This window comes from Micromonospora noduli (assembly GCF_003264365.1).
GTDB classification, from domain to species: Bacteria; Actinomycetota; Actinomycetes; order Mycobacteriales; family Micromonosporaceae; genus Micromonospora; species Micromonospora noduli.
Window position 1 is genome coordinate 1 of the sequence record NZ_PYAK01000002.1, and the last position, 54,601, is coordinate 54,601.

60 protein-coding genes (1 of these 60 cut by a window edge) are annotated in these 54,601 nt (G+C 71.9%); 30 read left to right on the plus strand and 30 right to left on the minus strand.

The genetic code is table 11. From position 1 onward, the window contains the following. Positions 1-263 precede the first annotated feature (263 nt). The 3 genes from GUI43_RS01515 to GUI43_RS01525 form a co-directional block, all read right to left on the minus strand. Positions 264-908 (minus strand): response regulator, encoded by a 645-nt coding sequence (locus GUI43_RS01515; RefSeq protein WP_112589657.1) that lies wholly within the window; start codon positions 906-908, stop codon positions 264-266. Then, complete coding sequence (locus tag GUI43_RS01520) at positions 899-2,071, minus strand: sensor histidine kinase (RefSeq protein WP_249037635.1); 1,173 nt, start codon at positions 2,069-2,071, stop codon at positions 899-901. Before GUI43_RS01520 ends, GUI43_RS01515 begins: the two co-directional genes overlap by 10 nt. 87 nt (positions 2,072-2,158) lie before the next feature. Then, positions 2,159-2,941 (minus strand): DedA family protein, encoded by a 783-nt coding sequence (locus tag GUI43_RS01525; protein WP_091406700.1) that lies wholly within the window; start codon positions 2,939-2,941, stop codon positions 2,159-2,161. Between the two features lie 82 nt (positions 2,942-3,023). Between GUI43_RS01525 and GUI43_RS01530 the strand changes: the two genes are divergently transcribed. The 5 genes from GUI43_RS01530 to GUI43_RS01550 are packed head-to-tail and all read left to right on the plus strand — an operon-like array spanning position 3,024 to position 6,114. Next, entirely contained in the window at positions 3,024-3,767 is a 744-nt protein-coding gene (locus GUI43_RS01530) for a nitrilase-related carbon-nitrogen hydrolase (protein WP_112697929.1), read from the plus strand. After that, entirely contained in the window at positions 3,764-4,597 is an 834-nt protein-coding gene (locus GUI43_RS01535) for an MOSC domain-containing protein (protein WP_112589664.1), read from the plus strand. Before GUI43_RS01530 ends, GUI43_RS01535 begins: the two co-directional genes overlap by 4 nt. Then, entirely contained in the window at positions 4,594-5,034 is a 441-nt protein-coding gene (locus GUI43_RS01540; protein WP_112589668.1) for a VOC family protein, read from the plus strand. The genes GUI43_RS01535 and GUI43_RS01540 overlap by 4 nt, the downstream gene beginning before the upstream one ends. Before the next feature lie 45 nt (positions 5,035-5,079). Next, positions 5,080-5,580, plus strand: a complete 501-nt coding sequence (locus GUI43_RS01545; protein WP_112589671.1) for a DinB family protein — start codon at positions 5,080-5,082, stop codon at positions 5,578-5,580. A 9-nt stretch (positions 5,581-5,589) separates the two neighbouring features. Further along, a complete protein-coding gene (locus GUI43_RS01550) occupies positions 5,590-6,114 on the plus strand; it encodes a GNAT family N-acetyltransferase (protein WP_112589674.1) in 525 nt (174 codons plus the stop codon). On the opposite strand, the gene GUI43_RS01555 is transcribed toward GUI43_RS01550, so the two are convergent. The 6 genes from GUI43_RS01555 to GUI43_RS01580 form a co-directional block, all read right to left on the minus strand. After that, complete coding sequence (locus tag GUI43_RS01555) at positions 6,104-6,745, minus strand: histidine phosphatase family protein (protein WP_112589677.1); 642 nt, start codon at positions 6,743-6,745, stop codon at positions 6,104-6,106. The genes GUI43_RS01550 and GUI43_RS01555 overlap by 11 nt on opposite strands. Before the next feature lie 33 nt (positions 6,746-6,778). Further along, positions 6,779-8,236 (minus strand): serine/threonine-protein kinase, encoded by a 1,458-nt coding sequence (locus tag GUI43_RS01560; protein ID WP_112589679.1) that lies wholly within the window; start codon positions 8,234-8,236, stop codon positions 6,779-6,781. Between the two features lie 98 nt (positions 8,237-8,334). Further along, positions 8,335-8,538 (minus strand): hypothetical protein, encoded by a 204-nt coding sequence (locus GUI43_RS01565; RefSeq protein WP_170158647.1) that lies wholly within the window; start codon positions 8,536-8,538, stop codon positions 8,335-8,337. Between the two features lie 2 nt (positions 8,539-8,540). Further along, a complete protein-coding gene (locus GUI43_RS01570; RefSeq protein ID WP_244220658.1) occupies positions 8,541-9,584 on the minus strand; it encodes a LacI family DNA-binding transcriptional regulator in 1,044 nt (347 codons plus the stop codon). A gap of 199 nt (positions 9,585-9,783) precedes the next feature. Beyond that, positions 9,784-10,665 carry a Sco1979 family transcriptional regulator gene (locus tag GUI43_RS01575; protein ID WP_373861112.1) on the minus strand — a complete coding sequence of 294 codons (882 nt, stop codon included), beginning with the start codon at positions 10,663-10,665 and terminating at the stop codon, positions 9,784-9,786. 148 nt (positions 10,666-10,813) lie between these two features. Continuing rightward, positions 10,814-11,053 (minus strand): DUF397 domain-containing protein, encoded by a 240-nt coding sequence (locus GUI43_RS01580; RefSeq protein ID WP_091406718.1) that lies wholly within the window; start codon positions 11,051-11,053, stop codon positions 10,814-10,816. A 264-nt stretch (positions 11,054-11,317) separates the two neighbouring features. On the opposite strand from GUI43_RS01580, the gene GUI43_RS01585 reads away from it, so the two are divergent. Then, entirely contained in the window at positions 11,318-11,968 is a 651-nt protein-coding gene (locus GUI43_RS01585) for a GGDEF domain-containing protein (protein ID WP_091407349.1), read from the plus strand. Positions 11,969-11,972: 4 nt separating this feature from the next. Here the strand turns inward: GUI43_RS01585 and rox are convergent, their stop codons facing one another. Further along, the gene (gene rox, locus GUI43_RS01590) at positions 11,973-13,400 is read right to left on the minus strand and encodes a rifampin monooxygenase (protein WP_112589690.1); all 1,428 of its coding nucleotides are present in this window, start codon (positions 13,398-13,400) and stop codon (positions 11,973-11,975) included. 161 nt (positions 13,401-13,561) lie between these two features. Then, positions 13,562-14,584: a phosphotransferase enzyme family protein gene (locus GUI43_RS01595; RefSeq protein WP_170158648.1), complete on the minus strand. Its 1,023-nt coding sequence runs from the start codon at positions 14,582-14,584 to the stop codon at positions 13,562-13,564. A 125-nt stretch (positions 14,585-14,709) separates the two neighbouring features. Here GUI43_RS01595 and GUI43_RS01600 point away from each other — a divergent pair, with 125 nt between their 5' ends. Continuing rightward, positions 14,710-15,354 carry a flavodoxin family protein gene (locus GUI43_RS01600; RefSeq protein ID WP_112697676.1) on the plus strand — a complete coding sequence of 215 codons (645 nt, stop codon included), beginning with the start codon at positions 14,710-14,712 and terminating at the stop codon, positions 15,352-15,354. 65 nt (positions 15,355-15,419) lie between these two features. Here the strand turns inward: GUI43_RS01600 and GUI43_RS01605 are convergent, their stop codons facing one another. Beyond that, positions 15,420-15,911 carry a type II toxin-antitoxin system PemK/MazF family toxin gene (locus GUI43_RS01605; RefSeq protein WP_112697678.1) on the minus strand — a complete coding sequence of 164 codons (492 nt, stop codon included), beginning with the start codon at positions 15,909-15,911 and terminating at the stop codon, positions 15,420-15,422. Positions 15,912-15,961: 50 nt separating this feature from the next. Between GUI43_RS01605 and GUI43_RS01610 the strand changes: the two genes are divergently transcribed. Together GUI43_RS01610 and GUI43_RS01615 are read left to right on the plus strand one after the other, a co-directional pair. Continuing rightward, positions 15,962-16,477, plus strand: a complete 516-nt coding sequence (locus GUI43_RS01610; protein WP_112697680.1) for an NUDIX hydrolase — start codon at positions 15,962-15,964, stop codon at positions 16,475-16,477. Between the two features lie 26 nt (positions 16,478-16,503). Further along, entirely contained in the window at positions 16,504-17,736 is a 1,233-nt protein-coding gene (locus GUI43_RS01615) for a hypothetical protein (protein WP_112589700.1), read from the plus strand. 121 nt (positions 17,737-17,857) lie between these two features. On the opposite strand, the gene GUI43_RS01620 is transcribed toward GUI43_RS01615, so the two are convergent. From GUI43_RS01620 to GUI43_RS01640, 5 genes are all read right to left on the minus strand, one after another. Continuing rightward, on the minus strand, positions 17,858-18,409 hold the full coding sequence (locus tag GUI43_RS01620) for a DUF2267 domain-containing protein (RefSeq protein WP_112589702.1): 552 nt from the start codon (positions 18,407-18,409) through the stop codon (positions 17,858-17,860). Positions 18,410-18,449: 40 nt separating this feature from the next. Further along, positions 18,450-18,848, minus strand: coding sequence for an NUDIX hydrolase (locus GUI43_RS01625; protein WP_112589704.1), 399 nt, complete (start codon positions 18,846-18,848; stop codon positions 18,450-18,452). A gap of 51 nt (positions 18,849-18,899) precedes the next feature. Beyond that, complete coding sequence (locus GUI43_RS01630; RefSeq protein ID WP_112697930.1) at positions 18,900-20,255, minus strand: MGH1-like glycoside hydrolase domain-containing protein; 1,356 nt, start codon at positions 20,253-20,255, stop codon at positions 18,900-18,902. Positions 20,256-20,347: 92 nt separating this feature from the next. Next, a complete protein-coding gene (locus GUI43_RS01635; RefSeq protein ID WP_112697682.1) occupies positions 20,348-21,169 on the minus strand; it encodes a sugar phosphate isomerase/epimerase family protein in 822 nt (273 codons plus the stop codon). Next, entirely contained in the window at positions 21,166-22,206 is a 1,041-nt protein-coding gene (locus GUI43_RS01640) for a zinc-dependent alcohol dehydrogenase (protein ID WP_112589710.1), read from the minus strand. Before GUI43_RS01640 ends, GUI43_RS01635 begins: the two co-directional genes overlap by 4 nt. Positions 22,207-22,321: 115 nt before the next feature. Between GUI43_RS01640 and GUI43_RS01645 the strand changes: the two genes are divergently transcribed. From GUI43_RS01645 to GUI43_RS01660, 4 genes are read left to right on the plus strand one after another with little or no spacing between them, the layout of a single operon-like run. Continuing rightward, a complete protein-coding gene (locus tag GUI43_RS01645) occupies positions 22,322-23,716 on the plus strand; it encodes an ABC transporter substrate-binding protein (protein WP_112589712.1) in 1,395 nt (464 codons plus the stop codon). After that, on the plus strand, positions 23,713-24,669 hold the full coding sequence (locus tag GUI43_RS01650; protein ID WP_091406737.1) for a carbohydrate ABC transporter permease: 957 nt from the start codon (positions 23,713-23,715) through the stop codon (positions 24,667-24,669). The genes GUI43_RS01645 and GUI43_RS01650 overlap by 4 nt, the downstream gene beginning before the upstream one ends. Further along, on the plus strand, positions 24,669-25,535 hold the full coding sequence (locus GUI43_RS01655; RefSeq protein WP_091406739.1) for a carbohydrate ABC transporter permease: 867 nt from the start codon (positions 24,669-24,671) through the stop codon (positions 25,533-25,535). The genes GUI43_RS01650 and GUI43_RS01655 overlap by 1 nt, the downstream gene beginning before the upstream one ends. A 54-nt stretch (positions 25,536-25,589) precedes the next feature. Beyond that, a complete protein-coding gene (locus GUI43_RS01660; RefSeq protein ID WP_112602530.1) occupies positions 25,590-26,195 on the plus strand; it encodes a class I SAM-dependent methyltransferase in 606 nt (201 codons plus the stop codon). Between the two features lie 112 nt (positions 26,196-26,307). Here the strand turns inward: GUI43_RS01660 and eccB are convergent, their stop codons facing one another. Then, on the minus strand, positions 26,308-27,693 hold the full coding sequence (eccB, locus tag GUI43_RS01665) for a type VII secretion protein EccB (RefSeq protein WP_112697684.1): 1,386 nt from the start codon (positions 27,691-27,693) through the stop codon (positions 26,308-26,310). 129 nt (positions 27,694-27,822) lie between these two features. Between eccB and GUI43_RS01670 the strand changes: the two genes are divergently transcribed. Next, positions 27,823-28,542, plus strand: coding sequence for a polyamine aminopropyltransferase (locus tag GUI43_RS01670; protein WP_112697686.1), 720 nt, complete (start codon positions 27,823-27,825; stop codon positions 28,540-28,542). 96 nt (positions 28,543-28,638) lie between these two features. Further along, positions 28,639-28,815: a hypothetical protein gene (locus tag GUI43_RS33655; RefSeq protein ID WP_167457781.1), complete on the plus strand. Its 177-nt coding sequence runs from the start codon at positions 28,639-28,641 to the stop codon at positions 28,813-28,815. 16 nt (positions 28,816-28,831) lie between these two features. On the opposite strand, the gene GUI43_RS01675 is transcribed toward GUI43_RS33655, so the two are convergent. Continuing rightward, entirely contained in the window at positions 28,832-30,634 is a 1,803-nt protein-coding gene (locus tag GUI43_RS01675) for an acyl-CoA dehydrogenase (RefSeq protein ID WP_112697687.1), read from the minus strand. Positions 30,635-30,782: 148 nt separating this feature from the next. Here GUI43_RS01675 and GUI43_RS01680 point away from each other — a divergent pair, with 148 nt between their 5' ends. From GUI43_RS01680 to GUI43_RS01700, 5 genes are all read left to right on the plus strand, one after another. Further along, positions 30,783-31,205 carry an MmcQ/YjbR family DNA-binding protein gene (locus GUI43_RS01680; protein WP_112697689.1) on the plus strand — a complete coding sequence of 141 codons (423 nt, stop codon included), beginning with the start codon at positions 30,783-30,785 and terminating at the stop codon, positions 31,203-31,205. Positions 31,206-31,357: 152 nt separating this feature from the next. Beyond that, complete coding sequence (locus GUI43_RS01685) at positions 31,358-32,395, plus strand: SMP-30/gluconolactonase/LRE family protein (protein ID WP_112697691.1); 1,038 nt, start codon at positions 31,358-31,360, stop codon at positions 32,393-32,395. Positions 32,396-32,495: 100 nt separating this feature from the next. Beyond that, on the plus strand, positions 32,496-33,095 hold the full coding sequence (locus tag GUI43_RS01690; RefSeq protein ID WP_112697693.1) for a DUF4291 domain-containing protein: 600 nt from the start codon (positions 32,496-32,498) through the stop codon (positions 33,093-33,095). A gap of 75 nt (positions 33,096-33,170) precedes the next feature. Further along, positions 33,171-33,551: a VOC family protein gene (locus GUI43_RS01695; RefSeq protein WP_112589736.1), complete on the plus strand. Its 381-nt coding sequence runs from the start codon at positions 33,171-33,173 to the stop codon at positions 33,549-33,551. 40 nt (positions 33,552-33,591) lie between these two features. Beyond that, complete coding sequence (locus GUI43_RS01700) at positions 33,592-34,287, plus strand: alpha/beta fold hydrolase (protein ID WP_112589738.1); 696 nt, start codon at positions 33,592-33,594, stop codon at positions 34,285-34,287. A gap of 181 nt (positions 34,288-34,468) precedes the next feature. Here GUI43_RS01700 and GUI43_RS01705 read toward each other — a convergent pair whose 3' ends face one another. From GUI43_RS01705 to GUI43_RS01715, 3 genes are all read right to left on the minus strand, one after another. Further along, positions 34,469-35,734, minus strand: a complete 1,266-nt coding sequence (locus GUI43_RS01705; protein ID WP_112697695.1) for an MFS transporter — start codon at positions 35,732-35,734, stop codon at positions 34,469-34,471. Next, positions 35,731-36,351 (minus strand): ArsR/SmtB family transcription factor, encoded by a 621-nt coding sequence (locus GUI43_RS01710; RefSeq protein ID WP_112697697.1) that lies wholly within the window; start codon positions 36,349-36,351, stop codon positions 35,731-35,733. The genes GUI43_RS01705 and GUI43_RS01710 overlap by 4 nt, the downstream gene beginning before the upstream one ends. Positions 36,352-36,415: 64 nt before the next feature. After that, positions 36,416-37,987 carry an LLM class flavin-dependent oxidoreductase gene (locus tag GUI43_RS01715; protein WP_112697699.1) on the minus strand — a complete coding sequence of 524 codons (1,572 nt, stop codon included), beginning with the start codon at positions 37,985-37,987 and terminating at the stop codon, positions 36,416-36,418. A 115-nt stretch (positions 37,988-38,102) separates the two neighbouring features. Here GUI43_RS01715 and GUI43_RS01720 point away from each other — a divergent pair, with 115 nt between their 5' ends. Continuing rightward, positions 38,103-38,705, plus strand: coding sequence for a MarR family winged helix-turn-helix transcriptional regulator (locus tag GUI43_RS01720; RefSeq protein ID WP_112697701.1), 603 nt, complete (start codon positions 38,103-38,105; stop codon positions 38,703-38,705). 92 nt (positions 38,706-38,797) lie between these two features. On the opposite strand, the gene GUI43_RS01725 is transcribed toward GUI43_RS01720, so the two are convergent. Both GUI43_RS01725 and GUI43_RS34420 read right to left on the minus strand, forming a co-directional pair. Further along, complete coding sequence (locus tag GUI43_RS01725; RefSeq protein WP_112697703.1) at positions 38,798-40,309, minus strand: CehA/McbA family metallohydrolase domain-containing protein; 1,512 nt, start codon at positions 40,307-40,309, stop codon at positions 38,798-38,800. A 234-nt stretch (positions 40,310-40,543) separates the two neighbouring features. Beyond that, positions 40,544-41,206, minus strand: coding sequence for a hypothetical protein (locus GUI43_RS34420; RefSeq protein WP_244220659.1), 663 nt, complete (start codon positions 41,204-41,206; stop codon positions 40,544-40,546). 421 nt (positions 41,207-41,627) lie between these two features. On the opposite strand from GUI43_RS34420, the gene GUI43_RS01735 reads away from it, so the two are divergent. Next, positions 41,628-42,590: an AraC family transcriptional regulator gene (locus GUI43_RS01735; protein ID WP_112589756.1), complete on the plus strand. Its 963-nt coding sequence runs from the start codon at positions 41,628-41,630 to the stop codon at positions 42,588-42,590. Positions 42,591-42,632: 42 nt separating this feature from the next. Here GUI43_RS01735 and GUI43_RS01740 read toward each other — a convergent pair whose 3' ends face one another. Further along, positions 42,633-44,021 carry an aminotransferase-like domain-containing protein gene (locus GUI43_RS01740; protein WP_112697705.1) on the minus strand — a complete coding sequence of 463 codons (1,389 nt, stop codon included), beginning with the start codon at positions 44,019-44,021 and terminating at the stop codon, positions 42,633-42,635. On the opposite strand from GUI43_RS01740, the gene GUI43_RS01745 reads away from it, so the two are divergent. After that, positions 44,020-44,976 (plus strand): DMT family transporter, encoded by a 957-nt coding sequence (locus tag GUI43_RS01745; RefSeq protein WP_112697707.1) that lies wholly within the window; start codon positions 44,020-44,022, stop codon positions 44,974-44,976. The genes GUI43_RS01740 and GUI43_RS01745 overlap by 2 nt on opposite strands. Here the strand turns inward: GUI43_RS01745 and GUI43_RS01750 are convergent. Further along, complete coding sequence (locus GUI43_RS01750; protein WP_196924914.1) at positions 44,973-45,368, minus strand: winged helix-turn-helix transcriptional regulator; 396 nt, start codon at positions 45,366-45,368, stop codon at positions 44,973-44,975. The two genes, GUI43_RS01745 and GUI43_RS01750, sit on opposite strands and share 4 nt — an antisense overlap. Before the next feature lie 96 nt (positions 45,369-45,464). Between GUI43_RS01750 and GUI43_RS01755 the strand changes: the two genes are divergently transcribed. Further along, complete coding sequence (locus tag GUI43_RS01755; protein ID WP_112602540.1) at positions 45,465-46,322, plus strand: SDR family oxidoreductase; 858 nt, start codon at positions 45,465-45,467, stop codon at positions 46,320-46,322. A gap of 177 nt (positions 46,323-46,499) precedes the next feature. Next, positions 46,500-46,964, plus strand: a complete 465-nt coding sequence (locus GUI43_RS01760) for a GNAT family N-acetyltransferase (RefSeq protein ID WP_208646763.1) — start codon at positions 46,500-46,502, stop codon at positions 46,962-46,964. A 92-nt stretch (positions 46,965-47,056) separates the two neighbouring features. On the opposite strand, the gene GUI43_RS01765 is transcribed toward GUI43_RS01760, so the two are convergent. Then, entirely contained in the window at positions 47,057-47,743 is a 687-nt protein-coding gene (locus tag GUI43_RS01765; protein WP_112697711.1) for a TetR/AcrR family transcriptional regulator, read from the minus strand. Between the two features lie 220 nt (positions 47,744-47,963). Between GUI43_RS01765 and GUI43_RS01770 the strand changes: the two genes are divergently transcribed. From GUI43_RS01770 to GUI43_RS01785, 4 genes are all read left to right on the plus strand, one after another. Beyond that, positions 47,964-48,911, plus strand: a complete 948-nt coding sequence (locus GUI43_RS01770; RefSeq protein ID WP_112697713.1) for an ion transporter — start codon at positions 47,964-47,966, stop codon at positions 48,909-48,911. A gap of 78 nt (positions 48,912-48,989) precedes the next feature. Beyond that, positions 48,990-50,159: an acyl-CoA dehydrogenase family protein gene (locus GUI43_RS01775; RefSeq protein ID WP_112697715.1), complete on the plus strand. Its 1,170-nt coding sequence runs from the start codon at positions 48,990-48,992 to the stop codon at positions 50,157-50,159. Continuing rightward, on the plus strand, positions 50,159-51,004 hold the full coding sequence (locus tag GUI43_RS01780) for a phosphate/phosphite/phosphonate ABC transporter substrate-binding protein (protein ID WP_112697717.1): 846 nt from the start codon (positions 50,159-50,161) through the stop codon (positions 51,002-51,004). The genes GUI43_RS01775 and GUI43_RS01780 overlap by 1 nt, the downstream gene beginning before the upstream one ends. Further along, positions 51,001-52,212 carry a ferritin-like domain-containing protein gene (locus GUI43_RS01785; RefSeq protein WP_112697719.1) on the plus strand — a complete coding sequence of 404 codons (1,212 nt, stop codon included), beginning with the start codon at positions 51,001-51,003 and terminating at the stop codon, positions 52,210-52,212. The genes GUI43_RS01780 and GUI43_RS01785 overlap by 4 nt, the downstream gene beginning before the upstream one ends. Before the next feature lie 63 nt (positions 52,213-52,275). Here the strand turns inward: GUI43_RS01785 and GUI43_RS01790 are convergent, their stop codons facing one another. Continuing rightward, the gene (locus tag GUI43_RS01790; RefSeq protein WP_112697721.1) at positions 52,276-52,626 is read right to left on the minus strand and encodes a DUF1330 domain-containing protein; all 351 of its coding nucleotides are present in this window, start codon (positions 52,624-52,626) and stop codon (positions 52,276-52,278) included. A 122-nt stretch (positions 52,627-52,748) separates the two neighbouring features. After that, positions 52,749-53,339 carry a TetR/AcrR family transcriptional regulator gene (locus GUI43_RS34875; protein WP_112697723.1) on the minus strand — a complete coding sequence of 197 codons (591 nt, stop codon included), beginning with the start codon at positions 53,337-53,339 and terminating at the stop codon, positions 52,749-52,751. A gap of 118 nt (positions 53,340-53,457) precedes the next feature. On the opposite strand from GUI43_RS34875, the gene GUI43_RS01800 reads away from it, so the two are divergent. After that, complete coding sequence (locus GUI43_RS01800; protein WP_112589793.1) at positions 53,458-53,811, plus strand: TraR/DksA family transcriptional regulator; 354 nt, start codon at positions 53,458-53,460, stop codon at positions 53,809-53,811. Between the two features lie 195 nt (positions 53,812-54,006). Here the strand turns inward: GUI43_RS01800 and GUI43_RS01805 are convergent, their stop codons facing one another. Beyond that, a protein-coding gene (locus GUI43_RS01805) for an FAD-dependent oxidoreductase (protein ID WP_112697931.1) crosses the window boundary here: on the minus strand, positions 54,007-54,601 show its end. 800 nt of this gene lie beyond the right edge of the window; 595 of the gene's 1,395 nt are visible here — the last part of the coding sequence; its start codon lies off the right edge, out of view — the gene reads right to left on this strand; the stop codon is at positions 54,007-54,009.

The window sequence follows — 54,601 nt, forward strand, 5'->3', positions numbered from 1 at the left end:
CGCCGAACCGGCCCTCACCGGGTGATCCACTCGGGTTCACGGAAGTCGGGGCATCCCGGACGCCCGGACACCCCGACATCATGAAACCCGAGTCGATCATGCTGGGCCCGACCCGCGCATGCCGGGCCTCCGATCCCCGCACCCCGGCCTGGCCCGCGTGTCCGGCCTCCGATCCCCGCCGTCCCGGGCCCGGGACGGCCGTGCACGGCCTCCGATCCCCCATGCCGGGGTCGGCCCGTATGCCGCCTACGAGCCTCGGCGGGTCAGGTACCCAGGTAGCGCAGGATTGCGAGGATTCGTCGGCTATAGCCCGTTGTGTGCGCGAGGTCGAGTTTGTCGAAGATGGCGTTGACATGCTTCTCGACCGCGCTCTGCGATACATGCAGCCGCTGGGCGATGGCGAGATTCGTGTGCCCCTGGGCCATCTCGTGCAACACGTCCCGTTCCCGGGGCGTGAGCCGACCGAACGGGTCGGGCCGGTCCGAGCCGGCCACCACCTGACGGACCACCTCCGGGTCGAGGGCGGTTCCTCCGGCGGCGACCCGGTCAAGTGCGTCGAGGAAGTCGTCCACCTGGGCGACCCGGTCCTTGAGGAGGTAGCCGACTCCCTCGGGACGGTCCGCGAGCAGCCGCCCGGCGTAACGCCGCTCCACGTACTGGGAGAGCACGAGGACGCCGGTGTCGGGCCACCGACGACGGATCTCCAGGGCGGCCCGTAGCCCGTCATCGGTGTGGTTGGGTGGCATCCGGACGTCGGTGACGACCACGTCGGGACGGAATTGTTCGACCGCCTCGACAAGCTGGTCGGCTGTCCCGACCGCCGCGAGCACCTCGTGGTCCTCGTCGGCGAGCAGCCGCGTCAGGCCCTCCCGGAGCAGTGTCGAGTCTTCGGCGAGGACTAGTCGCACGGCAGCTGCGCCAGCACTGTCGTCGGACCGCCGGCCGGGCTGGTCACCAGCAGCCGGCCGTCCAGCGCGGCGACCCGTCGCGCGAGCCCGGACAACCCGCGTCCGGTCGGGTCCGCCCCGCCGACGCCGTCGTCATGTACGCGCATCCGGATCCACCCATCCCGTACTCCGATATCGACCGTGACCAGGGTAGCGGCGGCGTGTTTCGCGGCGTTGGTGAGCGCCTCGCAGGCCACGAAGTACAACACCGTCTCGACCTGCCGCTCGGGGCGGACCGGCAGCTCGCAGCGGATCCGCACCGGCACCTCGGATCCGCGGGCGACGATGGCCAGGACCTCGCCCAGATCGCTGTCGTCCAGCGCTGACGGGTAGACCCGCCACGCCACCTCGCGCAACTCTTCGATGGCCCGCTGCACATCCTCGTGGGCCTGGGCGAGCAGTGCGTGTGTGCGATCGGCGTCGCGGGCGCGCCGGGCCCGGCCGAGCAGCATGCCGAGGGCGACCAGCCGCTGTTGGAGTCCGTCATGCAGATCGCGTTCGATGCGCTGCCGTTCGGCGTCGACAGCGGCGATGACCCCGGCCCGACTGGTGGTCAGCTCATGGACGCGCCGCGTCAGCTCGGCCCGACTTCCCGGCCCGAGCAGTCGTCGCGCCAGCCGGATGTCCAGCGCGGCGATGCTGGCAACGGCTTGGACGTTGAGCAGTAACAGCACCGCCCCGACGGCGATCTGGGACAGGGCGTCGAGGAGGGTCAGCTCTCCGCGCACCGCCGCACGCAGCACGATCCCGGCCAGCACCACGCCGACGCCGAGCACGGCGTACGCCAGCAGGCCGAGCGTTCCGGGTAACAGTCGGGCGGCCAGGTAGCCGAGCTGCCGCCGGGTCGCCACGGTGTTCGGCGCGGGCAGATCCTCCGCGGCGAGCAGCCCGGCGAGGCGGCGATGTTCCATCCGCACCAGCCGCTCCCCGTACCGGTCGGTCAGGCCAGCAACGCGACGGCCGGCCGCAGGCGCTACCGGGCGCACGCTGGATGCGACGGCCGCGACGGCGAGGAAGGCGAACTCGACGGCGGCCGTCACGATTCCGACGGCGACGCCGAGCGGCAGCCGGAGCCACCACCTGCCGGTTCGCCGTTCCGCCACCACCCCGCCCGCCTTCCGCATCACGCCTGTTCCCCCTTGCTCTGCGTCGTCTGACCCGCCCGCAAGCGACCCGGTGGCGCGTGGGGTGAAGTAGAAGACAAGGGCTGGCTAGCGCTCGTCGGAGGCCCACGATCCGCTTCGGTAGAGGGTGCCGCGACCGCCCGGGTCGGGCATCCCGTTCAGTGCGCTCTGCTCGGGTTCGGTCGGCTCGGGGTTGCGGGCGGCACGGCGGGCCTTCAGCACGCGGGACCCGACGAACCAGGCGGCCGCCGCCACGCAGACCACGATCACCACTTTCTGGAGCGTGCCGACGTAGCCCTCGACGAGGTGCCAGTTGTCGCCCAGCAGGTAGCCCGCGAGCACGAAGGTGGTGTTCCAGATCAGGCTACCCAGCGTGGTGTAGAGCAGGAACGTGGTCACCGGCATCCGCTCCACGCCGGCCGGAATGGAGATCAGGCTGCGGAAGATCGGGATCATCCGGCCGAAGAAGACCGCTTTCACACCGTGCCGCAGGAACCACGCCTCGGTCCGGTCCACGTCGCTGAGCTTGACCAGCGGAAGCCGGGAGACGATGGCGCGCATCCGGTCGCGCCCCAGGGCCGCGCCGATCAGGTAGAGCGCGAGCGCGCCCACCACCGAACCCAGCGTGGTCCAGAAGATCGCACCGACCAGACTCATCCGTCCCTGCGCGGCGACGAACCCGGCCAGCGGCAGGATCACCTCACTGGGGATCGGCGGGAAGAGGTTCTCCAACGCCACTGCCAGACCGGCACCCGGCCCGCCGAGTCGTTCCACCAGGTCAGTGACGTAGCCGACGATCCCGTCCTGTGGTGGTTCCGCTGCGGCGGCGGGGGTTCCGGTGGCGAACACGGCGTGGGACGTTCGAATCATGCGCCCACGTTACGAAGTCATCCTGAGAGTCGACCATGGGGCCGACCGCCCGACCGCGCGGGTCGACCACACCGGTGGGGGTGTGGAAAGCCGCACCCCGCTGCGGCTCGCGGTGGTCCAGCCGCCGTGCGTACCCCTGGATGTCGCGGCAAACGCGCGGGCGCACGCCGCCGCGGTCCGCGCGGCGCGCGCCCGGGTGGTGGTCTTTCCGGAGCTGTCGCTGACCGGGTACGAGTTGGACGCGCCGGTCGTGTCGGTCGACGACCCGCGGTTGGCGCCCCTGGTCGAGGCGTGCGCCGAGGCGGGTGCGCTGGCCCTGGCCGGTGCGCCGGTCACCGGCGACCACATAGCGATGCTGGCGGTGACCGGCGGCGGTGCGACGGTGGCGTACCGGAAGATGTGGCTGGGGGACGCGGAGGCCCGCCGGTTCCGGCCGGGCGATGCCCCGGTCGTGCTCGATGTGGACGGTTGGCGGGTGGGGCTGGCGATCTGCAAGGACACCGGCGTGGCCGCGCACGCGGACCGGACGGCCGCGCTCGGCATCGACGTGTACGCGGCGGGCGTCCTGGAGTCGGCCCGCGACGCCGCCGTGATAGACCAGCGGGTGCACCGGATCACCACCGCGCACCAGGTCTGGGTGGCGGTGGCGAGCTTCGCCGGGTCGACCGGCGGTGGCTACACCGAGGCGGCGGGGCGGTCGGGCGTCTGGACGCCGGACGGCGCGGTGTACGCCCGCGCGGGCACCGACCCGGGCGAGTCGGTCAGTGCCAGCCTCACGTCGCCCGACCGGGGCGGCGGCGCGGGCGCGGTTAGGGTGACGGAATGATCTCCGGACGGGTGGTGCAGCTGCGGCGGTACCCGGTGAAGTCGCTGCTCGGAGAGCGGACCTCGGCCGCCGACATCGGCGAGACCGGCGTCGCGGGTGACCGCGTGCTGGCGCTGCTGGATCGGGCCAGTGGACGGGTGGCCAGCGCCAAGCAACCCCATCGCTGGCGCGACCTGCTCACGCTACGAGCGACCGGCGGGGTGACCGATCCGGTACGGATCACAGTGCCCGACGGCCGACACCTGTCGGTCGAGGACCCCGACATCGACACGGCGCTCAGCGCTGCGGTCGGCCGCCCGGTGACCCTCGTCGACGCCGTACCGCCCGGCGCCACCCTGCTGCGCTCGCACCCGGAGGCGGTGCTCGCCGCCGGCCTCACCGACGAGGTCCCGGCCGACGAGAGCCGGCTCGGGTCGGTGCTGCCCGGCACCTTCTTCGACTTCGCTCCGATCCACCTGGTCACCACCGCGACCCTGGACCGGATCGCCGGGCAGCTGCCGCCCGGGGCGGGGACGCTGGAACGCTACCGGCCCAACCTGGTGCTCGACACGGGCACGGATGCCTTCGCCGAGAACGGCTGGGTCGGCCGGGAACTGCGCGTCGGCCCGGACCTGGTGCTTGCCGTGCTCGCCCCGACGCCGCGCTGCGCGGTGCCCACGCTCGCGCACGGCCCGCTGCCCCGCGAGACCGAGGCGCTGCGGGTGCCCGCCCGGCTCAACCGGATCGAACCCCTACCAGGAATGGGTCCCCAGCCGTGTGTCGGCGCGTACGCCACCGTGGTCCGGTCCGGGCGGGTGGCGGACGGCGACCAGGTTACGGTCGGCCCATGAGCACTGTCCCCTCCCGACTGTCCGTGGTCACCCTGGGAGCACGCGACGTCGCCGCGCTGCGGTCGTTCTACCGGTCGTTGGGTTGGCCCGAGCTGCCGGCCAGTGACGACGGCTGGTCGGCCTTTCTGCTCGGTGGTGTGCTGTTCGCGCTCTTCCCACTACCGGAGTTGGCCGCCGAGGCGGCGCCGGGCGTGCCCGCGCCGGCCGGTGGCTGGTCGGGGGTCACCCTGGCCTGCAACGTCGACAGCCGCGACGAGGTCGACACGGCGTTCGAAGCGGCGGTCGCGGCGGGCGCGACGGTGGTGGCGGAGCCGACCGACCGGTCCTGGGGTGGGCGCTCCGGCTACATCGCCGACCCGGAGGGCAACCGTTGGGAGATCGCGTGGGCGGGCACCGCCCGCTTCGACGAGCGCGGCGCTCTTCTCTCCTTCGGCTGAGCAATGGTGTTTGCGCGTCGACGATGACCTTGGAATGCTTCGGGCATGACCTCCTTTCCTCCGACCTTCGCCGATGATGTCGTCGGCCAGTCAGCGCAGGCACAGTTCGAGGCGTTCATCGACGAGCACCGCAAGGCGCTCAACGGCTACCTGGACGGGCTGACCGAGGAGCAGGCGCGCCGGTCGTTGGTGCCGTCCCGGACGACGCTGCTGGGTCTGGTGAAGCACGCCGCGTTCGTGGAGAAGGTCTGGTTCGACGAGGCCGTCACGTGCCGGTCACGCGCCGAGATCGGCATCCCGGCCACGCCGGACGAGTCGTTCATCCTCGACGACGGCGACACGATCGCCACCGTTCAGCGCGCGCACCGGGAAGCCTGCGAAGCCTCCCGCCGCGCCACGTCCAGCCTGGGCCTCGACGACCTGCTTCGCGGCAACCGGCGCGGCCCGCTGCCGCTGCGCTGGGTCTACCTGCACGTGCTGCGAGAGTTCGCCCAGCACTGCGGGCACGCGGAGATCCTGCGCGAGCAGATCCTGGCCGCCGACTAGCACCGCCGCATGCCCAAGCTGGTCGCGCCCGCCGTCCGCCTGCACGCCGCCTGGCTGGAGGCGCACGACGAGTGGGGTCCCGGCCTCCACGAGGACGGTTTCGGTCTGCAGTCGACCGATGAGGTGCGCTCGCCGGACGGGTTCGCGACCTGGGTTACCCGGCTGGCCGACCGGTCGGGTCCAGACGGGCCGCTGGAGGATAGTCGGGTGCGGTGCACGTACCGATGGATCGTCGAGGACGACCGGGTCCTCGGCGGAATCGCGCTGCGACACGAACTCGACGACTACCTGTTGCGGGTTGGCGGACACATCGGATACGGCATCCGCCCGTCCGCCCGCCGCCGCGGGCTGGCGACCTGGGCACTGGACCGGATGCTCGGCGAGGCCCGAGCGCTCGGGTTGGATCGGGTGCTGCTCGCCTGCGAGGCGGACAACACCGCGTCGGCGAAGACGATCGAACGCCTCGGCGGCGTCCTCGAGGACATCCGAGACACCGAACTCGGCCCAGCCCGGCGGTACTGGATCACGCTCTAGCCCACCCCCCGGTGTCGGCGAAGCGACGCAGCGTCCAGCGGGCCGGCGGCCAACCGCCGGGGTCGTGGTCGGTGGTCCATTCGGTGATCGAGGCCGGGGGCACGTCCAGGTCGAACGCCCGGAAGACCGGCTGCGCGGCCAGCGCGTGGAACGCGCCCTCGACTGTCTCGCTGTGGCCGACCAGGACCACTGTGGAGCCCCGGTGGCGGTGGGCGATCTCCATGATCGCGCGGCTGACGCGGACCACCAGTTCAGCCCAGCTCTCGTTGCCCTCCTCGAACGGTCGGAACACGCCGCCACCCGCCACCGCGTGGTCGGTGCGGAAGAGTGCGGTCGGCAGGCCGTCGGCGTACGGGGGTGTGTGCCAGGTGCAGAGACCACAGTCGGCCACGGGTCGGACGCCGAACGCCGCGCCGATCGGTTGCGCGGTCTCGACGGCCCTGCGCAGCACGGACGAGTAGACCGCCACCGGCCCGTCGGCGGCGACCTCGCCGGTGAGCCGGTTGGCCAGGTCGTGTGCCTGCTCGTGGCCGAGGGCGGTGAGGCCCCGACAGCCACGTGGCCCACCGACGATTCCTTCGAGCTGGTGGACCGACTCGCCGTGTCGCACGAAGATCAGACGTGTCCGCATCGGGACATCATGCCAGCGGTATCGACAGAGGTATCAGTCGTCCGTACGGCTGGTGGAGAAGCTGTCGGCCCGCGCGAGCAGAGCGTCCAGTTTCGCGCCCGTCTGCGCTGATAGGCGGCCCCGCCGCACCAGCTCGGCGATGTGGTCCCGTAGGTCGGCGACACGCTCGGCGCGGTCCCTGGTCCGGCGGTTGAGGTCGGCGAGGTCGTCGCGCAGATCTTCGGCGGTCTTCCGTTCGACGTCACCGCGGGCGACAGCTGTGGCGAGGACGGCGGCGAACTCGCTGCTCACCTCCCGGAAGCTGACCGGTAGCTGCTGCCCGACGGTCGAGGGCGCGGTGCTGGCGGCGGGGGGTGGCGAGGACGGTGCGGTCGGCGTCGGCGAGTGCGTCGTGGGCGCGGGAGCCGGTGCCGAGGTCGACGGCGCGGCGGCGATCTCGGCCGGGTCGGGTGTGCCCGGGTTGCCGAACGGATCCTCCGCGAGCAGGACGCCGACGCCGATCAGCATGGCGAGCACGGCCGCGACGAGCGCGGCGAGGGGCCGACGCGACCGACGTCGGGCCGCTGCGGCGGTTGCCGGGACGGGGCGGGCCACCACCGACCGGTCGATCAGGGTGGGCGGGTGGGCGGCCGGCCGGATGCGCAGCAGTTCGGTGGGCGGCTCGACCGGCTGACCGGCGCCGAAGCGGCGGGCCAGGTGCGCGGCGCTCGGCCGGTCGGCCGGGTTGGCGGCCAGGCAGGCGACGGTCAGCTCGGCGATGTCGGCGGGAAGGCCGGGCACCCGCAGCGGCGGCACCGGGGTGCCCCGCCGGTGCACCTCCAGCGCGTCCTCCCAGCTCTGCACGGGCAGTGGCGCCTGCCCGGTGAGGGTGCGGTAGAGCAGTGCGCCGAGGGCGTACACGTCGCTCGCCGGGTCGGGCGGGCCGGCCTTCAGCCGTTCCGGGGCGAAGTAGGCGGGGGTGCCCATCAGCGGTTCACCGGACTGGCTGTCGAGGCCGCCGAGCGCGGCGATGCCGAAGTCGAGCACCTTGGCGCCGGTATCGGTGAGCATGACGTTGCCGGGCTTGACGTCGCGGTGCACGACGCCGATGCGGTGCGCGGCGGCCAGCGCGGCGGCGATCTGCCCGGCCACCCGGACCGCCTCCGGCCAGGGCAGGGGCCCGGTCCGCAGCCGGTCGGCCAGGTTGTGACCGTCGACGAGCTCCATCACCAGGTACGGGACCACTACGCCGCCGGCCAGGGTCGCCTCGGCGTAGTCGTACACCTGGGTCACGTGTGGGTGGGTCAGCCGGGCGGCCGCGCGGGCCTCGCGTTGGATGGTGGCCCGCAGCTGTGGGTCGGTGGCGAACTGCCCGGCGAGCACCTTGATCGCGACCGGCCGCCCGAGCACCTCGTCGTCGCCTCGCCACACCTCGGACATGCCGCCGAGGCCGATCCGCTCGTGCAGTACGTAGCGGTCGTGGAGGCGGAGAGTGGGCGTGAGCGGTGACATGGCTTCACCAGTCTGCCTGGTAACACCGCACTCGACCACTCTGCGTGCCCGGACCCACACTGTTCGTCCCGTGCGTACCGGAATGGGATTGGTGCGGGTCAGGAGCAGCGCGGGGTGCCGGGCAGCGGTCGCGGCTGGATGCGGTCGGCGAGCCGGCGCAGGGCGAGGGCGGTAGCCTGCCGGGTCGGGGCGAGCAGGGCCCGGCGGGGGTGTTCGACCTGGACCGGGGCGTCCGGTCGGGCCGAGTTGACGTGCCGGTTCATGGCGTCGAGCGCGGTGATGTATCCGGTGGGAAGTTCCATGGTCAACTCCTCGGGACAGGTCCGGTGGAGCCCCGGACGACGAGTGCGGTGGGCAGCAACACGTGACCGGCCGCGGCGTCCGCGGGCGGGTCGAGCAGCAGTTCGGCGGCGATCCGGCCCTTCTCCTCGGCCGGTTGCCGGACGGTGGTGAGGCCGGCCGCGGCGGCCTCGGGGACGTCGTCGAAGCCGGTCACCGAGACGCTGGGACGATCATGGGCAGGCCGCGCGGCCAGGGCGTCCAGCACACCGAGCGCGAGGACGTCGGAGCCGGCCAGCACGGCGGTCGGCGGTGCGGGCTGGTCGAACAGCCCGGCGATGGCTGCGGCTGCCGCCGGGCGACTGTTGCCGGGGACGTTGACCAGTGTCAGCTCGGCCCAGTCGAGACCGACCTCGGCGAAGGCGTCGGCGAACCCGCTGAGCCGACCGCGGGTGGTCGGATGCGGCACCTGGTCGACCCCGGCCACTGTGAGCGGGCCGGCCGGCGCGTCGGGCAGCACGGAGTCGGCGAGCAGCGCCACCCGACGGTGCCCGAGCCCTGCGACGTGCGCGGCGACACTGCGTGCGGCAGCCCGCTCGTCGATGCCGACGAACCGTTCGTCGGCGCCGGCGTCGTCGCGGGCGGCCGTGCTGACGAACGGCAGCCCGCGTTGGCGGATCACGTCCAACGCCCATTCCTCGTCGGCGACGCAGTAGACGCAGAACCCGTCGACGGCGGCGTTCTCCACCGCCCGCCGGGCGTCGGTCACCGCCGGAGGCAGCGGCACCAGCAGCATGCTGGTGCCGTGCCGCTCGGCCGCCGCGCCGACACCGGCGAGGAAGCGGACCGCGAACGGGTCGGTGAAGGCGTACGACAGTTGCGAGGTGAACAGCACCCCGATCGACCCGACGAAACCTCGCCGCAGGGAGCGCGCGGTGGGGTTGGGGCCGGGGTACCCGAGTTGCCGGGCGGCGTCCAGGATCCGCTCGCGAAGGGTGGCGGAGAGCTGGTCGGGGCGGCTGTAGGCGTTGGACACGGTGCTGCGCGAGACGCCGACGGCGTCGGCCACGGCTTGCAGTGTTGGCTTCACCCGGCACCTCTCTGTATCGATCCAGTCTGTATCGATACAGAGACTAGCCCGGCCGGTCGGCATCGGTCAATACGTGGGCTGGAAGTCCCCCATCGGGGCCTCAGCGGTCAGGGCAGGCGGGCTGACGCCGGTCCCTGTCCACGGTCGTGGACCAGGCCAGGGCCGACGCGGCCGGGAGTCAGGCCGGGTAGAGGTCGTCCAGCAGGCCGCCGAGGATCTCCGCCGTACGCTCGGGCGGCTCGGCCTCGACGCAGAGCCGCTCCATGGCCACCGCGTAGTAATCCAGATCGTCGCGCTTGTCCAGGTAGATGGCGCTGGTGAGCTGTTCGATGTAGACGATGTCCGGAAGCTCCTGGTCACCGAAGCGCAGGATGGTGAAGGCGCCCCCGGCGGCGGCGTGGCCACCGGCGGCGAACGGGATGACCTGCAATCGGATGTGGGGCGACTTGGTCGCCTCGATGAGCGCGGTGAGCTGACCGCGCATGACCTCGGCGCCGCCGATCGGCCGGCGCAGCGCCGCCTCGTCCACCACGGCCCAGAGCTGCGGCGGGTTCTGCCGCTGGAGCAACTGCTGGCGCTGCATCCGCAGCGAGACGCGCCTGTCGATCTCACCCGGACCGGCCGCGCCGTGCCCGAGCAGCACTACCGCCCGGGCGTACTCCCGGGTCTGCAGGAGGCCGGGCACGAACTGGACCTCGTAGCTGCGGATCAGCGCGGCGGCGGCCTCCAGGCCCAGGTACGACTGGAACCAGGACGGCAGCACGTCGCCGTAGCGGTGCCACCAGCCGGGGCTGTTCGCGTCGCGCGCGAGCTTGAGCAGCGCGTCGCGTTCGTGGTCCTCGGTGACGCCGTAGAGGGTCAACAGGTCGGCGACGTCGCGCTCCTTGAAGCCGACCCGACCCAGCTCCATCCGACTGATCTTGGATTCGGAGGAGCGGATCTCCCAGCCGGCGCCCTCCCGGGTCACCCCGCTGGACTCCCGCAGACGGCGCAGTTGGGCGCCGAGCAGAATGCGCAGCACGGTCGGCCCGGTTGTCGGGCCACCCTCGGCGGGAACCATCGTCACGTGCGGACCTCCGGACACCGACCCACGACAGCCGGGCGCCCCGGCCCGGCCGACGTGTAAGCATGCCATGGACCGACAGTGAGGTGAACTCCTCCGCGCCGGTGAATCAGTCCCGTCATCGGGACGACCCACCCCCGGACGGTCAGTTGATCAGGTGGTCGAAATCTCCGTCCCGCGCACCGAGAACGAAGGCGGCGATCTCATCGACGGTGTAGATCAGTGCCGGCCCTTCCGGGTGTCGTGAGTTGCGGACCGCGATGCCCGCTCCCTCGGGCAGTTCGGCCAGTTCGACGCAGTTGCCGCTGGGGTTGCTGCGGCGACTCTTCTGCCAGCTCAGCGGAGGCAACTGGTGGATCGGTACGCCATTGGGTGGCTGCTGCATGGGGGCGTCTTTCTGTTACGAGCCCGCCGGTGGCCGTGGGAGGAGCGGTGACGGCGAGGGGGTGCGGTATCGACATTGGACGGTTCTGCACGTGCATCTGCTATTGCATCTGCATCCGACGGCGAGCATGATAACGCACATGATCGGTGCCCATCCGTTCACTTTGAGTTACCCCCACACGGGCAACGATCAGGCAAAACTGGGCCCGACGCGGCGCGCCGCGTCAACCGAAGGCTGGAGGCGGTCGCGGCGATGGGAGGGTTCGTGCCGGATCCGATGAGTGTCGCCTCCGGCGTCTGCGCTGCGGGCGCGCTGCTCTCCTCCTGGCAACTACGCCGCCGGGCGGTGCGCGCCGAGGCCGAGATCGGTCACCTCCAGGCTGAGCTGGCCGCCGAACGGCACGCCGCCAGTCACGACCCGCTCACCGGGCTGCCCAATCGGCGCGCCTTCTACCGCCTGGCAGCCGCCCTGCTCACCGACGCCGCCGGCCAGCCGCTGATCGCCGTGGTGCTCGACCTGGACGACTTCAAGCAGATCAACGACCGGTACGGGCACGCCGCCGGCGACCAGGTGCTGATCAGCGTGGCCGAACGGCTCGCCGGCTTCGCCGGGGACAACCTCGTGGCCCGCCTCGGCGGCGACGAGTTCGCCGGGCTGCTCTCCAGCCCCACCGTCGACCGGCGCTGGATCGAGCACTCGACCCGCCGGCTCAGCGAGACCGTCGCCGCGCCGATCCGGCTGAGCGGGTGCAGCGTCCGGGTCACCGCGTCCGTCGGGCTCGCCCCGGTGACCGGCCCGGCCCAGCTCACCGACGCGCTCAGCCGCGCCGACGCGGCCATGTACCAGGCGAAGAGCCTCGGTGGCGCCCGATCGCCCCGCCAACTGGTCGACAGCGCGTTCCTCGGCGAGCGCTGACCGTTCAGGTGACGGGCGCGCCGAACCACCTGGGCAGTTGGCTGAGCAGGTCGGTCTGATCGTCGCCGACCCACGCCACGTGACCGTCGGGTCGTAGCAGCACGGCGGGCACGTCCAACTCCTCGCTGACGTCGACGACGTGGTCGACCCGCTCCGCCCAGCCGGCGACCGAGAGCCGGCCGGTCTGGTCGAGCAGCAGGCCGCGGCCGCCGTGCATCAGCTCGTAGAGGCGCCCCCGCTTCAGCCGTACGTCACGCATGTGGCGCCCGAGCATGTCGTGGCCCGCGCCGAAGTCGTAGCGGACCCCGATCGCGGTGATCTTCTCGATCAGGTACCGGTTGACGTCCTCGAAGTCCAACAGCTCCGACAACAGTTGGCGCACAGACCGCGGCCCCGGCTCGGGTGAGAGCAGCAGCATCTGCGCCCGGGTGTTGTTCAGCACGTCCGCGGCCACCGGATGCCGTTCGCTGTGGTAGCTGTCCAGCAGCCCCTCCGGCGCCCAGCCGTTGAGCTCGGCGGCCAGTTTCCAGCCGAGATTGAACGCGTCCTGGATGCCGAGGTTGAGCCCCTGCCCGCCGGTCGGCGGGTGGATGTGCGCCGCGTCGCCGGCCAGCAGCACCCGGCCGACCCGGTAACGCTCGGCCAGCCGGGTGGCGTCCCCGAAGCGGGAGAGCCAGCGCGGTGAGTGGACACCGAAGTCGGTGCCCGCGTACACCCGCAGTTGGTGTTTGAAGTCGTCGATGGTCGGTGGGACCGTGCGGTCCTCGACCACCCCCTCGGCCGGGACGAGGACGCGGTACACCCCGTCTCCGAGGGGCCCGAGACCGAATCGGAGTTGGGTCCTGCGGACCTCGGCCACCACGTCGGCCACCGTCTCCGGCGGCACGCCCACCTCCATCTCGCCCAGCAGCGTCTCGACGCTGCTGGGCTCGCCGGGAAAGCCGACACCGAGCAGCCCGCGTACGGTGCTGCGACCGCCGTCGCAGCCGACGAGATAGCGCGTACGCAACTGCGTGCCATCGGCCAATCGCACGGTCACCCCGTGGTCGTCCTGGCTCAGCCCGACGAGTTCGCTGCCGCGCCGGATCTCGACGCCGACCTCGCTGGCGTGCTCGCTCAGGAGACGGTCGGTGGTGGTCTGCGGAATGCCGAGGACGTACGCGTGTGCGGTGTCCAGGCCGCCCGGCGACGGCTTGGGAATCGCGGCGAAGAAACCCCCGACCGGGTGCTGCTGTCCGAGGGCGAGGAACCGCTCCAGCAGACCTCGCTGGTCCATCACCTCGATGCTGCGTGCGTGCAGGCCGAGCGCACGGACGTAGCTGGTCGGCTCGGTTTCCTTCTCAAGCACGAGCGCGTGCAGACCGTGCAGCCGCAACTCACTGGCCACCATCAAGCCGGTCGGTCCGCCGCCAGCAATGATGACATCGATCATGGAATCCCCCGATTTTCCCAGATTTGGGCGTCGGGTGGAGATTCTGCGGCACCACCCGGGTCTTGCCGCAAGGCCCCCGGTGCGATATATGTTGCAAGTGGCAGAGAGCGAATCCGCTCTTTGCCTTACTTTTTGTCAGGCGTAGACGACGTGGTCGCCGCTCAGGGCCGCCGGTCACTGTCGCGCAACGCCGCGTGGGCGAGAGTGACCAGACCCGCCGGTGACACCAGCCCCCGCACGATCCGCGCCGCCCGATCCCGGTCGGCCGCCTCAGCGTCGAGGTCCAATGCCTGACGGGTCCAGTCGCTGAGGTCGTCGAGCGCGCGGACCGCGAGGAACCAGGCCAGGCGCACCCTGTCGACGTCGGGTTTGCCGTAGCCGGCGAGCACCGCCTGCTGCTGCTCGGCGGTGATCGGCGCGAAGGCGAGCACCCCACCGAGGACGAACATGAGGTCGCACTCGGGAGGGGCGAGCACCGCGTCGTCCCAGTCGATCAACCACACCTGCCCGTCCGCGCCGAGCAGCAGGTTGCCCAGGTGCGGGTCGCCGTGGCAGACGACGTTCGCACCGGGCCGGTCGCGCTGGTCGACGGCGCGGCGCTCGACCTCGCGGGTCAGCACCCCCAGCCGGTCGGCCACCGCTGACCACACCCCTGCCAGCTCCACGACCAGCGGATCCGCGAGGTCGAGCGGGTCCGGGTCGCGCAGCCGCGCGGCCATCGCGCGGGTCGCGGTCACGATCGAGGGGTACGCGGCACCGCCCGCCGGTAGCAGCCGGCTCAACTCGTCGGTCACCGGCACCTCGTGCACGGCGGCCAGCACCTCGCCGTACGCACGCCAGTGCGCGCCGGCCATCGGACCGTCGAGCGCCCGCTGGTCGGAGACCCAGGGCACCACCGAGAGGCGGCGGCCGTCGTGGTCGATCGACAGCCGCCCGTCGTCGGCCCGCAGCGGCGCGGCGATGCCCGGCACCCCCTGCTCGGCCAGGTACGCCGTCACCACCAGCCCGGCCGGGGTGCCGCCACCGCTCAGCTTGACCGCGTACCGAGAGCCGTCGGCGGCCTGAGCGAGCCACAGTCGGGCGTGCTGGTCCGCGCCGGAGGTGACCCGCTCCATCGTAGACAGTTGCAGGCCGAAGCCCGTCCGTACCTGGTCGGCCACCTGCCGTGCGACGTCCTGCGCCATGCGGACACCATGCCAGCGCTCCGGCCACCGACCCAGCGGTTTTGCCGGTCGCCGGGGTGTTCTGAGACGTCCTGTCCGGGTATGAAAAGGCAGTAATCGCATCACGACCGCCGAGAGGACCCGACGTGGCGACCATCCGCGCACTCGTACTCAACTGCACCCTCAAGCCGTCGCCTGGGCCATCGAGCGCCGAGCAGCTCGGTCAGGAAGTGCTCGCCGAGCTGGCCGCGCAGGGCGTGGAGGGCGAAATGATCCGGGTCGTCGATCACGACGTGCGTTTCGGGGTGTCCACTGACGAGGGCGACGGCGACGGTTGGCCGGCGATCCGCGCCAAGCTGATGGCAGCCCAGGTGCTGATCATCGCCACGCCGATCTGGCTCGGTCAGCCCTCCAGCGTCTGCAAGATGGTCCTCGAACGCCTCGACGCCGAGCTCTCCGAGACCGACGCCGAGGGCCGACTCCGCACCTACGGCAAGGTGGCCGGTGTCGCCGTGGTCGGCAACGAGGATGGCGCCCACCACACCATCGGCGAGGTGCAGCAGGCACTCAACGAGGTCGGGTTCACCATCGCCGCCGCCGCCGCGACCTACTGGGTCGGCGAGGCGCTGCACACCGTGGACTACCGCGACGCCGGCCCCAAGCCCGACACCACAGGCCGCACCACGAAGGCTTTGGCGCTCAACACCGCGCACCTGGCCCGACTCCTCGCCGACCAGCCGTACCCGCCGCCGGACGCGAAGAGCGCCGCGGTCGGCCCGAGCCGCGAATAGACCTCACCGCCAGGTGCGTCACTGCCTGGGCTGCCCCACTGGAGCCCGGCGCGGCTCGCTACAGGTCAGCGCCAGCCGTAGCCGGCGCGCAACGCCTGCCCGACCCGGTCGAACCGGGGCCGGTCCAACACGGCGCCCTCCCGGCGGATGCTGTCCTCGCGCATGGTGAGCACCCGGTCCAGCCGGACCCAGCTCGGCCGGTTGTCGCGGTCCCACTCCCCCGGCCCGAGCGCGAACCAGTGCCGCTGCCCGTCCCGCTCGCTCTGGCTGGACAGCATCAGCCCGAACAGGGTCCGGCTGTGCCGCCCGACGACCAGCACCGGCCGGTCCTTGCCCTGGCGGGGGTCGTCCTCGTACGGCACCCACGTCCAGACGATCTCGCCCGGGTCGGCCTGACCGTCCCGCTCCGGAGCGTAGGTCAGCTCCCGACGCTGCAACGCGCTCACCTGACGGCGGCGGGCCACCTGCGCGGGCGCCGGCCCGGTACGCCGGGGCAACGGGATCACCGCACCGACCCGGGAGATACGCGCCGCGACATTCCTCAACAGACCAGCCACGGCGGGCAGCCTACCCGCCGCCGGAGCGGGCGGTACGACAGACTGGCCCGATGAACGAGCTGCCCCGTGACCTGCCGATCCTGGAGCGCCGCGCGGTGCGGGTCGTGGTCACCGACGGCACCGACCGGGTGTTGCTGTTCCACACCCGCGACCCGGACCACCCCCGGCTGGGCACCTGGTGGGAGCTGCCCGGCGGTGGCATGGACCCCGGTGAGACCTATCGCGACACGGCGGTGCGGGAGCTGCGGGAAGAGACCGGCATCGTGATCACCGCCGACCAGGTTGGTGCGCCGAACTGGCGGCGGCGGGCGAGCTTCCTGCACCGCCAGTTGCGGCACGTCCAGGACGAGGTTGTCGTCGCCGTACGGCTGGCCGGCCCTGGTCCAGACGTGGACGAGGCGCACCGGCTCGACTACGAGCGGGAGGACTACTTCGGCTTCCGCTGGTGGCCGTTGCCGGAGGTGGTGGCCAGTCGGGAACGGTTCTACCCCGGGCAGCTCCCCCGGCTGATCACCCCGTTTCTCGCCGGCACGGAGATCGACGAGCCGTTCGAGCTGTGGTCGTGAGCCGGGCCGGCGGGCAGAGTGGGGGTATGAGGACCGATCTGCACGGGCCGCTCTCCGCGTACGCCGCGCGGCTGCACGCCACGGCCGGCGACGGACACCACGTCGCCTCCCCGCTCGGCGCCTGGCTGCTGCTCGCGGTCACTGCCACGACGGCCGACCCGGCCACCGCGGAGGGAGGCACCGCGGAGCTTGCGCAGGCGCTGGGCACCGACCTGCCGAGCGCGGCCGAGGTGGCCCGAACACTGTTGGACGCGCCGCACCCGCTGGTCGGGTCCGCCACCGCGCTCTGGCACCGAGCGGGGCAGGGCGACGGCGGGCCGGCGGCGTGGCAGGCCGCGCTGCCCAGCACGACCGCTGTCGGCGCACTGCCCGATCAGGCCGGGTTGGACGCCTGGGCGCGCGAGCACACCCTCGGCCTGATCGAGAAGTTTCCCCTGAAGGTCGATTGGGACGTGGCGTTCATCCTGGCCAGCGCGTTGGCCACCCGGGTGTCCTGGGCGACCCCGTTCGACGTCGCCGACGCACGCGCGCTCGGCGCCAACAGCCCGTGGGCCGGTCGACTGCGGCGAGCGCTGCGCAGCCCGAGCCGGGGCCACCGCTGCGCCATCGTGTCCACCGCGCGGGCCGGTGATGTGATCGTGCACGCCGCACCCGCCCAGACGACCGACGGCGCGGGGCTGGTCGTCCTCTCGGTGGCCGCCGCGCCGCAGGTGCCACCGGCCGAGGTGCTGGCCATCGCGTACGACCTGAGCGCCGGCGCGGCCGACGGCGCGCCACCGGCGAGCAGCCGCTCGCTGTTCGACCTGCCGCTCGGTGAGACTCCGCTGTGGACGCTGACCGAGGAACGGGTACACACCTGGGCCCGCGATGGCCGCGAAGAGCGGCACAATGCCGTCCTGCCCTGCTGGTCCGCTCGGAACGACCATGACCTGACCGCCCCGGCGCTCGGCTTCGGGGCCGCGGTGACCACGCTCGCGACGGCGCTCGCGCTGCCGGTCGAGCGCTTCGAGGCACGGCAGACGGCGGTGGCCCGGTTCGACAGGTACGGCTTCGAGGCGGCGGCGGTGACCGGCATGGCCGGGGTGACCAGCATGCCGCCGGAGGGCGTCGCCCGCACCGCCGAGCTGCGCTTCGGCCACCCGTACGCGGTGGTGGCCGTCGCCACCGACGCCGGGGCCGACGGCACCACCGGCCCGTGGCACGGGGTGCCGGTCTTCTCCGCCTGGGTCGCCGAGCCTGAGGAGGTGTCCGAGGCATGAGTCATTTTGCGGAAGAGCAGGCCAGAGGAGCTGCCGGTGGCCGACGTCGCCGACGGGCGACCCAGGCCGAGGAGTCCTAGCCCGATCAGTCCTGCGAGTGGATCTCGCCGCGGCCGCCGGGTCAGGGCATGTAGGGGCCTGGAGGTGTGGGCGCGGCCCCACCTCCGCCGTCGCGCGGCAGTCGCGCGACCATCTCCCGGAACTCCCGTACCGTCATCGCCGTCCGCAACGTCGCGAAGACGGCGCCGGTTCCGGCCCGGGCGGTGGCCGGGTCCACCCCGGCACGCTGTTCCACCCGACGAAGGAACTCCGTCGGACCGGCCCCCATCGGGGTCGCGCCGGCACCGCCGACCTCCAGGCCCACCCCGCTGGTCAAGCCTTCGGCGCCGGCATCCGGGCCGACGGCCCCGGCCGGATCCGGGGCTGGGAGGGCCGTCCCGGCCGCATCCGAGGCAGGACCGGAGGCCCCGGCCGGATCCGGGGCCGGGCCGGTCAGGTAGCCGTCGACCTCGTTCGGAAGGTGCCCGACGAGGTCGCCGGGCGCGTCGCTGGTCACCCGCTCGGCCAACGTCTGGAGCACTGCGCGGGCGAGCACGGCGGCCTCCTCGGCCGGCAGGCCGGACCGTTGGGACACCGCGTCGATGAAGTACGGGAACCCGTCGCCGTCGGTCACGCTCGGCCGGTTACCCCTGGCCGGCCGCGACAAACTGCCGCTAGGCCAGCAGACCCTCGGCCAGCAGGTGGTCGAAGATGATCTGGTCGACCGGCGAGGTGCGGTGTCGGTCCGCGTACCCGAGCCAGGCCATCTCGGCGATCTCGCTGGCCGGGCGCAGTTGTCCTCGATAGCCGGCCCGGTAACAGGTCATCCGCACGCTGATGCCGGTCGTGTGACCGTGCGCCTGAGCGGTGAAGGTGCCCAGGTGCACGGCACCGGGCACGTCGACCTCGACGCTCAACTCCTCGTCGATCTCCCGACGCAGGGTCTCCAGGTCGGTTTCGCCCGGCTCGCGCTTTCCGCCCGGCAGGTACCAGACGTCCTTGCCCACCGACCGGGTGCTCAGCACCCGACCGTCCTCGACGAGGATCCAGGCCACCTTGTCGATCTCGCGCACGTTGCTCCTTACGGCCGCCGGGATCGGGGACGCTACCACCCGGCGGCGCGCTCAGTCGGCGAGCAGGTCGAGCAGCAGCGCGGCGGTCCAACTGAATGCCGGTGAGCCCAGACCGGCGCCGGTGTCCGGGTGGAAGTACTCGTGGCAGCCGGCCCCGGCGACCAGACCGATCATCGAGCGGCGCAGCCCGGCGGCCAGCTCCGGGTGCCCGTGCCCGAGCAGCCCACGCCGGACCAGCCAGCCGATGTTGAGCCAGCTCGGCCCACGCCAGTAACGCAGCGGCTCGAAGTCGGGTGCGGTGCGGTCGTAGGTGGGCAGCGGCCGGTCCATGAGACTGGCCACCCCGAAGCGCGCCGACCGGGCCTCGACGACCAGCGCGTCGGCCTGCCGGGTCGGCAGGTCGGGCAGGATCAGGGGGGTCAGCCCGAGCACGGTACGGGCGCTCACCAGGCGGTCAGTGCGCAGGTCACGGGGCTGGAACGTGCCGGTGTCCCTGTCGTACAACCGGCGCAGGAGAGCTTCGGTGATGCGGGCCGCGCGGGCCCGATGAGGCCCGGGGTCGTCGCCGACGAGCGCGGCGATCTCGGCGAGGGCGTGTTCGGCGGCCCCGAACGCCGCGTTGAACAGCGGGCACTCCACCAGGAACGGGTGCCCGGCGGCCAGGTCGCGGTCGGAGTAGCCGTGGTCGCGGTAGGCGGCGACGATCGCCAGGTAGCGCGCGTAGTCCAGGTCCGTGGGGCGGTGCGCGGCGTCGGCGTGCGTGGTGTCGTGCCGACGGTACGCCCGCATCACTGCCGCCTCGGCCGGCACCGCGGCCATCGGCTGGTCCCACGCCGGGCTGTTGTCCAACCCGGACTCCCACGGGTGCACGATGCAGACCAGCCCGTCACCGGCCACGTCCCGCCGGTCGGCAAGGTAGCGCTGTTGGGCGACCAGCGCGGGGTAGAGCCGGCGCAGCGCGGCCAGGGCGGTGGGGTCGGGCGCCCGCCGGTACGCCAGCAACGCGGCGAGCGCGTGCACCGGCGGCTGGACCAGGCCGGAGGTGGCCACCATCGGCGCGCCCGGCACGTCGGCCGAACGCCACATCTCCGGCCCCGGAAAGTACGCGCCGACCCGCAGCGCCGGGTTGAACACGATGTGCGGCACCCGTCCGTCCGCCCACTGCGCCCGGAACAGGCTGGCCAGCTCCCGCCAGGCGCGGTCGGGACGGACCTGGGCCAACCCGATCGCGATGAACGCGGAGTCCCAGCTCCACTGGTGCGGGTAGAGCGTGCGCGAGGGCACCGTGTGATCGTGCTCCCAGTTGGCGTCGAGCGTGTCGACAGCGAGTCGACGCAGCCCGGCCGCGTCAGCCGGGCCACCCGTGCCGGCGGCGTCGGCGCGCTTCGCTCCGGCGTCGGCGGCCACGCCGACGCTGGGCTCGGCGTCGGCGGGCGCACCAACGCTGGTCGGCTCGGCGTCGGCGGGCGCGCCGACGCTGGTCAGCCTCGCGTCGGCGCTCACGCGGCGGCCCGCCGGGGCAGCGCGTGTCGCAGCACGGTGGCGGCCTGTTGCAGGGCCCGGACCGGGTCGCCGCGGAGCCGGCACTCCAGTGCCAGCCAGCCCCGGTAGTCCAGCTCCAGCAGGGTCCGCACCAGCGCCGGCCAGTCCAGGTGCCCGGCGCCGGGCTGGTAGCGGTTGGAGTCGCTGACCTGCACGTGCCCGAGATACGGCGCGGCGGCGCGCAGCGCGCGGTGCACGTCGTCCTCCTCGATGTTCATGTGGAAGGTGTCGGCGACCACCCGGACCGACGGCAACCCGAGCGCGGCGCAGAGCGCCACCGCCTCGTCGAGACGGTTGACCATGTGGTCCTCGTACCGGTTGAGGGGTTCCAGGAAGAGGGTGACCCCCTCGGCCCGGGCGTGTTCGCCCAGCTCGCCGAGGGCGTCGAGGAGCACCTGCCGGTCGCCGTCCGGGGCCCGGGGCGGATCGAACGGCGGCAGTCGTCGGGAGAACATCCCCCAGGCGGCCGGGGTCATCACCCCGACGCCGCCCAGTTCGGCGATCACCGAGAGTTGGGAGCGCAGGTTACGGACGGCGTCGGCGGACCGGGCGGGGTCGAAGTCGCCGATGAAGTGGTCCATCTCGACGCAGACGGTGGGCATCACCACCCCGGCGGCGCGGGCCCGGCGCAGCTCGGGCAGCCGGCGGGCGAACGCCAGGTCGCCCCGGCCGCGCAGCTCGATGCCCTGGTAGCCGAGGGCGGCCGCGAGGGCGTACTTCTGGATCAGGTTGGTGCCCGGCAGGAGTTGTTCCTGACAGGCCAGCGCGATGGTGGTCATGAGAACCTCAGCACGACTTGGAGGACGTCACCGGCGCCGCGGTCGAGCAGCGCGAGGGCGTCGGCGACCGCGCTGGCGTCGACGATGTGGCTGACCAGTGGCAGCGGGTCGACGCTGCGGTCGGCCACCAGGTCCATGAAGGTCTGCGCGACCCGGTCTCCGGTCCACCGGCCGGCCATGCTCGGCGCGGGGGTGGGCCCGGAGACCTGGGCGGCCACCAACTGGATGCGGTTGTGGTGGAACTCCTCGCCGAGGCCGAGCGCGTCGGCCTGGCCCTGGTAGAAGCCGGCGGCCACGACCCGGCCGGCGTGGGCGGTGGAGCGGATCGCCTCGTGCAGCGCCGGGTACGCGCCGGACAACTCCAGACAGACGTCGGCCCCCCGACCGCCGGTTGCCTGGCGCAGCACGGCCGCGGCGGAGGTGACAGTGGCGTCCACGGTGGAGTACGCGCCGTACCGGGCGGCGTACTCCAGCCGGTCGGGAACCGGGTCGACGGCCACCACCCGGGCCCCGGAGAGCACCGCGAGCCGGGTGGCGAGCAGCCCGATGACGCCCTGGCCGAAGACGCCGACCCAGTCGCCGAGGTGCAGGTCACCGGCGAGCACGGCGGTCAGCGCGATGGCGCCGGGGCGGGCGAAGACCGCGGCGAGCGGATCCAGCCCGGTGGGGAGCGCGCGGACCGCGTCGGCGGCGAGCACGGCCTCGGCCCGGTGCCCCCAGATGCCCCAGACGAGCTGCCCCGGATGCCGGTCGGTGACCTCCGGCGCGACCTCGATGACCTCCCCGACCTCTTCGTAGCCGAAGCCGATCAACGGGTAGGGCACCGGCGTCTGTCGGGGGACGAACATCCGGGCGGCGTCGTCCCAGTCCTTGCTGAGCCGGGGATTGCTGCCCCGGTAGAGGGTCAGCTCGGTGCCGGCGGAGATGCCCGAGTAACAGGTGCGGACTCGGACCTGGCCGGGGCCGAGCGGATCCGGCGGGCAGGGCTCGAGGCTGATCCGTCGAGGCCCGGCGAGAGAGACCACCCAGTTGCCCATGTGTCACATCCCGGTAGCACTGGGCTCCAGGATAGCAAAAAATCGCGATATGTCTTGCTATTGATCAATCGAAGGTGTTGGATCCTTGATGTACCCTTCGAGAGGAGTGCCATCGATGTCTGCACCTCCGAGGCGGATACTCGCCACCACCCTGATCCTGGCACTGACCACGTCCACCCTGCTGGCCTGCGGCGACGACGAACCAGACAGCAACAGCAAGAAGATCACCGTCTGGAGCCTGGAAGACGTGGCCGACCGGGTCACCGCCACCAAGGCGATCATCGCCGACTTCACCGCCAAGACCGGGATCCAGGTCGATCTCGTGACCGTCAACGAGGACCAGTTCCCCTCCCTGATCGCCGCCAACGCCGCCGCCGGCGACCTGCCCGACGTGGTCGGGTCGGTCTCCCTCGCCGGCATCCGTACGCTCGCCGGCAACGAGCTGCTGCACACCTCGGCGAACGCGGAGGTCGTCGACAAGCTGGGCAAGCAGACGTTCTCCCCGCGAGCGCTGGAGCTCACCTCCGACGACGGCAAACAGCTGTCCGTGCCCAGCGACGGCTGGGGGCAACTGCTCGTCTACCGCAAGGACCTGTTCGCCGCGGCCGGTCTGCCCGCCCCCGACACGTACGAGCGGATCACCGCCGCCGCGGCCCGACTGAACACCGGCGGCGTCGCCGGCATCACCGCGGCGACCGCCCCCAGCGACGTGTTCACCCAGCAGACCTTCGAGCACCTGGCGTTGGCCAACGGCTGCCAGCTCACCGACGACTCGGGGAAGGTGACACTGGATTCGCCCCAGTGCGTCGAGGCGTTCCGCTTCTACGGTGACCTGATCCGCACCAGCTCGGTGAAGGGCGCGCAGGACGTGGACACCACCCGGGCCACCTACTTCGCGGGCAAGGCCGCCATGGTGATCTGGTCGCCGTTCATCCTCGACGAGCTGGCCGGGCTGCGCAACGACGCCAAGCCGACCTGCCCGCAGTGCCAGGCGGACCCGGCGTTTCTGGCCAAGAACAGCGGGTTCGTCACCGCGATCAAGGGCCCCAACGGCGCCGAACCGGCCCAGTACGGCGAGATCAGCTCGTGGGCGGTTCTCGACGGCGCGGTGAGCGACCCGGCGAAGTCCTTCGTGGAGTACATGCTCGGTGACGGCTACCCGCGCTGGTTCGGCATGTCGCCCGAGGGCCGCTTCCCGGTGCGCAAGGGCACCCCCGCCGAGCCGGAGGCGTACCTGACCGCCTGGAACACCAGCCAGGCGGGCGTGGACGCGAAGAAGCCCCTCACCGACGTGTACGGCGACGAGGTGCTGGCCACGCTGCGCCGCAGCCCGGACACCTTCGGGCGCTGGGGCCTCAGTCAGGGGCAGGGCAAACTCGTCGGCGCCATGCTCGGCGAGTTGCCGGTGCCCAAGGTCCTGGGCGACCTCGTCTCCGGCAAGTCCGACGCGGCGGCCACCGCCGACCGCGCCACGAAGGACGTGGACGCCATCAAGGCGGGCGTCAATTGACCACCACCGCGCCCGGCCCCGGCCGCTCCCCCACCAGGGAGCGGCCGGCACCACCCCGGCGCCGACCGTTGACCCTGCGCCGCCGCGAGTCCCGGGCCGGGCTCGCGCTGGTCGCACCGACCCTGCTCGTCACCATCGCGGTCATCGGCATCCCGATCGTGTGGACAGTGGTGCTCGCCTTCCAGCGGGTCCGGCTGGCCACGCTGCGCAAGACCGGCCTGTTCGGCGAGTTCACCATGGACAACATCGACCGGGTGCTGCACACCCCCGGCTTCGCCGAGACGCTGTGGGTCACGCTGATCTACAGCATCGGCGGCACCGTCGGGTCGATCCTGCTCGGCCTGGTGGCCGCACTGGTCGTCCGCCGGCCGTTCCGGGGTCGCACCCTGGTCCGGGCGTCCATGCTGCTGCCGTACGTGGCACCGGTGGTCGCCGTGACGTTCGTCTGGCAGGTGATGCTCGACCCCCAGCTCGGCATCGTCAACGCGTGGGGTCAACGCCTGCTCGGCTGGGACGCCCCGGTGCCGTTCCTCACCCAGGAGTCGACGGCGCTGGCCACGGTGATCGTCTTCGAGGCGTGGCGGTACTTCCCGTTCGCCTTCCTGTTCCTGCTGGCCCGGCTTCAGGCGGTGCCCGGCGAGTTGGAGGAGGCCGCCCGGGTCGACGGCGCCACCCCCACCCAGCGCTTCCGGCACATCCTGCTGCCGCAACTGCTGCCGGTGATCGCCCTGCTGGGCGTGCTGCGCTTCATCATGACGTTCAACAAGTTCGACGACGTCTACCTGCTCACCGGTGGTGCGGCCGGCACCGAGGTGGTCAGCGTGAGGGTGTACGAGTTCCTCACCGCCCGTACCGACATCGGGGCCGCGGCCGCGCAGGCGGTCGTGCTGGCCGTCGTACTCATCGTGTTCGTGCTGATCTATCTGCGCTTCTTCGGACGGAGGGTGAGCTGATGGACCGGGACGTGGTCGAGACGGTGAGCCTGCGTTGGCTGCGCCGCCTGGTGATCGCCGTGTTCCTGGTGATCACGGTCTTCCCCTTCTACTACATGCTGGTGCTCTCGGTGCGCCCCATCGAGCGGCTGCTGCTCGACCCCGGGGCGCTGGTGGTCGGCTTCGGTGAGCTGACAGTGGCCACGTACGCGGAGGTGCTCAAGGCCACCGACGACGGCGGCCAGGGTTTCCTCACCTTCATCCGCAACAGCGGGCTGGTCGCCGTCGCGGCGACCGTGCTCACTCTGCTGGTCGCGATCCCCGGCGCGTACGCGGTGGCCCGGCTGCGGTTCTTCGGCCGGAGGCAGGTGGACTTCCTGTTCCTGGCGGTCTACCTGTTCCCGTCGATCGTCATCGCGATCCCGCTGTTCGTGGTCTTCACCCGGGCCGGGCTGCGCGGCTCGTTGTTCGGTCTGGTGCTGGTCTACATCTCGCAGACGTTGCCGGTGTCGGTCTACATGCTGAAGAACTACTTCGAGACCATCCCGGTCAGTCTGGAGGAGTCCGCCGCCATCGACGGCGCCGGCCGGCTCGGCATCATCCGCCGTGTCAGCCTGCCCCTGGCGATGCCGTCGATCATGGCGGTCGCGCTCTACGACTTCATGATCGCCTGGAACGAGTTCCTCTTCGCCCTGCTGTTCCTGGTCGACAAACCCAACCGGTGGACGGTGTCACTCGGGTTGTCCCTGCTCGCCGACGGGGTGGAGGTCCCCAAGACGGTGCTGATGGCCGGGTCGGTCGTGCTCACCCTGCCCATCGTGATCCTCTTCTTCGCCAGCGAACGGCTGCTCACCGAGGGGCTGACCAGCGGCGCGGAGAAGGGATGATCGTCTCGTCCGGGTCGCCCGCCAGGCCCCCACCAACCCGGATACGGTGGCCTCATGGCCAACCCGACCCGCTGGGCGACCGACACCGGTCCTGAGCACTCACAGTGGTATATCGACCGGTTCCGCAAGCTCGTGGCCGAGGGCGCGGACCTGGCCGGCGAGGCCCGACTGGTGGACGCCCTCGTCGCGCCCGGCTCCCGCATTCTCGACGCCGGCAGCGGCACCGGCCGCGTCGGTGCCGCGCTGGCCGAGCGCGGGCACACGGTGGTCGGGGTGGACGCCGACCCCGCGCTGGTGGATGCCGCCCGCGCCGACTATCCCGGCCCGACGTGGCTGGTCGCCGACCTCGCCGAGCTGGATCTACCGGCGCTGGGTGAGGCGGAACCGTTCGACGCGGCGGTGCTGGCCGGCAACGTGCTCGCCTTCGTCGCCGTCGGCACCGAACCGGAAGTGCTGCGCCGGGTGGCAGCGCACCTGCGACCCGATGGCGTGCTGACAGTGGGCTTCGGCACTGAGCGCGGCTACCCGCTGACCGCGTTCGACGCCGACGCGGTGGCCGCCGGTCTGCGCGTGGAGCAGCGCTTCGCCACCTGGGACCTGCGCCCGTGGCGCGACGACGCCCCGTTCGCGGTCACCGTCCTGCGCCGCCCGGCCGACTGAGCACCGCGTTGCTTCCCGGCGATCAAGAGCTTTGCGTCAGGCTCGCGCCACGTTCTGACGCAAACCTCTTGATCACCGCCGGCACGCCTCACCGCCGGCAGGCGGGTCGCCCTCAGTCCGGGGCGGCGACGGCGCGGGCGGCGGCCGGGTCGAGGGTGGCGCCGGCAGGCACCAGGCTGACCAGCCCGGCCGGTAGACGCACCGGCCGCACGTCGCGGTAGCCCAGCATCGGGAGCACCTCCCGGTCGGCCAGCACGTACCGTCGGCCCAGGTCCGTGACCACGGAGACTGCGCCGCCGGTCGCGCCGGGCGCCGCGGCGGCCTCGACCACCGCGCCGCGGCCCGGCTCCACCACCACGTGGTCGGCCAGCACCGCTCCGCCGGTCGGCGCGGTGCGGGGCACGGCCGTCAGGTCCCGCAGCGGTACGCCCCAGCGCACCTCACCAACCCCGCCGTCGTCGCCGATGCGGGTGCAGAGCGCCCCGCCGTCGCCGGCCGCGAGCCGGGGCGGCGTCGGTGGCGGGGCGTTCGGGCCGGTCGGGGCGAGGTCGGGCACCGTGGGCAGCGCGGCGAACCGGCCCAACGTCATCGGCACCGGCTCGACCTGCCCGGTGCGGGCCAGCAACAGCCCCGCCTGCAACTCGGTGATGCCGGCCAGGCCGGCGTCGAGCGCCACCGCGTACTGTCTGCCGCCACCGGAGTTGCTCACCAGATAGACAGTGCCGATCGCCGCACCCGGCACCCGGGTGGCGGGCCGACCCAGCGCGGGCAGGTCGAGTGGGGCGAGGTCGGTGCCGGCGGGCAGCGAGTTGAGCAGTGCCGGCGCCACCCGGACCGCCTGGGCCCGGGTGGTGGCGAGCGCCGCCAGCACCCGGCTCGGATCACGGACGAGGTAGCGGCGCTGGTGCCAGACCAGGTGCAGCCCGCCGTCGGGGTGGCGCAGCAGCAGCGCGTCATCGCCCAACGGTCGACCGCCGTCGGGCTCGGTGCCGATCAGCAACGCGGAGCGGGGCGCCTCGACGCCCGTACCGGCCGGGACCGTCGAGCAGACCGTCCACGCCGTGGCGGCCAGCCGGCCCGGGGCGGGCAGCGAGTCGGGTGCGTCGGCGATGCCCAACGGCAGCCCGCGCGGCACCCCGTCGATCGTGCGTCGGGACACCAAGACGGTCTTCGAGCGGTCCGCACCGACGATGAGCAGCGCCGAGGCGTAGTTGAGCACCGGGTGCAGCTTCTGCTCGCGGTAGACGAACCGGGCGCCGGACTCCTTCTCCACGATCACCGCGCCCGGGTCACGCCACCCCTTCCCGCCGCCGGCGAACAGGCCGTAGAGGGCGAAACCGCCGAGCCCGATCGCCGCGACCAGGACGCTGGCCAGACCGGCGCCGGCCAGCCGCCGAAACGGCGACTGCGCGGGGTCGGTCTCCCGCATGACCAGGGCGGCGACTGCCCGTTGGACGCTGAACTGGTAGGAGTGCAGCTGGTCCTGCCGCGACGGCATGAGTCCCCTCCGGTGGATCGGCCGGGCACAGGATATGCGCTGCGTCGATGTCCCGTGGACCCTGCGTGGCCGCCCGTCGCGGGGCAACCGGTACCATCCGTGGACGAATCCGGCGGCGAGAGGGCACCCGTGGGCGCGCGTTTCGAAGAGCTGGCCTGGCGGGAGACCCCGATCGGCGCGATCAGCCTGCGCCGACGCCGGGACCCGGCACTCCAGGTCGAGGTGTACGAGGTCAAGCTCGACGACGAGTACCTGATGTCCAGCCTCTTCCCGGTCGCGGAGATCGAGCTGGCCCGGCTCGGCCTCGCCGAGGTGGCCGGTGACTCGCTCGACGTGGTGGTCGGCGGTCTCGGGCTGGGCTACACCGCCTGCGCGGCGCTGGGCGACCCCCGGGTGCGCTCACTGTTCGTGGTGGAGGCGATCGAGGACGTGATCGACTGGCACCAACGAGGGCTGCTGCCGTTCGCAGCGGGGCTCGCCGAGGACCCCCGGACCCGCTTCGTGCAGGCCGACTTCTTCGCGGCGGTGGCCGGTGACACCGGCTTCGACACCGAGGTGCCCGGCCGGCGGTTCGACGCGGTGCTGCTCGACGTCGACCACTCCCCGCGTAACGTCCTGCACCCCAGCCACGCGGCGTTCTACCCGCCGGCCGGGTTGCGTCGCCTGGCCGCCCTGCTGCGCCCCGAGGGCGTCTTCGCGCTCTGGTCGGACGACCCGCCGGACGCCGAGTTCACCGCCGCGCTCACCGAGGTGTTCGCGAGCGTACGCGCGCATGTCGTGCCGTTCGCCAACCCGCTGACAGGCGGGGAGTCGGCCAACACCGTCTACGTGGCGCGTACCGGCCCCTGATCGACTCCGGCAGGCCGATCGCGCATGGTGTCGGCCGGACGGGGAACGAGGAGCCGGGCCGGCCGCACCAGGCGCGGCCGGTTACGGGAGGTCGACATGCGTGCACTGCTCTGGGTTGTCGGCGTGGTCGCCGGCGTGCTGATCCTGCTCGGGTTGATTCTCGAGGCGGCCCGCTGGCTGATCATCATCGGTGTGATCGCGCTGGTGATCGTGATCGTCTGGGGCGTCGTCAAGGGGCGGCAGGCAATGAACCACCAATCCCGCCGACGGTGACGGGCGGCGGGGCCGGTCAGAACCAGTCCGGGCGCATGTCGAGCGTGGTTCGGTCCCGGCTCTCCAACAGGTCGAACTGCGGGCCGGTCCGGGGCAACTCGACGGTGAAGAAGTAGCGGGCGGCCTGCCGCTTGCCGGCGTGGAACGCGTCGCCGGCGCTCTCCGCCGGGAGCGCCAGCACCTGCTCCAACCACATCCACGCGATCACCACGTGCCCGACGGCCTCCAGGTAGGCGCTGGCGTTGGCCAGCGCGAGCACCGGGTCACCGTCGGCCCACAGTCGACGGGTGACAGCGGTGACCCGGTCCACCGCGGCGGCCAGCCGGTCGGCGAACTCGGACGCCTCTCCCCCGACCTTGCGGGCCCGCTCGACCGTGTCACCGATCGTCGTGGTCAGCAGGGTGAGACCAGCGCCACCCTGCATGATCATCTTGCGCCCCAGCAGATCCAGTGCCTGGATGCCGTGGGTGCCCTCGTGGATCGGGTTGAGCCGGTTGTCCCGGTAGTGCTGCTCCACGTCGTGGTCGCGGGTGTAGCCGGCACCTCCGAGCACCTGGATCGCCAGGTCGTTGGCGGCGAGGCACCACTGCGACGGCCAACTCTTCGTGATCGGCGTGAGCACGTCCAGCAGCAGGTGCGCGCGCTCGCGGTCGGTCTCGGCCGGTGCGGTCTTCTGCTCGTCGAGCAACCGCGCGCAGTAGAGCACCAGCGCCAGTGCCCCCTCCACGTAGCTCTTCTGAGCCAGCAGCATCCGTCGTACGTCGGGGTGGTCGATGATCGGCACCTGCGCGGCGGCCGGGTCCTTCGCGCCGACCGGCCGGCCCTGCGGCCTCTCCTTCGCGTACGCCAGGCTCTTGAGATAGCCGGTGTAACCCAGCGCGGTGGCGCCCGCCCCGACCCCGATCCGGGCCTCGTTCATCATGTGGAACATCTGCGCCAGGCCCTGATGCGGCGCGCCGACCAGGTGACCGACCGCTCCGGCGCGGCCGGCCGGGGTGTGCGCGCCGTCGCCGAAGCTGAGCAGGGTGTTCGTGGTGCCCCGGAACCCCATCTTGTGGTTGAGCCCGGCCAACGCCACGTCGTTGCGCTCGCCGAGCGACCCGTCCGGGCCGACCAGCACCTTCGGCACGATGAACAGCGAGATGCCCTTGACCCCGGGCGGCGCGCCCGGAATGCGCGCCAGCACCAGGTGGACGATGTTCTCGGCCAACTCGTGGTCGCCACCGGAGATCCACATCTTGGTGCCGAAGAGCCGGTACATGCCGTCCGCCTGCGGCTCTGCGCGGGTGGTGATGTCGGCCAGCGAGCTGCCGGCGTGCGGCTCGGACAGGCACATGGTGCCGAAGAACCGGCCGTCCAGCATGGGCCGGACGTAGGTGTCCACCTGCTCGGGGCTGCCGTGCGCCAGCAGCAGGTTGGCGTTGCCCAGGGTGAGGAACGGGTAGGCCGAGGTGGCCACGTTGGCGGCCTGGAACCAGGTGAAGCAGGCGGCCGCGACGGCGTGCGGCAGTTGCAGGCCACCGACAGTGGCGTCCAGCCCGGCGGTGAGCAGGCCCGTCTCGGCGAAACTGTCCAACGCCGCGCGGACCTGCGGGATCAGCCGCACCCGCTGCCCGTCGAAGGTGGGCTCGGCCAGGTCGGCGGCGCGGTTGTGCGGGGCGAACTGCTCGGTGGCCACCCGCTCGGCGAGATCCAGGGCGTCGTCGAAGGTCTCCCGCGAGTGCTCGGCGTAGCGGGGGCGCTCGACGAGCTCGGACACCCGCAGCCACTCGTGCAGCAGGAAGTCGAGGTCACGGCGGGAGAGCAGGGTTGACGGCACGGCACTCCTCAGCGGGCACGGGGTCGGGCCGGGGCGACGGCCCACTGCCGCCCCGCCCATCCTCGCGGATCGGCAGGGCGGGCACCACCGGCCCGGGCGGCGTTCGAGGAGCGGAACTTGTCACACCGACCGGTTAGCGTCGTTGTCCGTGACCGCACCCGGAGACGTCCCGCCCGAGGTCCTCGACCGGCTGCGGCCGATCTGTCTCGGGCTGCCGGAGACCTACGAGGAGCCCGCCTGGGTGGGCATCCGCTGGCGGATCCGCAAGCGGACCATCGCCCATGTGCTCACCGTCGACCCCGATCGCCAGCCGGTGCACGCGCGGGCTGCCGCAGTCGACCAGCCCGCCTGCCTGCTGACCTTCCGGTCGCCACTCGACGAGATCGCCGGGCTCCTCGCCACGGGGCACCCCTTCTACAAACCGGACTGGAGCCCGAACGTGATGGGCATGGTCCTGGACGGAAACACCGACTGGGAGGAGGTGGGTGAGCTGCTCACCGAGAGCTACTGCGTCATGGCCCCGAAGCGGCTCGCCGCCCGGGTCGGCCCCCCGGCACCGCCGATTGACTGAGCGCCGAGGGCACCCTGCCGCCGGTTGAGCGCCGGCGGGTCCTGCGACCGGCGGTTTCGGCCGGCACGCTCCGGGGATACCGCGCCGGACGGCCGTAGCCGTCGGTTACCGGCTGAAGCCGAGGCGCCGCCGGGCGGGTGAGGAGCAGGTCGATGTCGTCGCTGCCCACCGAGGAGGATCACCGGTTGACGCCGGTGTTCCAGGAAGACCGGGTGTGCACGGGCGTGACCACAGTGCGCGGGCGGGTGTTCCTGAGCTACCCGTCGGCGGATCGGCCCGGCGTGCAGGTGGTGGAGGCGCTGCCGGACGGCCGTCGTGTCCCCTACCCCGACGCCGCGTGGAACCGCGCCGACCAGCCGCCGAGCGGGGCGTTCGTGCACGTCAACGGGCTGCGCGCCGGCCCGGATGGTCGGTTGTGGATCGTCGACTCGGGTTCGCCGCGGATTGGCGGCGCGCAGGTGCCGGGCGGTGCTCGGCTGATCGCGGTCGATCCGGACGACGACCGGGTGGAGCGGGTCTACCACCTCGACGAGGCGGTGCACCCGGGCAGCTACGTCGACGACGTCCGATTCAACGGCCGGGTGGCGTATTTCAGCGACGCCGGGGCGGCTGGCCTCATCGTGCTCGACCTCGACTCCGGTCGGGCGAGACGGGTGCTGGACGGGCATCCGAGCACGGCGGGCGGCCCGGTGGTCGCCGACGGTCGGGCGCTGCGTGACCCGGACGGCACCGAGGTACGCCTGCACGCGGACCAGCTGGAGGTGTCACCGGAAGGTCGCTGGCTCTACTACCAGCCGGCCTCCGGCGGGATGTCCCGGATCGCCGCCCGCTGGTTGGACGACCCGTCGGTGCCCGCCGACGAGCTGGCCCGGAGGGTCGAACGCTGGTGTGACACACCCAGCACCGGCGGCACGGCCATCGACGCCGCCGGCAGCATCTACCTCAGCGACCTGGAACGACGGCGCGTCCTCGTCCTCGCACCCGACGGCGGCCTACGGACGCTCGTCGCCGACCCCCGACTGGCCTGGGTGGACGCGATGTGGCTCGACGCCGATGCCCGGCTGTGGATGCCGGCGGCCCAGCTGCACCTGACCGCCGGGCTCAACGGCGGGGTCTCGACCGTCGAATACCCGGTCCAGATCTACCGGATGCCCGTCGGGATCGGGCCGCCCGCCCGGGACCACGCCTGAGTGCTCAATCCGGCAGCCGCCGGATCCGCACCGGGTCTCCCCCGGCCGGGGTACGAAATCCCGGTGGAGAGGGTGCGGTCCGATGGGTGAAGATCGCAGGGTGTCCGTTCCTGCCCGCCAGATCCGTGCTCGATTCTCGGCCGACACGATCACCGTGTACCAGGCGTACCCACCGGAGATCGCGCTGCCGGCGGTGGCCGCCGGTCGCTTCGTGGCCCCCTTCAAGCGTGAAAGGATGACCTGGATCAAGCCGTCGTTCCTGTGGATGATGTACCGCTGCGGTTGGGCCACCAAGCCCGGGCAGGAGCGCGTGCTGTCCATCGACATCACGCGGGAGGGCTTCGAGTGGGCGCTGGCGCGAGCCTGTCTGAGTCACTACGACCAGGGCCTGCACGGTGACCGGGCGACGTGGTCGCAGCAACTCAAGGCCAGCCCGGTACGGGTGCAGTGGGATCCGGAACGGACACTGCACCTGAGCGCGTTGCCCCACCGGTCGTTGCAGGTCGGACTGTCCGGCGAAGCCGTCGCCCGGTACGTCGACGACTGGACGGTCAGCGTCACGGACATCACCCCCACTGTCCACCGCTTACGGGAACTGGTGCGGGCCAAGGACGTGCGGGCGGCCGCGGACCACCTGCCGGCCGAACGAAGCTATCCGCTGCCCAGGCAGATCGCGGCCCACCTCGACGCCACCGGCTGAGTCCGCGCGGTCAACGGCCCTCGGATGCCACGCGCCGTCCAGCAACACATTCACATTCTCGATATCCTGGCCGGCATGCACCGAAGCCGCGTGTACGCGCTACTGATCGACGCTCCCAAGGCGGAGGCCGCCCGGGCGGCGGAGTTCTGGTCGGCGGCGCTCGGCGTCAGCACCCGGTCCGATCCCGCCGAGCCGCAGTTCGTCGGCCTGCACGAGGCGCTGCCAGGGCTGGTCACCGCGGTCCAGGCGGTCGACGATACGCCGCGCTTCCACCTCGACATCGAGACCGACGACGTGCCTGCTGAGACCGAACGGTTGATGGCCCTGGGTGCCACCGAGGTGGCGCAGTGGCTGGAGTGCCGGATCCTGCGGGCGCCCGGTGGCCACCTGCTCTGTGTGCTTCCGGTGGAGAGTCCACCGGAGGTGTTCGCGGCCGAGGCCCGCACCTGGTCCTGACGCACCGGGGCTGTCGGAGGGTGCGGCTAGGGTCCCGCCCATGGCTGAATTCGTACTGGTGGCGGGGGCGTGGCTGGGATCGTCGGCATGGGACGAGGTGGTGGCACCACTTCGGGCGGCCGGCCACGGCACCCACGCGTTGACCCTCTCCGGCCTCGCCGAGAAGCGGGGTGTGCCCGCCGGGCAGCAGACCCACGTGCAGGACATCGTCGACGAGATCGAGCGCGGCGACCTGCGCGACGTGGTGCTGGTGGGGCACAGCTACTCGGGCATTCCGGTGGGTCAGGCCGCCGAGCGGATCGGCGAGCGGTTGGCCCGGGTGGTCTTCGTGGACTCCGAGGTGCCGGTCGACGGTGGGTCGTTCGCCTCCGGCTGGTGGCAGGGTCAGGCGGCCTTCGAGGCGCAGATCGCCGGCAACAACGGCTACTGGGCTCCGCTGGGTGCGGCCGACCTCGACGGTCAGGGTCTCACCGACGAGCAGGTCGCCCGGCTGATCGAGGGCTCCACGCCGCATCCGGGGGCCACGCTGACCGAGCCGGCCGTGCTGACCCGGCCGTTGGGTGAACTGCCGGCGACGTACGTCAAGTGTCTGCTCGACGGGCCTGAGCCCAACGACACGGTGGCGAAACTGCTGACCAGCGACCACTGGCGGTTGGTCACCATGGGCACCGGCCACTGGCCGATGTTCTCCCAGCCCGCCGAGCTGGCCCGGATCCTGTTGGCCGAGGCCGCCTGACCCGCGCCGCCTGACCCGGGGCCGGCAGGGCCGGACCGACGCGGAGCGAGCTGCTGACAGGGCAGCCGCACGGTCAGTCCAACGAGCGGTATACCTCAGTGGCATATTCATGACTCTGAGGTATGTCGCTCGTCCGGGTGGGTGCCGCCCACCGCGGCGCGGTCAAGCGCCGCCGCAGCCCTCAGGCGGCGTCGAGGGTCTGGATGTGGCGCACCGGTGACGCGAGCAACCACAGCACGGCGAGCACGCCACCCAGGCCGGCGATGGCCAGGGTGGGTCGCAGCCCGATGGTGGTGCCCAACGCACCGCCGACCAGCGCGCCGAGCGGTCGGATGCCGTAGTTGACGGCACTGTAGGCACCGGCCCGGCGTGCCAGCGCGTCTTCGGGTGTCACGGCGATGAGCAGGGCGTTGAGGTTCACGTCCATCAGCATCACGCCGACGCTGGAGACCAGCTCGATGGCCGCCAGCATGGCCACCTTCGTCCAGGTCGGTCCGGACACCAGCGCGGTCAGCGCCAGCGGCGCGGGGAAGAGCACCGCGCCGATCATGGCGGTACGGCCCAGGCCGATGGCGCGTGAGATCCGAGGTGCGAGCGCCGCGCCCGCGAATCCGCCGAGCGCTCCGAAACCGAGGGCGATGCCGATCGCGCCGGCTGACAGGTCGAGTTCGCGGCTGGCGTAGAGCACCAGCAGCGCGCCGGCGATGAAGGTGAAGAAGTTGACAGTGCTGGTGCAGCCGAGGGCGGCCCGCAGCACCGGGTGCCGCAGCACCAGCACGAGCCCTTCGCGGACCAGGCCGAGAGTGGACGTCCGACGCGGCGGGGGCGGGGGCTCGGTCACCGGGATGCGGCTGAGCAGCAGCGCGGAGCCGAGGAAGGAGACCGCGTCGACGACGATCGCGACCGGCGCGCTGAGCGCCTGGACCAGCCCACCGCCGACGGCCGGGCCGGCGATGAAGGACAGCGAGCGGCTCATGCTCAGCTTGCTGTTCGCGTCCACGTACGCCGATCGCGGCACCAGGCCGACGAAGAACGCCTGACGCGCCATCGCGAAGAGCACCGCGCCGAAGCCGGTGAGCAGTGCCACCAGGTAGAGCTGGGTGAGGGTGATCGCGTCGAACAGGTAGGCCACCGGCAAGCTGAGCAGCACCGCGGCGCGGATCAGATCCGCGATGATCAGCAGTCGCCGCTTGTGGGTGCGCTGGTCCACCCAGGCGCCCAGGAACAGGCCCAGCAGGTTGGGCAGCCAGATCAGCGCGGTGAGGACGCTGACCTGCACGGGTGTCGCGGTGAGCAGGGTTACGGCGATCAGCGGTAGGGCCAGCTCACTGATCCGATCGCCGAAGTGGGAGATCGTCTCGCTGATCCAGAAGGTGCGGAACCGCCGGTCACGGTGCAGGGCCGGCGGGGGCCCGGGGTCGGTGGCGGCGTCGGTGGCGGCGGTCACGACGTGGCCGTTTCGTCGTCGCCGGGCTCGGCCGGGGCTTCGTCCCCCAGCTCGGGCAGCAGGTAGCGCAGCATCCGGACGATCCGCGCGTCGGGCGGAGCCGACCCCTCCTTGCGCCGCACGTACGGGGCGATCAGCTCTTCAATGGACTCCTCCAGTTGCCGCAGCTCGTCGGCGGTGGCCACGAACCGCGTGTCGGCCATGCCGGCCAGCGTGCGCCACTCGGGGTCCAGTCGGGGCTCCTCATGCAACAGCCACTGCTGGGGTGCGTCGGCGTTGCGGGCGAACATCTCGCCGCGTAGCTGCTGGCTGGCGGACTGCCCCTCGGTGCCCTCCGGCACCGTGAAGCGGAAGCCTCGGGCTACCGCCTGCCACCAGCGCTCCCGCTTGCTGGTGGCACCGTCCCAGTCGAGGACCAGGCCGAACGTCGCGAGGTGCCGCAGATGCCAGCTGACCACCGACGGTGTGGCGCCGACGTGCGGCGAGAGCCCGGTGGCCGTGGCCGGGCCGTGCCGCTGAAGGTGCTCCAGGATCGCCAGCCGGACCGGGTGGGCCAACGCCCGAAGCGCCTGCGGCTCGCTGATCTCGAAATCCCCATACGGATTCTTGAGAGACATGTTTCGAGAGTAGTCTCTCAGGTTGAATCGGGGCAACCCCGAGCCACCGCCTCCGGCGCGTTGATCAGGCGATGCCCAACCGCGCCAACGGCTCGACCAGCTCCCGCTCCTCGTAGCTGAGGTGCGACAGGAGGGCGTCGGTCAGCAGGTCCACCGCGGCCCGCAGCTCGGCCAGGCCGTCCGGAGACCCGACGTACGCGACCAGGGCCCGGTCGACACCCTCCAGCACGTCGTGGATGACGTGATGCTCCTGCTCCAGCCGGTCGACCACCGGGCCGAGTCGGGGGTCACGTGCCCGCAATCTGGGGAAGAACGACTGGTCCTCGATCGTGTGGTGGGTGGTGACGATGCGGCAGTACGACTCGCAGTAGACGCCGAGGGTCCACCGGTTCTGCCTCATGGTCATCGTGTTGATGTGGGACCGCGCCGCGCCGGCGTCGATCTCGCCGGCCGCCACCTGCTCGATCAGGTCGTGAATCTGGGCCAGCTCGGCGCGCAGGCCGTCGTGGATCTGCACGAGATGCGCGCCGGTGGCCTGCTCCTGCGGGGTGTAGGTGCGCTCCGGGTCGGGCGCGGGCCCGGTCGGCCGGGTCGACTCGTCCCACACCTGCTGCTCGCTTCGCCGTACGCCGTCGTCCGGGGTCGGCACCACGGCGAACGCACCACCGGTCGCGGTGGCGCGGCTCGCCCGGACCGGCGGCGCAACGACCGGCTCCGGCTCCGGCGTATGCTCCGGAGTCGCGCCCCGGTCACGTTCGGCGGCGACCAGCTCGCGGACGGCAGGGGCCACCTCGCCGGCGAAGCGGCGCAGGTCGTCGGGGTCGTCGCTGCCCAGGATGAAGGTGCCGACCCCCTCCTCCAGTGCCAGTTCGGCCAGCTCCTCGGCCCACTGCTCGGCGGGCCCGTTCAGCGGACCGCGCCCGACGGTCGAGAACTCTCCGGCGATGTTGAGCAGCCGACGCACGTCCCGCGGGGATCGGCCGGCCTGCTGCGCGGCGTCGTCGATGATCGCGTTGCCCTTGGTCAGGTCACCGGGCTGGAGGTAGCCCAGCGTGGGCAGCCAACCGTCGGCCCGACGACCGGTGAGCTGGAGCATCCGGGGCTTGTACGCACCCAGCCAGATCGGCACCGCGTGTGCCGGAGCGGGACCACGCTTGGCGCCGACGACCCGGTAGAACTCGCCGTCGACCCGCACTCCGCCACGCGTTTCGACGTCCCAGAGCTGACGGACGACCTCGATGGCCTCCTCCAGCGCTCGTACGCCCTGGCCGGGGGTCAGCCGCCGGCCGCCCATCGCCTCGATGGCATCCCAGAACGCCCCCGCCCCGAGGCCGAGGTTGACCCGGCCACCGCTGAGCAGGTCCAGGCTGGCCACACTGCGGGCGAGCACCGCCGGCGGACGCAGTGGCAGGTTCGTCACGTTCGCCGCCAGGTGCACCCGGTTGGTGCGGGCCGCCACGAAGCTCAGCAGCGTCCAGGTGTCGAGAAACGCCGGCTGGTAGGGGTGATCCTGAAAGGTGACCAGGTCCAACCCGACCTGCTCGGCCAGGACGGCGACGCCGACCGCACGGCCTGGATTGTCAGCACTGGGCGTGACGAAGGAGCCGAAGACCAGGTCGTGGCCGTAGTCGCTCATCTGCGAGCCTCCCGATTTCCCCCGACGCCTCGGACGATGCGTCGCAACCGTAACCTTATGCCACACAGAACATCTGCTGCCAACAAGGTCTGAGTCACTGCGCTATTGTCGGGGCATGACGGGTGCCACTCACCGGCCGGACCGGCCCGATCCGCTCGACGACGACCTGGGCTGGATGCTCGGGATCGTCTTCCGCGGCTACGTCCGGGCGGCCGAGCACGCGCTCACCGACTTTCCCGGTGGCCCGCGCGGCTACCAACTGCTCACCGCGGCCTGCAACGGGCCGGCTCGAAACCAGGGCGCGATCGCCGAGGAGATCGGCATCGACCGCACCGTCCTCACGTACCTGATCGACGACCTGGAGCGGCCCGGGTTCGTCGCCCGGCGCGCGGACCCGGCCGACCGACGCAACCGGCTGGTCGAGGTCACCGACGCCGGCCGTGCCGCGTGGGAGCAGCGGCGGTTGGCACTGCGGCAGGTCGAGTCGCACCTGCTGGGGGCGCTCACTTCAGCCGAGTCGGCGACGCTGCGGTCACTGCTCCAGAAGGTCGCCTGCTCGGCCCAGGCGGTGGACCCGTTGCGCGACCTCTGCGAGGTGGTGACACAGGTGCAGGCCGATTCGGCGACGGCGGCGCCCGCTGCCCGCCGGACCGGCGCCGCGACGGCGCGGAGCGGGCGAACCGCCACCCCCCGAGCCCGCCGCAGCAGGCCCGACTGATCTGGATGCGGCGGGGCGGGGCCGCCCCGCACCGCCCGACGTCGTCCGTCGAGCGGTGCCGGACAGGCCCGTGATGTCGCTACCGAGCTCGATCAGCGCACGTGCACGAACACCGGGTTCGAGTAGAACCACAGGTCGTCCCACGGGCTCTCCAGCCCGTCGGCGAGCGGCTCGGCCTCGTCGGTGCTGGTGCCACGCACCCGCGCGTAGGTGTCCGCCTCGACATTGCGCAAGGTGTGCCGGATGACGTAGCTGTCGCCCTGCCGACGCCAGTCGCGCGGGCCGAACCGGGCCGCCACAGTTGTGGTGGGGTTGGTGTCGGCGTCCAGGCTGGCGCTCGGGCCGGTGATCTGGCCGACGATCAGGTCGACCCTGCGGACCTCGGGCCGGTCGCCGTTCGCGTTCACCCCACCCAGCGGGCGGAAGGTGATCTCGATCTCGACATCGGTACGGCCACGACGGCTCACCGTGATCGTCTCGCCCACCTCGGCGGTCCTGCCCTGGGACGTGGCGGTGACGTCGAGGCTGCGGATCAGGTCACCGGTGGTGACCCAGATCCGGCCGTTGCGCAGACCGTCCATGATGTCGCCGTAGTCCTGGCGGGCATGCACGTAGGTCTTGCTGTACTCGCCCGGCCAGAAGTCGGAGCCGCCCCGGGTCCAGTGCACGTGCGAGTCCGAGGTCGCGGTGATCCACCAGCGCCGGCCCTCGCCGAGCAGTGAGTCCCACAGGCCGCCGACCCGGGCGGTCATCTGGTCGAAGCCGCCGTAGGTGGGGTGGTTGCCGTAGCCGCCCCGCTTGCCACCGTTGAGCGGGCCGGCCTGGTGACCGGGCGCGCCCTCGAAGCCGATGTAGACGTCCGGCGCGGCGTTGTTGCCGTTGCGGAACTCGCGCGGGGTGTCCTGGCCGTAGACGCCGAGACCCGGCGCCGAACGGGACGCGTGGTGGGCGATCACCAGCGGCTTGTGTGGCATGCCCCGGGCGACCTTGAGGAACTCCACCATCTTGGCCTCGGTGTCGCGGGCCGGGTCGGTGGGGAACGCGTCGTACTTGGCGAACCGGCTCTCCAGCTCGAAGAGCTGCTTCGCCTCGTCCTCGTGGCGCGGGATCATCAGCGTGTGGTGGTCCAGCGAGGGCGCGTCGAACTCCATGCCCCAGAACTGGAGCACCTCGGGGACCAGCTTGCGCGACCGCAGCAGGTCGGGGTACGCCTGCTCGATGTTCACCTTCGAGTGGGTCGGTCCACCATGGTCGGTGCACATCGCCCAGGTCAGGCCGAAGTTCTTCGCCATGATGGCGTTGGTGACGATCGGGTAGACCGCGTCCGCGCCCTTGTGGAAGACGATCGGGGACTTCGTGGTGTCGAACTCGCCGCTGTACTCGGAGTGGATGTGGTGGTCGCCCGCACGCCACGCCCGGTTCTTGGAGTTGCCCCGGTCGGTCTTGTCGTCGTCACCCGGCCGGCGGTCCTCGTCGGCCCAGGCCGCGCCGGCCCCGACCAGTGGGCTGGCCGCGGCCAGCGTCGCGCCGACGCCCGCGTACTTGACCAGCTTGCGCCGGGACAGCTGCGCGTGCTCGGTCTCTTCGGGATGCTTGTCTCTCACCTGAGAGCCTCTCCTCGATCAAGCGAATGCTCTTTCGATCAAGGAGCCTCGGAGAAGGCGGTGAACAACCGCCGTACGCAGCGGGTGCGCACGATGAACACCCTGCCCCGACCTGCGGGCGACGCCGGGTCGGGCAGCAGCGGGTCACCCCGTGCTCGCGCAGTGTCCAGGCGGCACCGGCAGCGAGCTGTCCGGTTCAGGGCACCGGGCGACCGGTGCCCGTCGACGACCCGGTCAGATCCGGGCGCGCGGCAGCCAGCCCAGGAATCGGAGCCGGACCCGGGGCAGCGGCAACGTGGGCAGGTCCTCAGCGGCGGCGACGAGGCAGGAACCGAGATAGACCGCGAGGGAGGCGCGCGCGCCACCGAACTCGGCGAGCAGTTGGCTCTGCTTGGTGGCGCAGGGCCACTCTCGGCCGCATCCGGTGCAGGTCCAGCTCGGCGGGTTGGGGAGGTGCTCCGGCAGCTTGGTCCGGCGGTACCGACCGACGACGCTGTTGTCCGAGCGCACGTCGCGTCGCCGTGCCGCGGGACTTTCGTTGTGGTGGGCCACCGGACGGGCACCGGGCAGGTAGCGCCCGACGGTGCCGAAGAGCACCCCGACGCGGATCAGGGCGTCCGGTCCGACGTGCTGGGTCAGCAACGCGGTCATCAGATAGTGCCCCAGCAGGTCGAAGGCGTCACGGTGCAGACCCAGGTCGCGGCAGAGGTCGACGAACTCGGGTGTGGTCACTGGCACCCGGTCGTCGAGTGCGCGGCGCAGCACCTCACGGAGCCCACGCCCGAGCCTCTCCAGCGCGTCTCCCTCGCCCAGACCCAGGCTGTCCTCGTCCGCCACCCGGGCCAGCGCCTCGGCGACGGCCAGCCGAACGACGCGGTCAGGATCGGTACTGTCCAACGCTTCCCCCTCCGTGGGTCGGCCTCCCGGCAGTGACCCGGGTCGTCCTCCGACGAATCATGAACAAGATTTCGCTGTCGGCCACGAGGGTGGCTAGGACAGCAGACGTAGAACCATTTGGCGCGCTAGCCGGAAAACGAAGTCGAGCTGCCGACACAGCACAGTGATTCGCAGGACGGCGCGTCGGTGATTGTCGTATGGTGACATTCCCATCTACAGATATTGCGTCTCAGTCGCTTAATGGTCAGACCAGATCCGACACGCTCAACCGGTCGCTGCCGTCCCGCTCGCGACGTTCCATCCCACCGCACCGCCGGCCAACGATGTGCCGGGTCACCGCCGAGCACCCCGGCACGTCCCGAACCTGCCGTCGGCACCCGTTCCAGCACCCGGCGGCACCTCCACCGGACGGAGACAGCGGATGACGTCATCGCCAGTGCAGACCCACGAGTTCGACAGCCGTGATCCGGCGACGATCCAGGAATTCCTGTCCGCCACGTACGACCCGAAACTGCGTATTCAGAGCAGGAACGGATACCGGCTCACCCACCACCGCGTCGACGCCGGCCCCTTCGCGCTCGCGACCACCCGCCAGACCGGGCACCTCGAGATCGATGCCAGTACCCTCGGCGGGCTGGTCATCGCTCACAACCGCACCGCGCACGGCGATCGTTCCTGCGCCGGATCGGCCCACCGGTTCGGCCCCGGCGACGTCTTCCTCGTCACCAGGCCGGAGGAGCCGTGCACCGTCCACTGGCATCCCGGCGAGGTGGAGCTCTGCGTACTGGACCTGTCGGTGCTGGCGCAGGTGGCCACCACCGCGCCGGCCCGTCGGCCGGGTCGGATCGAGTTCACCGAGCTGAGCGCCGCCAGCACTGCCCTCGCCCAGCAGTGGCGCAACACCACCAGCTTCGTCCGCGAAGTCGTGTTGAACAGCCCGGCCGCCGGGGCACAGTCGCTCGTGATCGGCAACGCCGCCCGGATGCTGGCCGCGGCGGCGCTCGCGGTCTTCCCCAACACCGCGTTCACCGAACCGACCGCCGCGGACCGGAACGACGCCACCACCGCCACGCTGCGACGGGCGATCACGTTTCTGGAGGAGCACGCCGACCGGGACATCAGCGCTGCCGACATCGCCGGCGCCGCCGGCGTCTCCCTCCGGGCCGTGCAACTCGCCTTCCGCCGTCACCTCGGCACCACCCCGATGGCCTACCTGCGTCGGATCCGGCTCGTCCGGGCACACCACGACCTGGTACGCGCCGACCCGCGCCAGGAGACGGTCTCGGCGATCGCCAGTCGGTGGGGATTCGCCAGCCACAGCAGGTTCACCGCGCGGTACCACGCCAGCTTCGGTGTGCCGCCGCGCGAGACGTTGAACACCTGAGACCCGCGCTCAGGACGTCAACCAGCCCGGCGTGCCCGGTGTTCACCGGAGGACGCGGGCGAGGCGTCGAACGGCCTCGTCCATGAGTTCGGGTGCGGCTGCCGCGTAGGTGAGGCGTAGGTGCGGGGCCGGGGGTTCGGCCGCGTACCAGGGCCGGCCCGGAAAGACGGCGACGCCTTCGGCCGCCGCGGCAGCGGCCAGTGCCCCGTCGTCGGTGCCGTCGGCGAGGCGCACCCAGAGATGCATGCCGCCACGTGGGATCGACTGTGGAGCAAGGCTCGGCAGATGCCGGCGTAGTGCGGTCAGCAACGCGTCACGGCGCGTCCGAAGGGCCATGCGCAGTGCCCGGCGATGCCGCGACCACGCCGGAGAGGTGAGGAAGTCGATCGCCGCCTGTTGCAGTGGTCCGGCGACGAAGAAGTCGTCGAGCAGCCGGGCGGCGCGCAGTCGCGCCCCGGCCGGGCCACGGGCTCCGATGGCGGCGACGCGCAGCCCGGGGGCGGTCGACTTGGTCAGCGAACGCAGGTAGATGACGTGACCGTCGGGATCATCGCTGGCCAGTGGTGGCGGAGCCGGATCGTCGATGGTGAGGTCACGGGCGTAGTCGTCCTCGATCAGGAACGCCCCGGCGTCGCGTACGGCCTCGGCGACCTGCGCCCGACGGTGCTCCGCCAGCGTCGCGCCGTGCGGGTTGGCGTACAGGGGCTGGCAGTAGAAGAGCCGGGCGCCGGTGCGGGCGAACGCGGCGGCGAGTTGGTCGGGCCGTACCCCGTCGGCGTCAGCCGGCACGGGCACCACCCGCAGTCCGGCCGCGCGGGCCGCGGCCAGGGCACCCAGGTAGGTCGGCGACTCGACGAGCAGGGCGTCGCCGGGCGTGGTGAGCGCCCGCAACGCCGACGACAGGGCGGCCTGCCCACCGGGGCAGATCACCATGTCCTCGGCGTGCAGCCCCGCCCCGGCCTCGCGGGCGAACCAGGCGCGCAGGTCCGCGCGACCCTCGATGGGCCCACGCTGCCAGCTCGCGGGCTGGCGGGCGGCTCGGGTGAGGGCGGCGCCGAGCGCAGCCGCAGGCTGTAGGTCCGCGTGGAGGTAGCCACCGGACAGCGGGATCGTTCCGGCGGGCGTCAGCGCCAACAGCGCCTGCATCTCATCCTGACCGAACCGGCGGGGCCCGAGCGCGACGGTCTGCCAGGACAGGTCGGGTACGCCCGGCTCGTCCGGAGGAGTGGCCACAAAGGTGCCTCGGCCGGGTCGCGCCTCGATCAGCCCCTCGGCCGCCAACTGACGGATCGCCTCGGCGACGGTGACCGGCGAGGCCTGATGTCGGGCGGTCAGCTCGCGTACCGAGGGCAGCCGCGCACCGGGACCGGCGGCGGCCGCGAGACTCCGCAGATCTTGGATAACGCGCTGAGCTGCGTTACCGTTTTCCATGAGGGATAAGAGTAGCGCTACTGCCAGAACCACGGTAACAGCGGATCGGATCTTCGGGCTCGGCCTCGGCGCCCTGGGCGTGCTCGGCTTCAGCCTGTCGCTTCCCGCCACCCGCATCGTCGTGCAGCAACTCGACCCCTGGTTCGTCGCCTTCGGCCGGGCTGTCGGCGCGGGGCTGCTGGCATGGGCGTACCTGCGTGTCACCGGCGCACCGCGGCCTACCCGCGGTCAGTGGCAACGGCTGCCGATCGTCGCCCTCGGAGTCATCGTCGGCTTTCCTCTGTTCACCTCGATGGCGCTTCTCACCCAGACCTCCGCGCACAGCGCTGTCGTCATCGCCGCGCTGCCCGCGATGACGGCCGTGTTCGCGGTGCTGCGGGCCGGCGAACGCCCGCCGCCGCTGTTCTGGATCGTGAGCGCCGGCGGACTGCTGGCGGTGCTCGCCTTTCTTGGCGCCAGCGGCGCGGTAGGCGGGGCCCTCACCCTGCCCGACCTGTTCCTGCTCGCAGCGGTCGTGCTCTGCGGCCTTGGCTACGCCGAGGGCGGCGCGCTCGCCCGCGAGTTGGGCGGCGCTCGGACGATCTGCTGGGCGTTGCTGCTCGCGCTGCCCATCACCGTTCCCATCACGGCCGTTGCCGCCGCCGCCAGTCCGCCCCGGGCCGACGCTCTCGGCTGGTCGGCGTTCGGCTATCTCACCGGGGTCTCGATGTTCCTGGGCTTCTTCGCCTGGTACGCGGGCCTGGCCCGGGGCGGCATAGCGCAGGTGGGCCAGGTCCAACTCGCCCAGCCGGTGCTGACCCTGGGGTGGTCCGCGCTGCTGCTCGGCGAGGTGGTCTCCCCCGCCTCGATCGCGGCGGCGCTGGTGGTGCTGGGATGCGTCGTGGCGAGCCAGCGCATCCGCCAGAGCCCACGGACGGTCGTGGCGCGACGCGAAGCCGGCGCGGGAGCGTCCTAGCCCCGGTCGCGCTCGCGGCTGTCGCGGGCGGTCTGCAACTCGGGCACCGAGGCCTCCAGCAGATCGGCGAGGCCACGCAGTTGCTCGGCGACCCGGGCGCCGAGCGGTGTCAGCGAGTATTCGACGCGCGGTGGGATCGCGGTGAGCACCTCGCGGGTGAGCATTCCGTCGCGTTCGAGGGTCTGCAGGGTCTGGGAGAGCATCCGCTCGCTGACCCCGTCGATGCGGCGACGCAGCGCGTTGAACCGGTAGCGGCCCTCGCCGAGCGCCAACAGGGCCAGCGAGGCCCACTTCGAGGTGACGTCCTCGAAGGCCGCACGGGAGGTGCAACCCCGCGCGAAGACATCGCTGACGAATTCCTGGGTAGGCCCCGCCGGGTCCTGGGCCGGCATGTCGCTCACCTCACCAGCCTATCTCATGCCGCCTATCGGTTAGTGCTGTAGATTCGTAAGTGCTTACTTATCTGTTCCCACCCTCCGGAGGTTCCCATGCCCACCTATGCCGTCACCGGCGCCACCGGCCGGCTGGGCCGCCTGGTGATCGAGCAGTTGCTCGACAGCGGCGTACCCGCCGCCGAGATCGCCGCCATCGTCCGCAGCCCGGAGAAGGCCGCCGACCTGGCCGCACGCGGAGTCGAGATCCGTAAGGCCAGCTACGACGACCCGTCGACGCTGCCCGGCGCCGTGGCCGGCGTACGCCGCCTGCTGCTCATCTCCGGCGACACTCCCGGTCAGCGCGTCGCGCAGCACACCGCGGTCATCGACGCCGCCAAGCTGGCCGGGGTGGAGCGTCTCGTCTACACCAGCATCCTGAGGGCCGACACCACAGCGAACCCGCTCGCCCCGGAGCACAAGGCCACCGAGGAGGTCCTCGCCGCGTCCGGTCTGACCTACACCGTTCTGCGCAACAGCTGGTACACCGAGAACTACACCGACCAGCTCCCGCAGTACCTGGGGTCCGGCACGATCCTCGGCGCCACCGGCGGCAGCAAGATCTCCGCGGCGACCCGGGCCGACTACGCGGGGGCGGCCGTGGCCGCGCTGACCCGGGAGGAGGACGGCAACGCCGTCTACGAACTGGGCGGCACCGCGTTCACCTTCGACGAGCTGGCCGAGGCCGTCACCGAGGTGACCGGCACCACCGTCGTCCACCAGGACATGTCCGCCGCCGAGCTGGCCTCGGCCCTCGAGAACGTCGGCCTGGACGCGGGCACCGCCGGCTTCGTCGCCGCGCTCGACCACTCGATCGCCAATGGCGAGCTGGCAACCGACAGCGACGACCTCAGCCGGTTGCTCGGCCGGCCGAGCACCCCGCTGCGCGACGCCATCCGGGCCGCGCGGGCCTGACCGGGTTCATCGCCGAAGCGGGCGGCGGGGCCCAGCCGCCGTCGCCCGCCACGCGCTGAACCCCACACGTATCCTCGACGGCATGGTGAGGCACGTCGATGAGCAGCTCTCCCGGCCCGTCGGGTCACCATGTCGGCACGCTTTGCGGTCCGGCCTGGACACTGCGGGGTCGGCCCGGTGAGCGGCGGCGACTTCGTCGTCCGCGCCGCCGTGGCGCAGGACGACCCCGAGCTGGTCTTCGACGTGCTGTGGCAACTCGCTCCCGACGACGCACGGCCGGACACCGCTCGGCTCGCCACCGCCTGGCGCGACCTGCACGCCCAAGCCGGCCGCCGCCTCCTGCTGGCCGTCGCCGGGGACACCTTCGTGGGCACCCTGGACACCCTCGTCGCCCCCAACCTCACCCATGGCGCGCGACCGTACATGGTGGTGGAGAACGTGGTGGTCGCGCCCGGCTGGCGCCGTCGGGGCGTCGCCCGGGCCCTCATGCTGGCGGCGCTCGACGAGGCGACGGCGGCCGGTTGCTACAAGGTCCAACTGGTGTCGAACGCCGCGCGTGTCGACGCCCACCGGTTCTACGCGTCCATCGGGTTCGCGCAGTCCGCTCACGGCTACCGCCGATATCTCACCACCGCGACGTGACCGCCCGGGTGGGGGCGTTCCCGCGTCCCGCTTCCGCCGCCGACAAGGCGGCGTTCGAAGAACGGCAGACTCCACCGGTACGCCGGAGGCGGTCAGCCCGCCTCGGTCGAATCCCCGAGCAGCAGGCCGGTCAGCAGACTGCGCAGGGTCCGTTCGACGAGGTCCGCCCGGGGTGCCGGTCCGGAGGGTTGACTGAACGCCGCGACCAGGTGCGGGTACGCCGCGAGGTCCACTCCGGCGAAGCTGAACGCCCCGGCGGCGGACTCGCGGCGGGCGAAGAGGCTCACCACGCCGGTCATCATCGCGATGGTCTCGAACTTGGCGGCGACGGGGCAGCGCACGGGTTCCAGGATCCGGATGCAGTTGTCGAACCAGGCCAGGCTCTGCGGGCCGATGCCGGAGGGCCGGTGGATCACGTCGAGCAGCCACGGGTGGGCACCGAACACCGCCAACTGCCGGCGCCCCAGCAGCACCATCGTCTCCGACCAGTCGCCCTCCACCTGCGGGTACGGGCGCAGCTCCCCCACGGCCCGGTCGGTCATCAGGTCCAGCAGGTCGTCGCGGGACGACAGGTAGCGGTAGAGGGAACCGGCGCCGGTGCCGAGCGCGGCGGCCACGGCGCGCATCGACACCGCGGCCAGCCCTTCGGTGTCGGCCAGGGTGATGGCGGCCACGACGATGGCGTCCCGGCTGTGCGCCGGAGCGGGGCCTCGGCTGCCGCGCTCGGGCCTGCTCCAGATCGGCTGCCGGTCGGGGCCGCTCGCGGCTGTGTCACTCACTGATCCACTGTAAACCGCAAACGCCGTTCCCGATTTGTGTCGTCGCCGCACGGATGGCGCCGACGCGCAGCGAACGAGTCACGCTGCACGGACGGCGTGGTCGCGCAGCGTCGTTGATCTTGGCTAGGCTGGTGGGCATGCCCGCACACCAGCCGCACCGCCACGACGACGGCCAGAGGTGGGCCCCGGCCCCGGCGCGCCCCATCGAGCCGGCCGACTGGTGAGTGACGCACCCGCGCCCGCCCAGCGGGGTGGTCCGTCCACACCGCCGCCGCACCGCTCGGGTTGGACCGACCGTTGCGACCTGCTCGCCCGGTCGCGGCCCTTCGAGGTCACCATCGTCGTGGTCATCCTCGCCAACGGCATCGTTCTCGGCCTGGAGACGTACGACGATCTGAGCCCGGCCGGCACCGCGCTGCACGCGCTGGAGCTGTTCTTCCGGGCCGTCTTCGTCGTGGAGATCGCCGTCCGGCTGGCCGCCTACGGCAGGCGCCCACAGGACTTCTTCCGGCACGGCTGGAACGTCTTCGACTTCGTGGTGATCGCGGCGATCTTCATCCCGGGCCTGCACGGCGACCCGGCGCTGCTGCGGGTCGTCCGGGTCGCCCGCATGGTCCGCCTGGTCCGGTTCTCACCGGGTCTGCGGACCATCGTCTCCGCGCTGTGGCGCAGCCTGCCGGGCGTCACCGGGTTCCTCGCCCTGGCCGTGGTGACGCTCTACGTGTACGGCATGGCCGGCTGGCTGATCTTCGGCAACAGGTATCCGGAGGAGTACGGCGACATCGGCCGATCGCTGCTGACGCTGTTCGTGCTGTTGTCGCTGGAGACGCTGCCGGACCTCATCGAGCAGGGCATGGCGATCTCACCATGGACGCTGCTCTACTACGTCAGCTACGTGGTCATCACCGTCAACCTGCTGCTCAACATCCTCATCGCGGTCATCGTGAACTCCATGGAGGAGGCCCGCCGGTTGGAGATGACCGAGCGGCTGGCTCCCGGGTACGACGAGGACGGCGACGGCGTACCGGACGAGGTGGACCGGATCGCGCTCACCCAACGGCTGGACGACCTGCGGGCGGTCATCACCGAGTTGGAGCGCGAGCTGCGCATCGACCGGGACGACGGGCACGGCCGACCCCACCGGGACAACGCCCGCGCCAGACGGTGATCCGACGCTCGCGCTGCGTCTTCGGGTTCGGATAGTGTCGACGGCGGTCCCATCGGCCTGCCTTGAGGGGTTCCGAGCATGACGACCACTGTCGACAATGCCCAGACCGCCACCGATCCCACGGACGCGCTCGGCACGGTGATCGACGACGTGATCCGCCCACAGGCACCGATCGTCGACCGGGATGGGGCCTTCCCGCGCCCGGGTGTCGACGCTCTCGCCGCAGCCGGCCTGCTCGGCCTGGCCTCCTCGACCGAGGTCGGCGGCGCCGGCCGCGGCATGCGGGCGGTCGCCGAGGTGATCGAGCGGCTGGCCGCCGAGTGCGGGTCCACCGCGATGGTGGTGCTCATGCACTACGCGGCGACCGCCGTCATTGAGGCGCACGGCCCGCACGACGTCCGCGCGGCCATCGCCTCCGGCGATCACCTCACCACGTTGGCGTTCTCCGAGTACGGCTCGCGCAGCCACTTCTGGTCGCCGACCGGCACCGCGACAGCCGCCGACGACGACACCGTCCGCCTCGACGCCCGTAAGAGCTGGGTCACCTCGGCCGGCGAGGCCAACAGCTACGTCTGGTCGAGCCTTCCGCTGACCCGCGACGCCGGCCCGATGACGCTGTGGCTGGTGCCGGCCGACAGCGCCGGCCTGAGCGTGACTGGCGACTTCGACGGGCTGGGCCTGCGGGGCAACGGCTCCCGGCCGATGACCGCCGACGGACTCCGGGTGCCGGCGACGGCGAGGATGGCGGCCGACGGGGCCGGGCTCGACACCGCGCTCGGTGCGGTCCTGCCCTGGTTCCTGGTGCTCAACGCCGCCTTCTGCCTCGGTCTCGCCGACAGCGCGGTGGCCGAGGCCGGCCGACATCTCACCCGGACCACGCTCACGCACACCGGCGCCGCCCTGCGCGACGCGCCCGTCACCCGACGCGACCTCGCCCGGCTGATGATCCGCACCGACGCGCTGCGAGCCTTCCTGGGCGACACGCTCACCGCACTGGAGACCGGCCGCGACGACGCGATGCTGCGGGTGCTCCAGGTCAAGGCGCTCGCCGGCGAGACCGTCGCCGACGTGACCGATGGCGCGATGCAGCTCTGCGGCGGCAGCGCCTTCCGCAAGGAGCTGGGCCTTGAGCGCCGTTTCCGGGACGCCCGCGCGGCCCGGGTGATGGCGCCGACCACCGACGCGCTGCACGACTTCGTCGGTCGGCTCGCCACCGGGCTGCCGCTGCTCGACGAGGCCAACCGCTGATGCCCGCGCCAACCGTGCTCATGGGCGCGGTCGCGTACGACCCGAAGGTGGTGACCATCTGGGAGGGCTTCCGCACCTGGCTGCGCGGGCGGGGCCTGGATTTCGACTTCGTCCTCTACTCCCACTACGAGCGACAGGTCGAGGACCTCCTCGCCGGGCGGATCGACGCGGCCTGGAACTCTCCCCTGGCCTGGGTACGGGCCGAGCGGCTGGCGGCCGTCAACGGCACGGCCGTACGCGCGCTCACCATGCGCGACACCGACCAGGACCTGACCTCGGTCGTGGTGGTTCGCGCGGACTCACCGGTGCACCAGATCGCGGACCTCACCGGACGGGTGGTCGCCGTCGGGGCGGTCGACAGTCCACAGGCGACGCTGATTCCGCTGGACCACCTCGCGGCAGCCGGGGTGGCTGTCGACGTACGCCGCTTCGACGTGGGTGTCGGCCTGCACGGCGACCACATCGGCGGCGAGCGCGACGCGGCCCGCGCCCTGGTGGCCGGGGAGGTCGACGCCGCCTGCATGATCGACGCCAACCACCTGGCGTTCGTCCAGGAGGGCACGTTACCGCCCGAGAGCACCCGGATCGTGGCGCAGACCGCACGCTACGACCACTGCAACATGACGGTCCGCGCGCCGGAGTCCGACGGGGTCCGGCTCTTCGGCACGCTGCTGCTCGGCATGTCGTACGCCGATCCGCAGGTGCGTCCGCTGCTCGACCTGGAGGGGCTGACGGCCTGGCGGGAGGGCCGCACCACGGGGTATGACGCCCTCGCCGACGCGGTCGACACCAGCGGCTTCTACTCCCTCGACGGGCGGGTGACGGCCACGGACTACCGGCCGTGAGCGCGACACCGGGTGCCGCTGTCGACCTGGGTGACCTGGGTTTCGGCCGGGGCGCGCACCTGCTCGTGCAGCGCGCCCTGGCCGGGTTGCCGCCCGGCGGCCGGTTGGCGGTCTCCGGGCGCGACCCGGCGCTGCGCGTACACCTGCCCGCCTGGTGTCGTGGCCGGGGCCATCGGGTCGAATGGCCGGATCGGGGCGAGCCGAACGAGCTCGTGGCGGTGGTGGTCCGGGGGTCGGCGGATGACGACCGCTGGTTCGGCGCGGAGCGGGCCGGGCCGGCCCTGCCGTCGGCGCTCAGCAGTCGTCCACCCGCAAGGTGGGCGCTCGGCGCCCGGGGCGCGCTGCTCGAGGCCGGTGGTCCGGAGGCCCGGTTCGACCTGGACGACCGCGATTTGGTCTGGGCCGACATCGCCCCCCACCTGTACGCGCAGGCTGCCGCCCGACAGTGGGACCCGCAGACCGCGGTGCCGTGGAACGACCCGTTCGCGCTGCCGGCCGACGTCGAGGCAGCGGTGGTGCAGGTGATGACCTACCTGGTCGAGAACGAGCAGGCCGCCCTCGTCGTGCCGGCCCGCTTCGTGGGGCGCATCCATCCGCACTTTCGGGAGGTGGTGCAGCTTCTCGCCGTGCAGATGGCCGACGAGGCCCGGCACATGGAGGTCTTCAGCCGGCGGGCGCTGCTACGGGGCGCCGAGATGGGCACGTCATCCGCGGGCGGTCGGCAGTCGCTGTTCACCCTCGTCGCGGAGTCGGACTTCGCGTTGGCGTCGTTCCTGCTCTCCGTGCTCGGCGAGGGCAGCTTCGTCGACCTGCTCTCGTTCCTGCACGAGAACGCCCCGGACCCGGTCACCCGCCGGATCTGCTGGCTCGCCATGCAGGACGAGCGCCGGCACGTGTTGTTCGGCATGGCACACCTGGAGCATCAGGCGCGGCTGGATCCGCTGCTGCGGGACCGACTGCGGGCGGCCATCCACCGCCGCCACGACGCGCTGGTCGACACGGCGGGGCTCAACGCGGACGTCTTCGACGCGCTGGTGCTGCTCGCGGCGGGTGGTTGGCATCCGGACGACGTGTCCGCCGGCTTCGACCGGGTGCAGGCTCTGCAACACGCGATGGATCAGGGCCGTCAGCGCCGCCTCGTCCGCCTGGGTTTCCGGCCCGACGAGGCGGCGGCGCTCTCCGCGCTGCACACCCGCAACTTCATGTAGCCGATCCCCGCGCACGGCGGGGCGTGCGCGGGGATCGCGGTACGGCAGGTCAGCGGGCGCTGGTCACTGGCCGAGCAGGGTTCGGATCTGACGCGCGTAGCCGGCCACAGTGAAGTCCGGGCCGACGGAGTCCACCAGGACCAGGTCGTTGATGGTGTGATCGACGCGTAGCGCCAGGATCGCCTGGTACTCGGGCGAGTTGTACCAGGTCATGGCGGTCTCCGCGTCCGGGAACTCGATGAGCACGACCGAACCGGGCCAGCTGCCCTCAAGGACCTGCACCTGGGCATCCAGGACGAGCCACCTGGCGCCGTACGCCTCGGTGGTGGCCTGTACCTGCTCCAGGTAACGCAGGGACTCCTCGGTCGGCACTCCGCCCGGGATACGCAGGTGATTGATCAGGTACGTGCTCATGTCTCACTCCTCAATGCGGGTGCTACTTCCCGGTCGAAGGCGTACGACCGGTCGTCTTGGATTGGGTACGGACCGGGTCGAAAGGAACGACGCGGACTGTTACCGAGGGGACCGGACGCGGATCAGGTGAGGATCCGGGCCGTGGTGATGGTGAAGAACTCGCGCAGGGCGGCCGGGTCACCGGATGCCTTCGCCCGCGCTGCCGCGCCCTCGTAGCTGGAGACGACGAAGCCGGCGAGATCAGCGGCGGGTTCGTCGCCGTGCAGTTCACCGGCAGCCCGCGCCTGCTCGATCACCGTGGCGAGCGCGGCGACCCAGCGGCCGAAGCCGGCGTCGACGGCGTTGCGCAGGACATCGCTGTGCGCCGGGATCTCGGTGGCGAAGTTGCCGAGCAGGCATCCGCGGTCACCCATGGTGTCGCCGAGGCCGGTGATGTAGCTCAGATGAGCGGTGATCCGCTCAAGCGGGGTGCCGCCCTGCTTCTCGTCGAGCATCTCCAGCCCCATCGCTGCGGAGTATCTCGCCACCGAGTCGAGGGCGAGGTCCTCCTTGCTGGCGAAGTGGTTGTAGAAGGTGCCCTTGGGCGCCCCGGCCGCGGCGACGATGTCCTGGACGCTCGTCCCGTTGTAGCCCCGCAGGTGGAACAGGTCCAACGCGGCGTCGGACAACCGTTGCCGGGTCCCGGCGGAGGCCGGCGACTTCGTTCGTGGCATCTCGTGGCACTCCTCTCGCCCGGGGTTCCGGCTGACTGGCAGACACTACGATATGACCGGTCGTCTCGGAATGCCAGTGATGTGACCGCCGTCATCCCCCAGGTACTGTGGAACGGCCATGAACAGGGATTCCAGCGCGGTCCGCGAGGAGCTGCTGCGGCTGCGCGAGCAGACCCAAATCCAGGCCACCGCCCTGGACGGCGACCTCCGGAGCCTTTTCGAGGCGTCCCGGTCGTCCAACGCCGATGACGAGCACGACCCTGAGGGCAGCACTATCGCCTTCGAACGCGCGCAGCTCACCGCCGTCCTGGACGCCACCCGCCGACGCCTGGCCGAGCTGGACGTCGCGCTGGGACGGGTTGACGACGGCAGCTACGGCGTGTGCGAACGGTGCGCCCGGCCGATTCCCGCCGAGCGACTCGTCGCCCGCCCGTCCGCGCGTACGTGTGTCGCCTGTGCCAGCCGACGGTGACGGTGCCTGCCTTGGCGGTGGTCCGCCCGGCCGCGCCCCCGGCAGGAGGGGGTCTCACTTCGGGGGGACCGTCCGACTACGCGGGCTGCCCGGCGTCTCGCTCTGACGAGCGGTATACCTGTGGGTCATAAATATGACTCACAGGTATACCGCTCATCGCGGTGAAGCCTCCAGGAGCACCGTCGTAACCGGTGATCAGCTGGCGCAACAACCTCCTGCGGGCGTGGCGTCGAGGGCGATGAGGCTGATCGGTGCGGACAGCAGCCCTCCGGAGATGCCGGTCGACAGTCCGCGCCCTGTCGGTTGCGGCCCACAGCAGTCGTCGCCGCCCGCCGAGACGGCGGAGTCACTGCTGCACACACCGGTTTCGGGCAGGTCGAGCTGGACGTCGCGGGCGGCGGCCCAGTCACCGGCCAGCGCGGCGACCACGGAGCGGACCTGCTCGTAGCCGGTGGCCATGAGGAACGTCGGTGCCCGGCCGTAGGACTTCATACCGACGGCGTAGTAGCCCTGCTCCGGGTGAGCGAGTACGTCCACGCCGTGCGGCGGCACGGTGCCGCAGGAGTGCTCGTTGGGGTCGATCAGCGGTGCCAGGGCACGGGTGGCACCCAGCACCGGGTCGAGGTCCAGCCGCAGCTCGGCGGCGATGCTGTGGTCGGGGCGGAAGCCCGTGGCCGCGACCACACGGTCGACGGTGATCGACTCGACCCTGCCGTCGCCGTGCCGTAGGGCCACACTCACCCGGCCGCCCGTCGGGGTGAGCGTCTGCACGGAGAAGCCGGTGAGCAGC

Coding starts and splice junctions, on each gene's coding strand:
- GUI43_RS01520 (WP_249037635.1), bottom strand. CDS start 2,071: ATGCGGAAGGCGGGCGGGGTGGTGGCGGAACGGCGAACCGGCAGGTGG.
- GUI43_RS01525 (WP_091406700.1), bottom strand. CDS start 2,941: ATGATTCGAACGTCCCACGCCGTGTTCGCCACCGGAACCCCCGCCGCC.
- GUI43_RS01535 (WP_112589664.1), top strand. CDS start 3,764: ATGATCTCCGGACGGGTGGTGCAGCTGCGGCGGTACCCGGTGAAGTCG.
- GUI43_RS01540 (WP_112589668.1), top strand. CDS start 4,594: ATGAGCACTGTCCCCTCCCGACTGTCCGTGGTCACCCTGGGAGCACGC.
- GUI43_RS01545 (WP_112589671.1), top strand. CDS start 5,080: ATGACCTCCTTTCCTCCGACCTTCGCCGATGATGTCGTCGGCCAGTCA.
- GUI43_RS01550 (WP_112589674.1), top strand. CDS start 5,590: ATGCCCAAGCTGGTCGCGCCCGCCGTCCGCCTGCACGCCGCCTGGCTG.
- GUI43_RS01555 (WP_112589677.1), bottom strand. CDS start 6,745: ATGCGGACACGTCTGATCTTCGTGCGACACGGCGAGTCGGTCCACCAG.
- GUI43_RS01560 (WP_112589679.1), bottom strand. CDS start 8,236: ATGTCACCGCTCACGCCCACTCTCCGCCTCCACGACCGCTACGTACTG.
- GUI43_RS01565 (WP_170158647.1), bottom strand. CDS start 8,538: ATGGAACTTCCCACCGGATACATCACCGCGCTCGACGCCATGAACCGG.
- GUI43_RS01575 (WP_373861112.1), bottom strand. CDS start 10,665: ATGGTTCCCGCCGAGGGTGGCCCGACAACCGGGCCGACCGTGCTGCGC.
- GUI43_RS01580 (WP_091406718.1), bottom strand. CDS start 11,053: ATGCAGCAGCCACCCAATGGCGTACCGATCCACCAGTTGCCTCCGCTG.
- rox (WP_112589690.1), bottom strand. CDS start 13,400: ATGATCGATGTCATCATTGCTGGCGGCGGACCGACCGGCTTGATGGTG.
- GUI43_RS01595 (WP_170158648.1), bottom strand. CDS start 14,584: ATGGCGCAGGACGTCGCACGGCAGGTGGCCGACCAGGTACGGACGGGC.
- GUI43_RS01610 (WP_112697680.1), top strand. CDS start 15,962: ATGAACGAGCTGCCCCGTGACCTGCCGATCCTGGAGCGCCGCGCGGTG.
- GUI43_RS01615 (WP_112589700.1), top strand. CDS start 16,504: ATGAGGACCGATCTGCACGGGCCGCTCTCCGCGTACGCCGCGCGGCTG.
- GUI43_RS01635 (WP_112697682.1), bottom strand. CDS start 21,169: ATGACCACCATCGCGCTGGCCTGTCAGGAACAACTCCTGCCGGGCACC.
- GUI43_RS01640 (WP_112589710.1), bottom strand. CDS start 22,206: ATGGGCAACTGGGTGGTCTCTCTCGCCGGGCCTCGACGGATCAGCCTC.
- GUI43_RS01645 (WP_112589712.1), top strand. CDS start 22,322: ATGTCTGCACCTCCGAGGCGGATACTCGCCACCACCCTGATCCTGGCA.
- GUI43_RS01655 (WP_091406739.1), top strand. CDS start 24,669: ATGGACCGGGACGTGGTCGAGACGGTGAGCCTGCGTTGGCTGCGCCGC.
- GUI43_RS01660 (WP_112602530.1), top strand. CDS start 25,590: ATGGCCAACCCGACCCGCTGGGCGACCGACACCGGTCCTGAGCACTCA.
- eccB (WP_112697684.1), bottom strand. CDS start 27,693: ATGCCGTCGCGGCAGGACCAGCTGCACTCCTACCAGTTCAGCGTCCAA.
- GUI43_RS33655 (WP_167457781.1), top strand. CDS start 28,639: ATGCGTGCACTGCTCTGGGTTGTCGGCGTGGTCGCCGGCGTGCTGATC.
- GUI43_RS01685 (WP_112697691.1), top strand. CDS start 31,358: ATGTCGTCGCTGCCCACCGAGGAGGATCACCGGTTGACGCCGGTGTTC.
- GUI43_RS01695 (WP_112589736.1), top strand. CDS start 33,171: ATGCACCGAAGCCGCGTGTACGCGCTACTGATCGACGCTCCCAAGGCG.
- GUI43_RS01700 (WP_112589738.1), top strand. CDS start 33,592: ATGGCTGAATTCGTACTGGTGGCGGGGGCGTGGCTGGGATCGTCGGCA.
- GUI43_RS01710 (WP_112697697.1), bottom strand. CDS start 36,351: ATGTCTCTCAAGAATCCGTATGGGGATTTCGAGATCAGCGAGCCGCAG.
- GUI43_RS01715 (WP_112697699.1), bottom strand. CDS start 37,987: ATGAGCGACTACGGCCACGACCTGGTCTTCGGCTCCTTCGTCACGCCC.
- GUI43_RS01720 (WP_112697701.1), top strand. CDS start 38,103: ATGACGGGTGCCACTCACCGGCCGGACCGGCCCGATCCGCTCGACGAC.
- GUI43_RS01735 (WP_112589756.1), top strand. CDS start 41,628: ATGACGTCATCGCCAGTGCAGACCCACGAGTTCGACAGCCGTGATCCG.
- GUI43_RS01745 (WP_112697707.1), top strand. CDS start 44,020: ATGAGGGATAAGAGTAGCGCTACTGCCAGAACCACGGTAACAGCGGAT.
- GUI43_RS01740 (WP_112697705.1), bottom strand. CDS start 44,021: ATGGAAAACGGTAACGCAGCTCAGCGCGTTATCCAAGATCTGCGGAGT.
- GUI43_RS01750 (WP_196924914.1), bottom strand. CDS start 45,368: ATGCCGGCCCAGGACCCGGCGGGGCCTACCCAGGAATTCGTCAGCGAT.
- GUI43_RS01755 (WP_112602540.1), top strand. CDS start 45,465: ATGCCCACCTATGCCGTCACCGGCGCCACCGGCCGGCTGGGCCGCCTG.
- GUI43_RS01775 (WP_112697715.1), top strand. CDS start 48,990: ATGACGACCACTGTCGACAATGCCCAGACCGCCACCGATCCCACGGAC.
- GUI43_RS01780 (WP_112697717.1), top strand. CDS start 50,159: ATGCCCGCGCCAACCGTGCTCATGGGCGCGGTCGCGTACGACCCGAAG.
- GUI43_RS01790 (WP_112697721.1), bottom strand. CDS start 52,626: ATGAGCACGTACCTGATCAATCACCTGCGTATCCCGGGCGGAGTGCCG.
- GUI43_RS34875 (WP_112697723.1), bottom strand. CDS start 53,339: ATGCCACGAACGAAGTCGCCGGCCTCCGCCGGGACCCGGCAACGGTTG.
- GUI43_RS01800 (WP_112589793.1), top strand. CDS start 53,458: ATGAACAGGGATTCCAGCGCGGTCCGCGAGGAGCTGCTGCGGCTGCGC.